We start from the raw sequence: 56,299 nt of genomic DNA, 5'->3' as shown, positions 1-56,299 counted from the left end.
GCCGACGATGCCGCTGTCGTTGATGCCGTGCTTGCGCTGGAAGTCCTTGACCGCGCCCAGCGTGTTGTCCGCGTACAGGCCGGTGCCGCGCAGGCCGTAGCCGAGTTCGGCCAGCCGGTGCTGCATGCCGCGCACCTCAGGACCGCGGTCGCCCGGGTTGACCTGGGGCAGCGCGGCGGCGAAGGCCCGCGAGTCCTGCTCCGAACCACAGGCCATGGCGTTGGTGGCGCCTGCCGAGGCGGTCAGGCCGACGGTGACCAGTGCGAGCAGTGCGACGATGAGCGAACGGGCCCCGAACTTACGCATGACAAATCCCCAGCGGTGTGTGTGATGAATGTGGATTCCCCTTGCGCCACCGGGGTTCTCCCCGGGGCGCCGACATCATCAACACGCTTTTCCGGCCGGGCCGGTTGCCGTGGTTCCGGCATAAAAAAGTGGTCCCGATCACCCCAATTCCGGGGCAACCGGGACCACTGGTCGAGCGTCGTATCAGGCCACCGCGACCTCGAGGCTGTGCAGCCCCGGACCGTCCGCGTGCAGCTCGGCCTGGCCGGTGCCGGTGCGGTGCAGCGCCCGCACGGTCCAGTCGCCGGGTGCGGCGAAGAACCGGAAGTCGCCCTCGGCGGAGGAGACCACCTCGGCGGTGAACTCGCCGCCCGAGTCGAGCAGCCGCACGAACGCGCCGCCCACCGGCGACCCGTCGGCGGTGACCTTGCCGGTCACCACGATCTCCTTGCCCGCGTCCACGCCCGCGGGCAGCGCGCTGCCCTGGACCGGAGCGCCGCAGCCGTCACTCATGTTGTCTCCCTTTACTTTCCGGCGCCGGTTTCGATCGGCACGCCGACCAGCGAGCCGTACTCGGTCCACGATCCGTCGTAGTTCTTCACATCGCCGTGGCCGAGCAGCTCACGCAGCACGAACCAGGTGTGCGAGCTGCGCTCGCCGATACGGCAGTAGGCGATGGTGGACTTGCCGCCGTCCAGGCCGGCCTCGCCGTAGATCTCGGTCAGCTCGGTGTCGGAGCGGAAGGTGCCGTCCTCGTTGGCCGCCTTGCTCCACGGCACGTTGATCGCGCTGGGGATGTGCCCGCCGCGCTGCGCCTGCTCCTGCGGGAGGTGCGCGGGCGCGAGCAGCTTGCCGGAGAACTCGTCAGGGGAGCGCACGTCGACCAGGTTCTTGGCGCTGATCGCGGCCACGACCTCGTCCCGGAAGGCCCGGATGGACAGGTCCTGCTCCTGCGCCTTGTACGCGGTGGCCTCGCGGCTGACCGTGTCCTTGGTCAGCGGACGGCCGTCCAGCTCCCACTTCTTGCGGCCGCCGTCGAGCAGCTTGACGTTGTCGTGCCCGTAGAGCTTGAAGTACCAGTAGGCGTAGGCGGCGAACCAGTTGTTGTTGCCGCCGTAGAGGATGACCGTGTCGTCGTTGCCGATGCCCTTGGCGGACAGCAGCTTCTCGAAGCCCTCGCGGTCGACGAAGTCCCGCCGGACCTGGTCCTGCAGCTCGGTCTTCCAGTCGATCCGGACCGCCCCGGGGATGTGACCCCCCTCGTAGGCGGTGGTGTCCTCGTCCACCTCGGCGAACACGACGCCGGCGGCGTCGAGGTTCTCTTCGACCCACGCGGCCGATACCAGGACGTTCTCGCGGCTCATCTGACGCGGCTCCTCTTGTCTACTTCTGTCTACTGTGGACGATCAGGTGCTTTTGGCCGGGGCGAACCGGCGGATGATCAGGTACATCTCGCAGCCGAGGCACAGCCCGAACGCGGCGTTGAGCAGCGCGGCCACCAGCGCGGCCGCGGTCGCCACCACACCGAGCGTGGTCAGCCCGGAGGCGTAACCGATCGTGCCGACCAGCGCGAAGACGAACCCGACACCCTGGGCGAAGCGCAGCGGCTCAGGAGCCTCGCGCTCACTGGTCGGCTTGAGCCTCGGCCGGATGGCCGTGCGGAAGAGCTGGCCATAGGGGTTGAGGCGCAGCCCGATGAACGCGCACATCGCGAAGATGACGGTCTGTGCGGCAAGCAGCTGCCAGACCCCGGTGAGCAGCACGATGACCAGCACCAGACTGGTCATCCACGCGGTGAAGCGCGGGCCTCGGGGGTCTACGGGAACATCGCCGGGCATGGGGGACCTCCTGACGGTGGGACACGGAATGGGTCCGTCAGTGGCGGTTATCGGCACATCCGCGCGTCAGGCGCAGCGGGCAAGCCAGATCAAGCCGCCGAAGTCAGCCGAGCCGACACAGGCTGCTGTCCACGCGGCAGTTGTCCACCGCGCGACGTTGAGTAAGCAGCACGTACACGTCGGCGAGGTTACTCGCGGAGCCCGCTCTACGGGAGAGGCGTCCACTGGATGGGACCAAGGGCCGGTCCACGGGGCCGCGCCCGCGATAGCCGCGCCGAGGCGGCCCCTGGCGGCACGGCCGGACCGCCCGAATACGCCCGGTATGAGGGCGGCCCGGCCGCGCCACCAGGAACCACCTCGATCACGACTCTCGCAGACGCGACCCCGCGGACAGGCCCTAGTCGAGCAAAGGGCGCAGCGCGTTGAGCAGCTCGTCCCGCTTCGGCAGTCCCGAGATGCGGAACAACTCCCGCTCCCTGGCATCCACCACCAGCGTGGTGGGCGTGCGCATGATCTTGAGGCGTTCGGCCAGCTCCGGCCGTTCGGTGACGTCCAGTTCCACGTGGTGCAGCCGCGGCTCCTGCCGGACCACGTCGCCGAGCAGCACCTTCGTGTGCCGGCAGGGCGCGCAGAAGGTGGTGGACAGCTGCACCAGCGTGATCGCCGGGGCGGCCGCCAACACGGTCCGGATTTCTTCAGGCAACTGCTCGATCGGCACCGCGGCGCGCACCTTCCCGTTCCGCCAGCGGTACAGCAGACCCAGCGCGCCGGTCAGCGCCAGCACGCCAAGGACCACCCACACCTGCGTCACTGACCACCCCGGTTCGGCACCGCGCCGCCGCCGAGCTGCACGTTCTTCGCGCTGCCCTCGACGACCAGTGCCCCATTCTCCGCCCGCACGCCGGTGGGCACCACGGTGAAGGGCAGCCCGCCCGGATCGATCCGGGTGCTGAAGGCCCGCCGGATCAGCCGGTCCACCGCCGGCGGCAGCGCCACCTCGCCGGTCTCGTTGCTCACCCGCAGCCGCTTCGGGCTGACCTCGATCTGGTTGTCCACCAGCGAGAGCACCCCGACCACGGTCACCTGGGTGCGGGTGCCCGCGATGTCGGTGCTGCCGGTCAGCTTCACCGGCGCGGTCTTCTCATCCACCACCTGCGGCTTGCCGGTCGGCACGATCGGATCGCCGTTGGGCTTGCGTTCCAGCAGCTCGTCCGGGTTGGCAGGCTCGATCTTGAGGTCGGCCACGTTGATCAGCTTGCCCACCTCGGCGGCCAGCAGCTTCACCCGGCCGGTGACCTCGTCGATGGTCACGTTCTGCGCCGAGCCGGAGAGCAGTTCGGACAGTGGCGCGCGCACGTGCCGCAGGGTCGCCTCGACCTCCACGTTGCGCAGGTCGGCCACTGGCACCCCGCTGGCCTTGACCTCGACCTCGCGGTAGTCCCCGGCCAGTGCCTGGTAGAGGAACGGGAAGCCGTTGATCCGCACCGCCGGGTCGTCGGCCAGCTTGAGCTGGGCCCGCAACCGGGTGGAGACCTGGTACTCCGCGGCCGCGGCGGCGCCGAAATCGCCGGCGACCAGCAGACCGATGAGCACGACCAGGACGATGGCTAGCTTCTTCACACGGACCCGTTCCGAAAGTCGGAGGTAGTTAACTCCAAAGACGAGGGTACTGACCCCGAGGTTGCGCCCAGCCACTCCCGGATCCGATCGACCAGACCGGGCGTCAACGAGGACTCGGCGTGCCCCATGCCCTCTTCCAGCCACAACTCCGCGCTCGGCCCGCAGGCCCGGTGCATGGCGGTGACATCGGCCACCGGGAAGTAGTTGTCCGCGGTGCCGTGCACGAACAGCAGTGGCGTCGGCGCGATCCGCGGCGCCAGCTCGATCGGCGAGGCGGGTGCCGTGGTCCACCGCGGCCCCAGCCGCACGCCCAGCATCAGCAGCCCGAACGCCGGCCCGCCCGGCAGCTCCAGCAGCTGGTTGACCCGGCGCATCTTGGTCGTCTCGCGCACCCACCAGCGCGCGGGCGGGCTGACCGCCACCACCGCGTCCGGTTTGGCCGCGCCCTCGGCCAGCGCCGCCTGCCGCAACACCACCGACCCGCCGAGGGAACATCCCAATGTGGTCACTCTCGGATGGCCGAGAGCACGCAGGAACTCCACCCCGGCGGCCACGTCGAACTGCTCGTCCAGACCCACCGAGGACCGCCCGCCGGAGCGTCCGTGGCCACGCAGGTCCAAGCCGAGAACGGTGTGCCGCAAGGCCAATCGGCGTAACAACCGGCGAACATCGGGGCGGCCGGTGTGCTTGGTGAAACCGTGTGCGACGACCACCGCGGTCGGGTGCGCCGAGGGGGTCCTCGGGCCGAGCAGTAACCCGTTCAGCCGCACCTTGTCCGAGGTCAGAAGTGTGACACCGGTTTCGTGGCCTGTTGTCACGAGTGCCATGCCGAGTATTCTCCCGTTCATCCAGCGGCAATGGCGCCGAAGCCTGACTACCTCGCGCGACCGGGGCGACCCGGTGAGCGTGGAAAGGAGGCGGCGCCATGACCAGCGTGGACCTGCTTCTGCTGACCACGGACCGCGACCCGGAGTCCGTGCTCCCGGCCCTCTCGCTGCTCCCGCACCAGGTGCGCCCGCTGGTGCCCGATGTCTCCGCGCTGCTGGAGGCAGGCCCGCATGACGCGGTGCTGGTCGACGCGCGCACCGACCTGGTCGGCGCCCGCAGCCTCTGTCGCCTGCTGACCAGCAGCGGCATCGACGTCCCGGTGATCGCCGTGGTCAACGAGGGCGGCCTGGTCGGCGTCAGCGCCGACTGGGGCATCGACGAGATCCTGCTGCCCACCGCGGGCCCGGCCGAGGTGGACGCCCGGCTGCGCCTGGTCCGCTCCCGCCGCGCCGCCGCGCACCGCGGCAACGACGGCGCGCTGGTGCTCGGTGAGCTGGTCATCGACGACACCACCTACACCGCCCGGCTGCGCGGCCGCCCGCTGGAACTCACCTACAAGGAGTTCGAGCTGCTCAAGTACCTGGCCCAGCACGCGGGCCGGGTCTTCACCAGGGCGCAGCTGCTGCAGGAGGTCTGGGGCTACGACTTCTTCGGCGGCACCCGCACGGTGGACGTGCACGTGCGACGGCTGCGCGCCAAGCTCGGCCTTGAGCACGAGACCCTGATCGGCACCGTGCGCAACGTCGGCTACAAGTTCGTCCGCCCGCCGCGGGCCGGCGCCGGCCGGGTCGAGCTGGGCCAGGACGAGCTGGCCCCGGACTACGTGTCCTCCTGATCACCAGCGGCTGCCTGCCCGCGTTTCCGGCACTACGGTGAAGCCGTGGTGCAGATGACGTGGGCAGGCCAGCTCTCCCCTGACGAAGCAGCAGCCGTCCGCTCCCTGGTGGCCGCGGCCGCCGAGGCCGACGGCCGCGCGCCGGTCGGGGAGCACGTGCTGATGACCCTCTCCGGCGAACACCTCCTGGCCAGGCAGGCCGACGGCCAGCTCGGCGGGTACGTCAACCTGGACCGTGACAACGACGGCCGCTACGTCGCCGAACTCGCCGTGCACCCCGGGCACCGCCGTCGTGGCCTGGGCACCGAACTGGTCACCCAGCTGCTCCAGCGCGCGGGCGAGGGCGACCTGCGGATCTGGGCGCACGGCGACCACCCCGGCGGCCAGGCCATCGGCGCCCGCCTCGGCTTCACCCGCGCCCGTGACCTGTGGCGGATGAGGATGGCCTTCACCGGCGAGCTGCCCGAGCGCGCGCTGCCGGACGGCCTGAGCCTGCGCGCCTTCGTGCCCGGCCAGGACGAGGCCGCCGTGGTCGAGGTCAACAACAAGGCGTTCTCCTGGCACCCGGAGCAGGGCGGCTGGACCACCGCGGACATCGAGCTGCGCGAGGCCGAGTCCTGGTTCGACCCGGCGGGCTTCTTCCTGGCGGTCCGGGACGGCCGGATCGTCGGCTTCCACTGGACCAAGGTGCACGCGGCGCGCCCGGACACCGGAAACCAACCGATCGGGGAGGTCTACGTGGTCGGCGTGGACCCGGACGCCCAGGGCGGCGGCCTCGGTTCGGTGCTCACCCTGGCCGGCCTGCGTCACCTGCGGGAACGCGGTCTGCCCTCGGTGATGCTGTACGTGGAGTCGGACAACACCACCGCCATCCGGGTATACGAGAAGCTCGGCTTCGCGCACTGGGACAGCGACGTGCAGTACGCGCGGTCACGCTGACCGGCACTCCGCCAGATGACGGTGGGGTCACGGAGTGCAAACGTGCAGGTCGCACCCGGGTCACGGGTTCACACCAATGGGGTGTGAATGGTCACTGAAGGTGGCTTGTTCACCCTCCGTTCATCTTCTGACGGCCAACTATCCATCCTCGGTCCCTAACGTCCCGTTCCGAAGGGCGGGTGCCGCCGCCCGTCCACGTTCTGGAGGACTCAGGTGAAGATCAAGCAGCACGCTGCCGTGCTCGGATTCGTGGCCGCGGGCGCGCTTCTGCTCTCGGCGTGTGGTTCGGACAACAACGCCGGGAACAACACCAGCGGGGCCACCAGCTCCGCGGCCGGTTCGGTCGCCTGCGGCGGCAAGAAGTCGGTCAACGGTGATGGCTCGTCCGCCCAGGGCAACGCCATGACCGAGTTCACCGCCTCCTACGTCGAGGCGTGCAAGGACTTCAACGTCGCCTACAACGTCTCCTCCTCCGGCGATGGCATCAAGAACTTCCTCGCCAAGCAGGTCGACTTCGCCGGCTCCGACTCGCCGCTGAAGGCCGACGAGATCACCAAGGCCACCGAGCGCTGCGCCGGGTCAGCCCCGCTGCACCTGCCGCTGGTCTTCGGCCCGGTCGCGATCGCCTACAACCTGCCCGGCGTCGAGCTGACCCTGACCCCCGACCTGGTCGCCAAGGTCTTCAGCGGCGTCATCAAGAACTGGAACGACCCGGCCATCAAGGCCGCCAACCCCTCGGCCAACCTGCCGGAGAAGGCGATCGGCGTGGTCTTCCGCTCCGGTCAGTCGGGCACCACCGACAACTTCCAGAAGTACCTCGCCGCCGCGGCCCCGCAGGCCTGGACCAAGGGTGACGGCAAGGAGTTCAAGGGCGGCATCGGCGACGGCAAGGCCAAGTCGGCCGACGTGGCCAGCGCGGTGAAGGCCACCGAGGGCGGCATCACCTACGTCGAGGTCTCCTTCGCCAAGTCCAACAAGCTGGGCATCGCCAAGCTGGACTCCGGCGCCGGTGCGGTCGAGCTGACCGACGCCACCGCGGGCAAGGCCATCGCCAACGCCAAGCTGCAGACCGCCACCACCCCCGGCGACCTGGTGCTGGACCTGAAGGCCCTCTACGCCGACAAGACCGCGGGCTCCTACCCGCTGGTGCTGGTCACCTACGAGATCGTCTGCGCCAAGAGCGCCGACGCGGACACCGCCAAGGCGCTGAAGAACTTCCTGACCGTGGCCTCCACCACCGGCCAGGACCGGCTGCCCAAGATCGGTTACGTGCCGGTCCCCGCGGAGTTCCGCACCAAGCTCACCGAGTCGATCAAGTCGATCTCCTGACCCACATCGTTCGGTCGGCGGCTCTGCCAAGCTGATCGCGACGCCATGAGCGACCCGATGCGGGCGGTCCCCAACCAGGACCGCCCGCATCGCCGGAACTACCGGAGGCACACATCTCCACCGTGACCACCGCGCCGAGCAAGCCGGTCCGACGTCCGGGTGACCGCATCTTCAGCGGCATCGCCAGCGGCACCGGAGTCTTCATCGTCGCGCTGATCGGCGCCATCGGGATCTTCCTGCTGCTGCAGGCCATTCCCTCGCTCCAGGCCAACAACGCGAACTTCCTGTTCTCCTACGCCTGGGACACCAACGACCTCAACAACCTGCGCTTCGGCATCCCGGACCTGCTCTGGGTGACCGTGGCCTCCTCCCTGCTGGCCCTGCTGCTGGCGATGCCGATCTCGCTGGGCATCGCGCTGTTCCTCACCCAGTACGCCCCGCGCCGCCTGGCCCGGCCCTTCGCCTACGTGGTCGACCTGCTGGCCGCGGTGCCCTCGATCATCTTCGGGCTCTGGGGCATCCAGGTGCTCGCCCCGGTGCTGACCCCCTTCGCCGAGTGGCTCACCGCCAACCTCGGCTGGTTCCCGTTGTTCGCCAAGGGCAACGTGAACCCGGCGGGCGGCGGGCACATCTTCACCGCCGGCGTGGTGCTCGCGGTGATGATCCTGCCCACGGTCACCGGGGTCAGCCGCGAGGTCTTCGCCCGCACCCCCCGCGAGCACATCGAGGGCGCGCTGGCCCTCGGCGCGACCCGCTGGGAGGTCATCCAGACCACGGTGCTGCCCTTCGGCAAGGCGGGCTTCGTCAACGCCTCCATGCTCGGCCTCGGCCGCGCGCTCGGCGAGACGATGGCGCTGTACCTGATCCTGTCCACCACCGCGCAGCAGCCGTTCTTCAGCCTCTTCGACGGTGGTTCGACCTTCGCCTCCAAGATCGCCCTTGGCATCAGCGAGGCGGCGAGCAGCCCACTGGCCGCTGGCGCCTACATCGCCGCGGGCCTGGTGCTGTTCGTGCTGACCTTCGCGGTCAACGCCACCGCGCGCTCGATCGTCGCCCGCAAGAAGGAGTACTCGTGACCACGGCGAGTGTCGACCTCGAACGCCCGGCGGCGCCGCCGGCCTTCCAGCCGGTGAGCGGTGCCCGCAAGGCCAAGAACGTGGCGGCCACCGTGCTGGTGGGCCTGGCCTTCCTGATCGCGATCGTGCCGCTGGTCTGGGTGCTCTACACCACCCTGTCCCGCGGCCTCGGCCCGATCCTGTCCAGCACCTGGTGGACCCATTCGCTCTCCGGCCTGCGGCCCTACGACGAGGGCGGCGGCGCGTACCACGCGATCTTCGGCACCATCGTGCAAGGCCTGGTCACCGCGGTCATGTCGGTGCCGATCGGCGTGATGGTGGGCATCTACCTGGTCGAGTACGGGGTGGGCAGCAAGCTCGGCAAGATCACCACGTTCATGGTGGACATCCTCACCGGTGTGCCCTCGATCGTGGCCGCGCTGTTCGTCTACTCGGTGTGGATCAGCATCTTCGGCTTCTCCCGCAGCTCCTTCGCGGTGACGCTGGCGCTGATGCTGCTCATGGTCCCGGTGGTCATCCGGGTCACCGAGGAGATGCTCAAGATCGTGCCGAACGAGCTGCGCGAGGCCTCCTACGCGCTGGGCATCCCCAAGTGGAAGACGATCGTCAAGGTGGTCATCCCGACCGCGATGTCCGGCATCGTGACCGGCGCGATGCTCGGCGTGGCCAGGGTGATGGGCGAGACCGCGCCGGCGCTGGTGCTGGTGGCCTACGCGCCCTTCATCAACTTCAACATCTTCGACGGCAACATGGCCAACCTGCCGCTGATGATGAACTCGGAGTTCGCCAACCCCGAGACCGCCGGTTTCGACCGGACCTGGGGCGCGGCGCTCACCCTGGTGATCGTGATCATGTTGTTCAACCTCGTAGCCTCGATCATCTCGCGGCTCTCGGCCATCAAGACCAAGTGAGCGGGCGGTAGGAGCAATGGCCAAGCGCATCGATGTCAAAGACCTCAACATCTACTACGGCAAGTTCCACGCCGTGGACGGGGTCACCCTCCAGGTGCCGCCGCGCAGTGTCACCGCGTTCATCGGGCCCTCGGGTTGCGGCAAGTCCACCGTGCTGCGCTCGCTGAACCGGATGCACGAGGTGATCCCCGGCGCCAGGGTGGACGGGCAGGTCCTGCTCGACGGCGAGGACATCTACGCCACCGCCGTGGACCCGGTGTCGGTCCGCCGCACCATCGGCATGGTGTTCCAGCGGCCCAACCCGTTCCCCACCATGTCCATCAAGGACAACGTGGTGGCCGGGCTGAAGCTGGCCGGGATGAAGGGCAAGAAGAAGCTGGAGGAGGTCTGCGAGCGCTCGCTGCGCGGCGCGAACCTCTGGGAAGAGGTCAAGGACCGGCTGGACAAGCCCGGCGGCGGCCTCTCCGGCGGTCAGCAGCAGCGACTGTGCATCGCGCGCGCCATCGCGGTGCAGCCGGACGTGCTGCTGATGGACGAGCCCTGTTCGGCCCTGGACCCGATCTCCACGCTGGCGATCGAGGACCTGATCACCGAGCTGAAGAAGGAATACACGATCGTCATCGTCACCCACAACATGCAGCAGGCCGCGCGGGTGAGCGACCAGACGGCGTTCTTCAACCTGGCGGGTGTCGGCCAGCCGGGCCGCCTGGTCGAGGTCGACGACACCGAGAAGATCTTCTCCAACCCGACCCAGAAGGCCACTGAGGACTACATCTCGGGCCGATTCGGTTAAAGCACAAGGGTTTCTCTAACCACAAAGGCCGGGTCCCCATCGGAGGGACCCGGCCTTCGTTGTGTCGTAAGGGAAATCAGTCCTCGCGGCCGGGCATCTTGCCGGTGGCGATGAACACGACCCGGCGGGCCAGCGCCACCGCGTGGTCGGCGAAGCGCTCGTAGAAGCGGCCGAGCAGCGTGATGTCCACCGCGGGGGCCACGCCGTGCGGCCAGTCCTTGTCCATCAGCACGCTGAACAGGTGCTTGTGCAGGGCGTCCATCTCGTCGTCGTCCTGCTCGAGCTGCTGGGCCAGCGCGACATCGCGGTTGCGGATGACCAGCTCGGCCTTCTTGGCCAGCTCCACCGCGACCCGGCCCATCTGCGCGAAGTCCTCGCGCACCTGATCGGGCAGCACGCCGTTGGGGTGCCTGCGCCGGGTGGCCTTGGCCACGTGCAGCGCCAGATCGCCCATCCGCTCCAGGTCCTCGGCGGCGTGGATCGCGGCGACGACGACCCGCAGGTCGGTGGCCACCGGCGCCTGCAGGGCGAGCAGCGCGAACGCCTGCTCCTCCGCCGCGGCGCGGGCGTCGTCGATCTTCGCGTCCTCGTCGATCACCTGTTCGGCAAGGCCGAGGTCGACGTTCAGCAGTGCTGCGGTCGACTTCTCCATCGCTTTCGCGACATCGGCGGTCATGTCGCCCAGGATCTCGGCGAAACGATCGAGCTGCTCGTGATAGGCCTCGCGCATGTGGTCAGCCTACGGTGCGCGGGTCGCGGGGTCTGCATCCATTGGTGAACCAGCCGTAAACGGGCTCCGAACAACTGGTGCACAAGCCCCGGTCAGCGCCGGTGCCCGGTGGATCAGGTGCAGCTGTTGTCGGCACCGTTCACAGTGGACAGATCACCGGGCAGCTTGGGGGTCGAGGTCGGCGTGCCACCGCCGCCGGATCCGTTGCCCGGCTTGACGATCTTGCCGTCGAACTCCGGGCCGAGCACGAGCTGGATCGAGCCGCCCATGCTGGGATCCGGGGTCATCGTGGCACCCGGCACCGAGGCGGCCAGCGTGCGCGCGGCGTCCCGGCGCTCATCGCTGAACCGGATCACCGTCTTGTCGCTCGGCGTCGGCGAGTTGCCCTTCTTCACCACCGAGAAACCGAGTTCCTCCAGGCCGGTGACCGCCTTGTTCGCGTTGCCTGCCTTGTTGGAACCGTTGAGCACCTGGATCTTCACCGTCTTGGGGTCCACCAGCGCGGCCGGGCTCAGGTCGGCTGGCGGGTTGTTCTGCGCCTGCGGCAACGGGTTCTGGTTGCCGCCACCGGCCGGCTTCTCATGCGGCAGCGGGGTTCCGTTGATGATCGCCTGGAACAGGTTCTTGGCGTCCTTCTCCCGGAACTCCTCGCGGTAGCCCTTGCCGACCTCGACGGTGCGCACCGGCACCTGCACGAAGGTGACCCGCCCGGCTTCCAGGCCCTGCAACGAGGTGCCGAGGGTGAGCATCTGGTCGATGCCGATGTTCTCGCCGTAGGTGGAGCCCGCGAATGCCTTCACGAAGTCCTGGAGCTGACCGGGACTGGTGAGCACCTGCTGGGACATCACCTTGCGCAGCAACGAGGACAGGAACTTCTGCTGCCGCTGGATCCGGCCGTAGTCACTCTGGATCGGGTCGCCCTTGAGCGTGCGCGCCCGCACGTAGCTCAGCGCGGTGTCGCCGGAGATGGTCTGCCGCCCGGTCTGGGTGATCACCGGGCCGATCTTCTCGTCGATCATCGGCTTGGGCACGCACACCTCGACGCCCTTGATCGCGTCCACCATGGCCTTGAAGCCGTGGAAGTCGATGCCGACGAAGTGGTTGATGTTCAGCCCGGACAGCTGCAGCACCAGCTTGGTGATGCACTTCGGGCCGCCGATGGCGTAGGCCGAGTTGAGCTTCTGGTTCTTCCGCGCCGGCTCGGTCTTGCCGGTGTACTTGCCGGTCTTGGCGTCCCAGCCCTCACAGGCCGGGATGGTGACATCCATGTCGCGCGGGAAGGACACGATCACCACGCGCTTCCGGTCCGCAGGCACGTGCGCCACCATCACGGTGTCCGTGCGCGCGCCGCCGGCGATCTTCTCATCGCCCACGCCGTCCTCGGCGGTGGCCCCGGCCCGGCTGTCCGAGCCGATCATGAGGAAGTTCTCCGCGCCGTACTGCTTGTCCTTGTCCTGGATCTCATCGGCGTTCGGGTCCAGGGCGGACACCTCGCGGATCATGCTGTTGAACCACTGCTTGCCTGCCCAGCCGATCCCGGTGGCCACCAGCACGATCGCGGCCACCGCGATCGCCAGCGCCTTGCCGACCAGCACCAGCCGCCGCTTGCGCAGCGAGTCCGGCTCGTCCTCGGGCGGCGGGCCCGCGTAGGCGGGCTCGCGCGGCGGCTCGTCCTCGTCGTCCTCGACCAGCTCGTGGTAGGGCACCCCGACGGTGGCCACGTCCACCGAACCGGGCCGCTCGACCAGCTGGGTCTGCTCCGCGGGCTCGTCCTTGGCCGCCGGCTTGTCGCCCTTGTCCTTGTCCTTGCCGCCGATCCGGATGAACTGGGTCAGCTTGCCGCGCCGCTCCCGCTCGGCCTCCTCGATCTCGGCCATCTCGTCGTGCACGGCGGAGAACCGGGACAGCGTCGCGTCGATCTTGCGCCGCTTGTCGTCCATCTCCCCGTCGACAACGGGCTCGGCCGGCTTGGCGGGTTTCGCGGGCGGCCGGTTACCGGGCCGGGCACCGGCTGGCGGCTGTCCGGGTGCGCCCTGGGGCGGTCCGCCCTGCGGCGGCCGCGGCGGCTGGCCAGCGGGCATGGCAGGGCGAGAAGGCTGGTCGATCCCCGGTCGCGGCGGCTCCATCGGCATCGCCGGCCGCGAGGGCTGGTCCACCGGAGGGCCGGGCCGCATCGGCCGGTTGCCCGGCGGCGGCCCACCGGGGCGCACCCCCGGCGGCGGGCCGGGCGGCCGGGACGGCTCGTCCAGCGCGGCGAACCCGCCATTGGACGGCTGGTCCAACGGCGGCGGCCCACTCTGCGGCGGCGCGCCAAGCGGCGGTCCACCCTGCGATGGCCCACCAGGGGGCGGTCCACCCTGCGGCCGTCCCCGCGGCGGCCGTGGCGGCGCGGACCGGGGCGGCGGCAGTTGGCCGCCACTGGGCTGGTTCAGGTCTGTCTGCGGCGGCATGGGCGGCCGCAACGGCTGGCCGGGATCGCCACCAGGCATCCGCCCGTGCTCGCCACCGGGCATCCGCCCACCGGTCGGCTGACCGAGATCGCCCTGCGGCGGCATCGGCGGTCGCGGCGGCTGGGCCCTGGGCGGCGCGCCCCTGGGCGGCATCGGCGGCGCGTCCCTCGGCGGCATGGGCTCGCGCGACGGCAGACCCTGCGGGGGCGGCATCTGCGGCGGCGCCATGGGCGGCGGCGCGCTCTCCCTGGGCGGCATCGGCGGCACGGGCGGCAGCGGAGGCGGGGAAAGATCGCGCGCGGGCGGCGGCGGGGTCGGGCGGGGGAGCTTGTCGGAGGTGCCGCCGTGCTTGGCGAGCAGGTCCGAGACCGAGGTGCCGCCACCGTCGTCGAGTGACCGGCGGCGCCTGCTCGGCTGGTCCAGATCGGGGGTGTCGTCCTCGGCCCGCCGACGTCGTCCGGAGCGGGAACCGTAGCCGCCCTCGCGGTGGTCGTCCGGCACCCATGCTCCTTCCCGATCGTGTGACTCTCCGACTAATGACGCAGGGCGAACCGCACGGGTTGTAACCCCCGACGGATCGCCCGGTGCCCGATAGTACGGATAACGGGTAGGACACACGAGCACGGCCGCGAGCTTTGTCACGTCCTGTACGGAAAATTGCCGAGTCGCTTAGCCCGATCGGGCCGTACCGAGCAAGATCAGTTATAACCAACCGGCCTTGGCTGGGCCACAGCCCGTCGCCCACCGGCCGCTCCGGCGAGCCGAACGCGTCCGTCCTCTTCCCGGTACGCGACGGCGTTGCGGCCGGACTGCTTGGCCACGTAGAGCAAGCTGTCCGCGCGCAGCAGCTGTTCCTTCGGGTCGGTCGCGGGCGTGTGCGCAGGTGAGCCGGTCAGCTCGTGCGCCAGCCCGATACTCACCGTGACGCGGAGGTCAGGGGCCAGCTGGGTCCACGGGTACCGCTCGACGCGCGCACGTGCCGCTTCACAGACGGCGACCGCGGTCCCAGTGTCGATTCCCGGCACCACCAGCACGAATTCCTCGCCGCCGTAGCGGGCGCAGAAGGCGCCCTCGGGCAGCCCGTCCTGCAGCAGCTCCACCACGCGTTGCAGCACCCGGTCGCCGATGAGGTGGCCGAAGGTGTCGTTGACCTGCTTGAAGAAGTCCAGGTCGACCAGGGCCACGGCCAGCCCGCCCTGCCGGTCGGCCTCGCCGAGCAGGCCGAGCAGCCGCTGGTCCAGGTAACGCCGGTTGTAGCTGGCGGTGAGGCTGTCCCGCAGGCTCTGCTCGCGCGCCTCGGCGTGCTCGCGGCGCAGCCGGTCCACCTCGCGGCGCAGCTGTTCGGGCACCTGCGGCGGGTTGGTCTGCTCGGAGGAGAGCAGGTCCAGTGCGGAGCGCAGGTGCTGGTAGGCCTGCCGCCACTGCCCCCTGGAGGCGAACAGCGCGGCGATGGACTCGTGTAACTGGACCAGCCCGGAGTTGGCGGGTGGCGCGGCGGCCGGGCCAGGATGACCGGCCGCGGTGGCCGGTGAGCGTGGCGGGGTGGGCGCGGAGCAGACCGGCCGCGTGCCATCGCGGAGCGGATCAGACTCGGCGATGTCAGGTCGCAGTACGGTCACCGCGTTCACCTCCCTACCACGGTGGTGTCGTCGGCTACGGCGGCACGCTTGAGCCACTGGACCGGGCTGGTGTCGCATTTCACTTAACTGGTTGACCGTGAGCTGCTCCAACCCGGTGACTCAGCGTGATCCACCACGCTCTTGGTTGTGTACCCGGAAATGGCGGGACGTCCCAAGCTGTTCGGCCATAGCCCACCCACTTGGCCCAGCAGGAAACTGCCGGTAGCCCAAGGTGTGTGGGCCCGGTCACGCTCAGCGTGGGCAGGGGGCGAATCCGTAGGCCGCCCCGTCCAGGACGACCACGTGCTGTGACCCGATCTGGACCCCGACCGTCGTGCCGTCCCGTTTCGCGGTCACCGAGACCGCCACCACGTACACCCGCCCGCGCGGCACGCCACCCCGGCCGGCCGCCCAGTCCGGATCCGGCCGCAGCGTGGACAGCGCGGGCTCCACCGCCAGCACCAGGTTGCCCAGGTCGCAGGCGTCGGTGCGGAAGTCGGGATGCTGGGTGCGCTGCAGGAACGCCCGCTGCGGCCCCGCACCGCCCCGCGCCGCGGCCAGCCCGTCGGTGAAGTACCCGCCGACCAGCCCGGCATCGATCGTCTCGGTGGGCGCGGCCTGCGGCGTCCCGGCCACCCCGACCGCGCACCCGGCCGTGAGCAGCGCGAACACCAGCGGAACGGCCAGCCGCACGCTCACCCGCCGGAGTGCATCAGCTCCGCGCCGACCGGGACCGAGGCGTCCTCCGGATCGTCCAGCCAGCCGTGCGGCAGCGTGACCTTGGCCGGCGAGCCCTGGCGTCCGCGCGGTCCCTCGGCGTCCTCGGGGAACGGCACCTCCGGCGGCAGCTCGGCGAGCAGGTCCTCCAGCTCGGCCAGGCTGGACACCATCGCGAAACTACGGCGAAGGTCCCCGCCCACCGGGAAGCCGCGCAGGTACCAGGCCATGTGCTTGCGCAGGTCCCTGATGCCCTTGTCCGCGCCGAGGTGGTCGATGAGCAGCTCGGCGTGCTGGTGCAGCACCGCGGCCACCCCGCCAAGCGAGGGGCCCTCGGGCACCGGCTGCCCGGCGAAGGCCGCGGCCAGGTCCCGGAACAGCCACGGCCTGCCAAGGCAGCCCCGCCCGACCACGATCCCGTCGCAGCCGGTCTCGGCCACCATCCGCAGCGCGTCGTCAGCGGAGAAGATGTCCCCGTTGCCGAGCACCGGGATCGTGGTCACCGCCTCCTTGAGCCGCGCGATCGCCGACCAGTCGGCCTGCCCGGAGTACCGCTGCGCCGCGGTGCGACCGTGCAGCGCGACCCAGGCCGCGCCCTCCGCCTCGGCGATCCGCCCGGCGTCCAGGTAGGTCAGGTGCTCCGCGTCGATCCCGATCCGGAACTTCACCGTCACCGGGATCCCGGCAGGCTCAGCGGCCCGCACCGCGGCCCGCACGATGTCCCCGAACAGCCGCCGCTTGTAGGGCAGCGCCGCCCCGCCGCCCTTGCGGGTCACCTTGGGCACCGGACAGCCGAAGTTCATGTCGATGTGATCGGCCAGGTTCTCGTCCACGATCATCCGGACGGCCTTGGCCATGTTCACCGGGTCCACGCCGTAGAGCTGCAACGAGCGCGGGTGCTCGTCGGCGTTGAAGGTGATCATGTGCATGGTCATCGGATCCCGCTCGACCAGCGCCCGGGTGGTGACCATCTCGCACACGTACAGCCCGGCCCCGTACTGACGGCAGAGCTGCCGGAAGGCCACGTTGGTGATCCCGGCCATCGGCGCGAGCACCACCGGCGGATCGACCTGGTAGGGGCCGACCCGCAGCAAGGGCGGACGTGCGTTCACCCGTCCATTGTCCGGCACGTTTCGAGTGCCGGCCGCCATCAGGGGTGCTTGGCGAGCAACTCGTGCGCCGCGCCCGCCCTGGCCGCCACCTCCGGCCACCGCGGATGGGTGAGGTAGATCTCATCCGGGGTGGCCGGGTTGTAGTCCGCGAGCACCGCCAGCAACGGCTGCACCGCGGCCCTGACCGCGACCGCCTCCGCCTCGTCCCGCAGCAGCTCGCCAACGCTCTCCGCCGGGTCGAACCGGTCCCACCAGGTGTCGGTGAGCAGCACCTGCACGGTGCCGCTGAGATCCGGCCAGCCGTTGACGGTGGCCGGGGTGAACCCGGCCAGCGCCTCCAACGCGTCCACCACGCCCTGCCTGCGACTCGCGCTCATCTGATCATTGTGGAACTGACCCGGTTCGCATTCGGGTGATGCCATTCAGGTCACACTGACAACCACTCCAGCGGATTACCGCCCTCGGATCCGAGACCACAGGCCCGAGCGTCCTTGCCGCGCTCGGGGCAGGGCAGCCAGCTCTGGGCATAGGGTCCGCAGCTCAGCGGCGATGCGATTCGCGTCCTCGGTGATGTTCCGGTGCTCGAACCGCAGGTACTGCGCCTGCGAGAGGTCGGCGATGTCCGCGGGCAATGAGACCTGACTCAGCCTGGCGGCACCGGTGAGCAAGACAGGCACGACGGGGATGCCCGTGTGCAGTGCCTCCCTGATCTCCTTCCGCACCCAGTCCTCCACGCCCTCGGCGGCGTCTGACTGGAACCGTTCGTGCCAACCAGGGCCGACCACGGCGAGCATGACCCGACTCCGGCGGACGGCTTCGATGATGCCGATCTTGTAGTCGGAACCGGCGGTCAGTGAGCGACCCGCGCGGAAGATGGCCTCGGCCCCGAAGATCGCGGACAGCCGGTCGTCGAGCAGCGCAGCGCCGTACTCGCTGTCCCGGTTGCGGTAGTTGACGAAGACAACACTCAAGACTCGGCTGCCTCCCTCGATGGTGCGTGATTCGCGCGTCGCGGATGCTAGACGAGCGCCGTGACAAGCAGCAGCGCGGTGAGCAGCCCGAACGAGGTGAGGGCGTAGCGGAAGTACCTGATCCCAGCTCGGAGATATCGGTGGCGGTCTCGATGTTGGATCGTCGCGGTCCAGAGTTCGGCGATGCCGTGGCCGAGGATCGAGGCATGGGTGAGCGCCGAGACCTGTTGCGCGAAGCTGGTGTACCCGTCAGCGGACTTGTGCGTGTCCCCCCAGTTGAACAAGAAGCGGGGTGGGATCTCCTTGTCGTGCACTGCCCTGCTGGTCTTGCGAGCGGCGATGGCGCCGATGCAGCTCAGGATCGAGGCCAGGTTGAGCAGGATGGTGACCATTCCGACTGCCGCCACCGCGATGTCGGCGCCGTCGACCGGATTGATGTCCCGGGTCTGCAGCCGGTAGGTGATGAGCAAGGACAGTCCGGTGAACAGGACTGACCCCGCGGTGAGCAGGATCGAGGCGCGGGTGGAGGTGGAGGCGCGCAGCCGGTCGTAGCGGTCGAGGTGCCAGCGGACGAGTTCGAGCAGGGCCTCGGGGGCGAGGTGGGTGCTCGAAGTCGGACGGCCGGGCGGTAGTTCGGCCTCAGCACGGCCCTCCGACCCTCGCCTGCTGAAAGTCCAACCGAACAAGAGCTACCTCACACCCGATGTGCTGAACACGGTGTCCGGAGGTTAGAGCGGAGCTGGTGTTCCGATCAGCCGGTTCGGTCGTCGTCACCTCGTTGGCCCAACCATCCGGAAGACGTCCCGGACAGCACATCGTCGTCCGATTCTCGGAGTTGCCAGGACAGCGCTCACCCCCTGCTGGGAACATCACATCTTGGAACCGCTGTGCCAAATGGAGGACTGATGACCAACGCCCGCCGTATCGGCGCGCTGCTGCTGGCCGCCACCGCGCTGCTGGCCGGGTGCACCAGGGTGGGTGGCGTTGCCGAGGCGGGCGACCCGGTGGAGGGCTACGACAAGCGTGGCTCCGCGGCGCGCAAGGTCCCCTCGCCCGGTGGCGAGCTGGTCTCCCTGCTCAACCCGGAGCCGACCGGGCAGCTGCTCTGCGGCGCGCTGTCCGCGGCGGACTGGTCGACGGTGCTGGGCGGGCCGGTGCAGAGCCGGTGGTCGCAGCGGGGTGGCTGCCTGATCGAGGGCGGGCACCTCACCGTGTACGCGGCGCTGAGCTGGCAGCAGCCGTGCAAGACGCTGGCCAACCCGCAGCAGGTCGACGTGGCCGGCCGGGCGGCGACCGCGGTGAGCACCAACTCCGGCGGCGAGGTGCTCTGCGTGCCGTTCAACCACTTCGGCGAGCAGGAGCTGGACAGGCAGAAGTTCGGCAACAGCGAGGACGCCGTGCCCAAGGGCACCCTGCACCTGACCGCGACCCCCGGCAACAACCCGCCCAAGGCGGCCCGCCAGGTGCTGCACGAGCTGGCGGGCAGGCTGCTCGGCGAGCTGACCAAGCCCGGTCCGGCCGCGCCGGTGCCGGGGGAGAAGGGCGCGCTGCCGTTCACCCCGTTCCCGCCGCCTGCCGACGGCGCCGTGGTCGACCTGCCGCATCCGCAGCGCGCCGCCGCGCTGTGCACCGCGGCCACCGACGAGATGTTCCAGACCATCCTGGGCGCGCCGGTGCGCGAGCGGCAGCTCACCTACGGCGGCGACTGCACGATCTCCGGCGGCGAGCCGTTCAAGGGCGGCGCGCACACGGTGTGGATCCAGATCCTGTCCACCAAGCTGGACGGCGGGCTGTACAACGGCGCGGAGATCACCGTCGCGGGCCGTCCGGCCAAGGTGGGCAGCGTGCTCAGCGGCACCGGGGTGCTGCTGCGGGACAAGATGGACAACCTGCTCGCGGTGCGGCTGATGGCACTGGGCGACAACCGCACCGACGAGGCCCGTCGCGGTCTGGAGAAGGCGCTGGCCGAGCAGATCGTGCCGAAGCTGCTGGGTTCGGTCTAGAAGGCCACGTTCACGCAGGCCAGCCGGGCTCCGGCGGTACCGGCGTGACCCTGGTGCGTGCTCGTCTTCTCGAAGTGGATCACTACGGAGCGCGCTCGACGAGCCCCGAAGTGCCACGGCACCACGGTCTTGCTGAGCGCGACGCCGTGCCGGTTGGTGGTGAAGTCCAGCCAGATCTCGTTGGCGGCGTTGGCGTACTTGGGGTCGACCGAGGGCTGCACCGGGTCGAGCACGTTCTGGAAGTGCGGCCCGGAGTCGGCTGGCGCGGGCCCGCACGGCTTGGTGTGCGCGTGCGCGCCGTAGGTGCGGCCGGGCACCAGCCCGCGCACCGCGAGCAGCACCAGGGTGCCGCCGCGCCGGACGTGCGTCGCGGCGACGGTGACCCCGGCGCCGGTCGGCACCAGCTTGGGATCGTGGGTGACGGCCTTGGCGCCCTCGGCATAGGGCGCGAACCGGCCGACGGTGAGCACGGGAATGGAATCGGTGGAGAGCGAGTTGACCGGATCGGCGCCGGCGGGCGCCGTGCTGCCGGTGGCCAACACCAACACTGCCGCGACGCCGGTCGCGGCAAGGGGAAGACGTCGCATGGTGCTCACCCTGGCACGGTCGGTGAGTTCCGGCAGCGGCAGGCAGCGATGGTATGGCCGGTTGATATGGGGGTAGGGGCATGCGGGACCGGACCTGGCTGGTGGCGCTGGCCGCGGCGTTGTGGGGCACCGACGCCCTGCTCCGGCTGCCGCTGGCGCAGGCACTGCCCTCGGCCACGGTGGTCTTCTGGGAGCACCTGATCGTGGTGGCCCTGCTGCTGCCCTGGGTGCCCCGCGCCCTGCGTGCCTTCGCCGGGCTGAACTGGCCGCGGCGGCTGGCGGTGCTGGTGATCGGCATCGGCTCCTCGGCGGTGGCGACCGCCTTGTTCACCGCGGCCTTCCGCTACGGCGACCCGGTGACCCCGCTGGTGCTGCAGAAGTTCCAGCCGGTGTTCGTGCTGCTGGCCGCCTTCGCCCTGCTCGGCGAACGCCCCCGCGCGCACTACCTCTACTTCGCGCTGCCCGCCCTGCTCGGCGCCTGGCTGCTGAGCTTCCCCGATCCGTTCCGGGTGCAGGTCAGCGCGGTGGTCCCGGCGCTGCTCGCACTCGGCGCGGCCGCGCTGTGGGCAGGCGGCACCGTGCTGGGCAGGCTGGTCAGCGCCGACCTGCGCCCGTGGGACGTCACGGTGCTGCGCTTCACCATCGGCCTGCCCGCGACCGCGGTGGTGGTGGCCGGTCAGGGCGCCCCGTTCCTGGTGGACTGGGCGAACGCGCCCGCGCTGCTGCTGCTCGCGATCGTGCCCGGCCTGCTCGCGCTGAGCCTGTACTACCTGGGCCTGCGCAACACCCCGGCCACCCGCGCCACCCTGGCCGAACTGGCCTTCCCGGCCACCGCCGCGCTGATCGGCGTCGGCCTGCTCGGCGCGCACCTGTCCGGCACCCAGTGGCTGGGCTTCGGGCTGCTGGTGCTGGCGGTGACCGCCCTCGGCTGGCGCGAACGCACCGGCCGAGGGTCCACCGTCCGGCTCAGCCCAGATCCCGGGCCAGCACGTCCTCATCCGTCTCCCGCCGGATGACCGGCCGGTACCGCCCGTCGGCCACCGCGATCACCGGCGGGCGGCCGACCAGGTTGTAGTTGGACGCCAGCGAGTGGTGGTAGGCGCCTGAGCAGGGCACCGCCAGCAGGTCGCCGCTGTGGATGTCGCCGGGCAGTTGCACGTCCTTGGCGATGATGTCCCCGGCCTCGCAGTGCCGTCCGACCACGGTCACCGTGCGTGGCGCCGCCAGGCTGGGGCGGCCGAACATCCTTACCGCGTAACGGGATCCGTAGAGCGAGGGCCGCAGGTTGTCGCTCATCCCGCCGTCCACCGCGACAAAGGTCCGCACCCCTGGCACGTCCTTGACCACGACCACCCGGTACAGCGTCACCCCGGCCCGCGCGACCAGCGACCGCCCCGGCTCCACCACCAGCCGCGGCACCGGCAGGGCGCGCGCCGAGCACTCGTAGTTCACCGCGCACCGGATCCGCGCCGCGAAGCCCTGGAGGTCGAACTCCTCCTCGCCCGGCAGGTAGGCCACCGCGTGCCCACCGCCGATGTTCAACTGCGGCAACACGATCCCGTGCTCATCCCGGATCGCCGCCAGCAACCCGACCATCCGCCGCGCGGCCAGCTCGAACCCGGCCACCCGCCCGATCTGCGAGCCGATGTGGCAGTGCAACCCGGCCAGGTGCAGGTTCGGCTGCCCGAGCACCCGCCGCACCGCCTCCGCCGCCGCGCCACTGGCCAGCGAGAACCCGAACTTCTGGTCCTCCACCCCGGTGGCGATCGCCTTGTGCGTGTGCCCGTCAACGCCCGGCGTCACCCGCACCAGCACCTGCTGCGGATACCGGGCCAACGCGCCCAGCTGCTCGATCTCGTCGAAGGAATCGAGCACCACCCGCCCAACCCCGTACCCCACCGCGGCCTTCAGGTCCTCCGGCGTCTTGGCGTTGCCGTGCAGGATGATCCGCTCCGCCGGGAAGTCAACGGCCCGCGCGACGGCGAGTTCCCCCGCCGAACACACGTCCAGCGAAAGCCCCTCCTCCCGCACCCACCGCGCCACGGCCTTGGTGAGCAGGGCCTTGCTGGCGTAGGCGATCTCCATGTCCGGCAGCGCGGCCCGGTAGTCCCGGCACCGCTGCCGCACCTGGGCCTCGTCCAGCACGTAGGACGGCGTCCCGAAGTCGGCCGCGACCCGCCGCAGCGACACACCCCCCACCACCAGGTCGTTGTCCGGCCCCAGTTCGGTACCCGCCGGCCAGATCCCCGGCTCCAGGTGCGAGCGCAGCGAGCGGTGCAGCGACGGTATGAGGTACTCCAGAGTCACGACGGCCTCCGCGGGCACTGTCACGGGCACGTTGCCCGCCAATGACGAGAAAACGCCGCCCAGCCCCCGCCGTCAGCCGTCCCTACGCGCCCCTGACGCCCCACCCAGCCACGTTTCCGCAACCCTGACGCGCCAGGTGGCCCCGACCACACCGCACTAGCTTCACATCTTCCTGAAACAGCTAAACTAAACCGGCAGGTCAAGGGGGTGACGGAGAGGATGGCCTACATGACCGGTCCCACCCCACCCGCCAGGGACGAGGCGGCCGTGGCCCGCTTCGTGGAACGCTTCGCCCTGATCCTCACCGACGCGGGCTGGCCCCGCATGCCGTCGAGGATCTTCGCCAGCCTGCTCGCCAGCGACGACGGCACCCGCACCGCCGCCGACCTGGCCACCCACCTGCAGATCAGCCCCGCCGCCGTCAGCGGAGGCGTCCGCTACCTGACCGACATCGGCCTGGCCACCAAGGAACGCTCCCCTGGCGCCCGCCGAGACCACTACCGAGTCCGCGACGACCTGTGGTTCGAGACCCTGATGCGCCGCGAACAGCAGATCTCCCGCTGGGTCCAAAGCGTCAAGGAAGGCATCCAGGCCGTAGGCCCCACCACCCCCGCAGGCCACCGCCTGGAACTAACCAGGGACTTCTTCGAGTTCCTGCAAACCGAACTCCCCACCCTGGTGGCCAACTGGCAACGCCCCAGCCCCCCGTGATCGCAACCACGACGCACGACCCAGCCCGGTATCGGTAGAGTGTCCCCGGGCCGCTAGCTCAACTGGCAGAGCAGCGGACTTTTAATCCGCGGGTTGTGGGTTCGAGTCCCACGCGGCCCACCAAACCCCCAGGTCATCGGCCTGGGGGTTTTGCGTGTCAGGACCCGCCCAGGAGGCGCGCGGTCACCTGGTCGAGCAGCTTCCCGAAGGCTTCCACGCTGGTGATCCCGCTGCCGTCCACTTCGTGTACTTCCTCAGTGTGCGGGTCGATGACATCGACATCGGCCCACCCGCCGCGGAACAGGACCACGTACGCGACACAGCAGTCTCCGTGGTCCACCCGCACGCCGACGGAATCGGGATCGAACACCGCGGTTCGCTCGGTGATCAGGTGTTGGGGCCAGTTCTCGGCGTGATCCCGCCAGGTCACCGGCCCCACGGTGAACCCGGCGGCTTCCCAGACAGCCCGGCGAGCGTGGATTTCTCCTGCCGCGGCGTCCAGGTCCACGATCCGCTCCACGGTCGTTTCCCTTCTCAGGTCACACGGTCTGGGGCTGGGTGCGGTGGACTCGGATGTCGCCGGCCAGGGTGCGGGCTTGGATTTTGACGATTTCGTCGTTGGTTTCGGGGCCGCCGGTGGTGGCGAGTTCGTTGATCAGGCGGCCGGTCAGGGCGCTGACGTCGAGGTGGGCCGCGGTGCCCTTGCGGATGCCGACTTCCAGGTCGCCGACGTTGGTGTCCAGGACGATTGAGCCGCGGATTACCTCGTTGAGGCGGATGTTGCCGGCCGCTGACTTCACCGCGACGGTGGACTGGGCGCGGTGGATGGTGGTGTCGCCGTTGGCGACCTTGACTCGCAGGTCGCCGGTGATGTCGCCGATCGTGGTGGGGCCGTTGGAGTTGCGGATGACGGCGGTGCCGTCGATCTGGTGCAGCCACACCTCGCCGGAGCCGGTGGTGATGTCGGCGTGGCCGGTGGCGTGTTCGACCGAGATCCGGCCGGTGGTGGTGTTCAGGTTCAGCGGGCCGGTCTGGTTGAACTCCAGGTCGCCGCTGGCGATGCTGAAGCGGCATTCGCCGAGCAGGCCGGTGGCGCGCAGGTCGGCGACGGCCGAGTCGCCGCGCAGGCGGGAGCCGACGGGCAGGTCGATCACCACGTCGATGCTGCCGCGGCCGCCCAGCAGGGGCTTCGGCTTGGGGGTCTTGATCACCAGGGTGCCGTTGCTGAAGCGGACCTCGGTGAGGTCGGCCAGGGCGACGTCCTTCTTGCTGCTCTCCGTGCTGGGGCGCACCTCGACCGCGGTGTCGATGCGGTCGGTGGCGTTGATCCGGATGTTGGCCGAGATCAGCGACAGTTCGACGGTGATCGGGGCGGGGGTGTCGAAAATAGGCATGGCTGTGCCCTTCCAGGGTCGTTGATGAGCGTTCCCGCAGGTCGGGAACGTATGGAGTGGAGCTGGAACCGGTGGGGCTAGCGCACCCAGCCGGTGAACTTCTGGCCGAAGGCCGCGCCGCGGCGAGCCGGGGGTTCCGGCTCCAGTGCCGCGGCGGCGGCCCGGACCAGCCAGGCGTTGACCGAGAGCCGGTCGCGGCCGGCGGCCTCCTCGATCCGGGCCTTGAGCTGTTCCGGCAGTCGCAGGTTGATCCGCGACATGGGACCGTCATCGCCCTCTGGTGCCACCGATGGCACACCAGTGGTGCCATCCTGCTGTCGCGCCACGTCCTCGAGCGCCACACCGCCAGGTGCCGGCGTCACCACGAAGGTGGGCGAACCACCGCGCAGTCGCAGGTCGACCGACCCGGGAGCCAGCTCCCTGGTGATCTCGTCCGCGGCCGTCGACAGCGCCTCGAGCAGCGTCAATCGCACCGCCGAGTCCAGTGGCGCGCTGAGCCGATCGGCCAGCGCCCGAGCTTCCGCGCCGCCGGCTTCGGCGGCCACCGCCAGCTCGTTGCGGAGGTTCTCGACGTAGGGCGTCAGGTCCATGGCGTAACTATGGCACCACTTTGGCACCATTGCAAGTCTGAGTTGGCACCACTTGGCGTCAGGGTGTGTCATCGGCTGGCGCGGCCGAGTTATCCCCCGCTGTGGACAAGTCTGTGGACAACTCGAACGTATGTTCGATCAGGTGTCGGATGCGGGTCGCCGCCTGGTCCGCGATCGGGTGCGGGGCCGGGCGGGTGACCAGCTCGGTGAGCGCGAACATGTCCAGCACCCGGCCCAGATAAGCCCAGTTCGCAGGCGGTGTCGCTGGCTGGTGGGCGGCGAAGGCGGTGTGGAAGGCGGGCAGGAAGCCGGTCGGGTACTCGGTGCCGAAGCGGGCCATGTTGGCCGCGTCGCCGTACGGGCAGCCCGCGTAGCTGAACTCCCAGTCCAGCACCGCGTCCACCCGCCAGTCCGCACCGACCCGGCTGACCAGGATGTTCTTCGGGTTCAGGTCGGAGTGCACCAGCCGGGACTGGCCGTCGACCGCGGTCAGCGCAGGGGCGTGTGCGGTGCACAACTCCAGCCAGGCCGCCTGCGCGGCGGCGTCCAGCCGGGTGTCCGGGGTGTCCGCCAGCCAGCTCGCGACCAGCTCCGGCAGCTGGGCCGACCAGGGGCGTTCCGGGCCGACGGTGAGCTGCTCGTCGGTGAAGAACCCCGGCCGGTCGAACTCCACCGCGCTGATGGCCGCGGCGACCCGGCCCACCTCGGCGCCGAGCGCACCCAGCTCGGCCGGGGTGAGCGAGTCGTCCGCGAGCACGTGGCTGAGCAGGGCGCCGGTGCGGTACTCGATGACCATGACCGGCCGGGTGACGGCGGTGCCTGGCCGGACCAGCAGCACCTGGGGCACCGGCACGTGCGGCCGCGCCGCCGCCATCACCGCGGCCTCGATCACCGGGTCCGGCCCGCCGAACCGGGCGACGACCTGGCCGGTGGTCAGCGTGAGCAGGCAGGTCTGGTGCGAGAAACCGCCGGCCAGGGTGCGGGTCGCGAGCACCCGGCCGCCCAGCGCGATCTCGATGGCCGCGGTCTCCTCGGGGTGCATCGGCCCAGTCTGGTGCGGTCAGGACTTCGGCGCATACCAACCGAAGAAGACCGCGAAGTAGAAGACGGCGTTGCGGGCCAACAGGAAACCGACGATGGCGGCGATCCACTGCACGGTCTTGCGGGTGTTGGCGGCCAGCCGGTCCCGCAACCGCGCCAGCTTCGCCCGCCGGGTTTCGCTGAGCAGGCGGTGCACGGCCAGGAACGGCAGTGCGGTGGAGAACTCCAGCACCGAGACCGCCAGGCCGAGGCCGAACAATGCGGGCAGGCGGTCGGTGATCGGCAGCCGGGGCTCGCGGTTGCGGTGACGGTCCGGATTCTTCTTGTCCCGGCTGGAATCCAGCCAGCTCCAAAGGACAGCGTGACAGCAAGCATTCCTGTTTCCCCCCAAGGTGTTGCTATCGCGTCTGTGGCACCTCGAAAACGCGGTCGAGGTAGCGGAGCAGCATCTCCTCGGCCTGGGCCGGGCTGATCGCGGTCGGATCGGCGACCAGGGTCGCGGTCAGGCCGTCGGTGAAGGCGACCAGCATGGCGGCCTCGAAGTCGGCGTCCAGCTGGGCCGGGGCCTCACCGAGTTCCTGGGCCCAGCGCAGGGTGGCGGCGCACTGCTTGCGGACCATCTGCGCGGCCGCGTCGATCACCTTGCGTAGTTGCGGGCTGTGCAGGCCGCGGTACAGCCGGATCCGGATCGAGCCAACGTGTTCGGCTGCCGCGAGCCGGGCCAGGGTCTGTTCCACCAGGTGGTCGAAGGCGAAAAGCGGCAGCTCGTCCTTGGTGTGGAAGTACCGTTGCACACCTGTCCGCGGCCGCGGTCATCTGGCGGTGGCGGGCCCGGTGGCTCGGTGATCAGGGGGTATTGATGGCTGGGACGACTCAGGCGGCGCTGGACGCGGCGCTCGTGGCGGCGGATCCGTGGGCCGAGCTGGGTGCGTTGGTCGAGGCGCCTGCGCCGGATCTGGCGCAGGTCGCGGAGGCGCGGTACGCCACGGCCGAGGCTGAGCAGCGGCGGCGGTTGAGCTGGCTGCTCGGCCACCTCGGGGATCCCGGTGCGGCCGCGGTGCTGCGGTTGCTCGCCGCGCACACCGGCGATGACGCGCACGACCTGCTCGGCACGGCGGTGCGTCGTGGGCTGCGGTTGCCGGGTGAGCTGTTGTGGCGGCTGGCGGCGGATCTGGGTGATGCCGAGCCGGTGCTGCACGCGATGGGACTCGCCGCGGATCCGGGGTTCGCCGACTACCTCGGTGCGCGGCTGGGCAGCAAGGGAAAGCGGGCCGCGGCGGCGATGGCGCTGGGGCGGTTGGGGGATCGGCGCTGGACCGAGCCGATCGCGCGGCGGCTCGCGGAGGTGGTCGGGCTGGAGCACACCGCGTTCGTGGTCGCGCTGGAACTGCTCGGGGATCCGGCCGCGGCGCCGTACCTGGTGCGGCAGCTCAAGGACGCGGTCGCGCCGGGGGATCTGCTGCACGCGCTGGTGCGGCTGACCGGGCGGGATCCGCTGTTGCCGCTGTGGACCGGGCCGTCCGCGGAATCCCGGCAGACGTTGTGGCGCAGGTGGTCCGAGGTCGACCTGGCGGTGCGGGCCGAGCCGGAGATCCGGGAGCTGGTGCTCGGCGCGCGGCGAGCCGAGTTCGAGTTGCACGAGGGGCGCGGCCGGATCCGGTTCGGCTACGACCCGCCGGTGCCGGGCTCGGTCTGGCCGCGCTGGAACCGGTCGCTGCTGGTCGGCGGGCAGCCGCTGTACCAGGTCGGTTCGGACTGCGGCACCTGCCAGACCATGCTGTGGCTGCTCGGCTGGCCGGAGCGGGTCAGCGCCGCCTCGGCGGACCGGCTGCGTGCCGCTCTGTCCACTGTGGACTCGCTGGCGGACGGCGTGCTGGCCGCGCTCGCGCCGCTGGTGCTGGAGTTGCCGACCGGGCACTACCGGGCCTACCTGGTCGACCTGCCGGTGCAGCGTGTGACCGAACCCGGGAAGTCCTGGTGGGTGCGCCGCTGGGACGATCGCGAGGGCGCGGTCAGGACCGACGAGGACTGGCCGGGGGTCGAGCATTTCCAGCTGCCGGAACGCATTCCGGGGCCGATGCCGACCTACGGCGTGCTGCTGCCCTCCCAGCCCCGGCTCGACCCGGACACCGTCGCCCGGCACCGCGCGGCCATCGCGGCCGGGGCTCGACCAGCGGCGGTGGTGCTCGGCTGGATCGAGGACACCTGGGTGGAGGCCGAGTTCGAGGAACGCTTCCTGGTCGGCGCGGTGCTGGACGGGCACCACAAACTGGCCGCCTACGCCGAGGCAGGCGTCCCCGCGCGGGTGCTGTTGCTGGCCCGCGGCGAGGACAACTGGCATCCGGACCACGGCTGGGCGGACCGGTTCGAGGCGGTGCTCGGTCAGTTTTCCGGCTGAGGCTCGTCCAGCGCGGCCAGCAACCGCAGCATGCTGCGCTCCTCGGTGCTCGCCGGGTCCGTGTCCACGCACTCGGCGAGCCTGCGCCGGACCTGTTCGGCGTCCAGCTCCGCGCCGATCAGCACCAGCTGGTTGAGCCGGTTTTCCCGGCGCGGCCAAGGGGATCGGCTCACCTGGAGGTGGCTGCCGACGGTGTGCAGGGTGAACCGCTGGTCATGGTCCGGGAGTCCGAAGTGGACGAAGCCCTTGATCCGGTAGACCCCGGTCGGCCGGTCCCGCAGGAAGTCCATCAGCCTGCCGGGGTGCAGTGGCGCGGACTCGGTGAAGCTCACGCTGTCGTAGGCGGTGTGCAGGTGCTCGTGCGGGTGGTCCGCGTCGTGCTCGCGGAGCAGTTCGTCCAGGGTGAGCTGGCGTGGCTGGGACAGGTCCTCGGTCCGCGGTTCGTGGTCGAACAGCAGTGCGGTGTCGACCTGGCCGTGGCTGGTTGGCAGGACCGGCGTGCCCGGTGCCAGGTGCTCCAACTCGTTGAGCAGCAGCAGCCGTTCGGTGTCGTCGATCCGGTCGACCTTGTTGAGCACCACCAGATCCGCCAGCCGCAGGTGCTTGTCCAGCTCCGGATGCCGCTGCCGGGTGGCCTCGAACTCCACCGCGTCCACCACCTCGACCAGCCCGCCGTAGGCCAGCCGCGGGTTCTCGCTGGTGACCACCATCCGCACCAGCGTCTGCGGTTCGGCCAGGCCGCTGGCCTCGATCACGATCACGTCGATCCGCGCCTGCGGCCGGGCCAGCCGGTCCAGCATCTCGTCCAGTTCGGAGGTGTCGGCCACGCAGCACAGGCACCCGTTGGACAGCGACACCATCGAGTCCGCCTGCCCCGCCACCAGCATCGCGTCGATGTTGACCTGCCCGAAGTCGTTGACCACCACCCCGATCCGGGCGCCGTGACTGTTGTGCAGCAGGTGGTTGAGCAGGGTGGTCTTGCCGGAGCCGAGGAATCCGGCGACCACGATGACCGGGATCTGCTGCTTGCTCACGACGTTTCCTTCTCGGCGGGGACCGGGGCGAACGTGCCGAGTGTGGCACGGTCGCCCGCCTGCGCCGCGGTGGCGAGCAGCACCGCGCCCGCGGTCCAGGTGGTGCGTTCCTCCGGCCAGCGCACCCGGTTGGCGAACTGGTAACCGGTCCAGTACCCGCCGTCCGGGCAGCGCAGCGCGGCCAGGTCGGCCAGCAGTGCCCCGGCCCGTGCGGAGTCGCCCAGCACCGCGAGGGTCAGCGCCAGTTCCGCGGTCTCCCCACCGGTCACCCAGGGCTGGTCGTGCACGCAGCGCACGCCGAGGCCGGGTTCCACGAACCGGTGCCAGTCGGCCTGCAACCAGCTCAGCGCCGCCGACTCGGTGACCGCGCCGCCGAGCACCGGGTAGTACCAGTCCATCGAATGCGGTTTGGGCAGGAACAGGGTGGCGTCCAGCAGCGCGGTGCGCAGCCTGCTCGCCGCGGCCGACCAGTCCGCGGTGGGCGCGCCCAGCCGGTGGCCAAGGGCGATCGCGCAGTGCAGTGCGTGGTGGATGCTGGCGCAACCGGCACGCAGCGCGAGCGCGCAGGTGCTGCCGTCCGGCCTGCGGTGCCAGCCGATGGTGCCGTCCGGGGCCTGCAGGTCCAGCACGAAGGCCATGGCCGCGCGCACCGTCGGCCACAGCTCCCTGGCCAGCGCGAGGTTTCCGGTGTGCCGCAGGTGATGCCGGAGGCCGACCGCGAGGTAGGCGGTGTAGTTGCTGTCGCCGTGCGGGTCGGTGACCACGCCGTCCTGGTAGGCGGTGGCGAAGGAACCGTCCGGCCGCTGTCGCCCGGCCAGCCAGCGCAACGCCGCCGCGGCCGCCGGGTGGCAGCCTGCCGCGTCCAGGCCCATGGCCGCCTCGACGTGGTTCCACGGGTCGAGATGACCGTTGTCGTCCCAGGGGATCGAGCCGTCCGCGCGCTGGATGGCCTGGATCCAGCGCGCGGTGGCGGCCCGGTCCTCCGGGGTCATGCCGGTTTGACCGCGTAGAGGACCAGGCTCTTGCCGATCACCGGGTTCAGCAGCCGGTCCGCGGTGCGCGAGGCCCAGTTGCCGCGTTCGATGTCCCAGCACAGGAACTCGTGGTAGCGCCGGACCAGCCTGGTCTCCCGGCTCGGCCCGACCGCGCACTTGAGCCACCAGTACGGCATGTGCAGCGCGTGCGCGTGATGGCTGCCGATCGGGGTCAACCCGTGCTCGCGCAACAGCTTCCGCAGCACCCGCCGCCGGTAGACGCGCACGTGCCCGCCCTCGACCTCGTGGTACTCCCTGGACAGCGCCCAGCAGATCCGCTCCGGCAGCCAGCGCGGCACGGTCACCGCGAGCAGCCCGCCAGGCGCGAGCACCCTGGCCAGTTCGCCGAGCACCGCGTCGTCGTCGGGCACGTGCTCGAGCACCTCGGCGGCCATGATCCGGTCGAAGGCGTTGTCCGGGAAGGGCAACGCGGCGCCGTCACCGTGCACCGCGTGCGCGCTCGCGCCCGGCGGGGCCTCGCCGACGTAGGCCATCGCGCCGAACATGTCCCTGACCTCTTTGAGCACCGCGCCGTCCAAGTCCAGTGCCAGCACCCGTCCGCCACGCCGGTAGGCCGCGTAGGCGTGCCGCCCCTGCCCGCAGCCGAAGTCGAGCACCCGGTGCCCGGCGGCGATCGGGAACCGGTCGAAGTCAATGGTCAGCAAGTGCGCTCCGGTGGCAGGCGGAATCAGGGAGAACCCGTTGGTACTGCTCGACGGTGGCCAGCGCGGTGCGCCGCCAGGTCAGCGCGGCCGCCCGGCGCACGCCACCGGCGCCCAGCCGCGCGCGCAGCTCCGGATCGGCGAGCACCCGGCACAGCGCCGCCGCCAGCGCGTCCGGATCCGCCGGTGGCACCAGCAGTCCGGCCTGCTCGTCCCGGCCGACCACCTCCGGCAGCGCACCCGCGGTGGTGGTGACCAGCGGGGTGCCGCAGGCCATCGCCTCGGCCGCGGGCAGCGAGAATCCCTCGAACAGCGAGGGCACGCAGACCACCGCCGCCGACCGGAGCAACCCGGCGAGCTGCCCGGTGGTCAGGTCGGGCTGGAACCGCACCGCACCGGCGAGATCGGGGTGGGCCAGCAGCGCCGCCGCCGGGCTGTCCGCCTTGGGCCTGCCGACCACGACGAGTTCGGCAGGCATCCGCCGCCGCACCAGCGCCACCGCGGCCAGCAGCGTGCGCAGGCCCTTGATCGGCACGTCCGCGCTGGCGGTGACCACGATCCGCCCCGGCACCCTCGGCCCGGTTCCCGGCCGGAACACCGAGTGGTCCACGCCCAGTGGCACCACGGAAACGCGCTCGGCCGGCACCCGCATCCGGCGCACGATCGCCGCCCGCGCGGCCGCCGACACGGTCAGCACCGAGGTGGCCTGCCTGGCCACCCGGCCCTGCATGCCGAGGAAACGGTGCCAGCGTTGCGCACCCAGCCGGTCCGCGCCGGTGGTGGCGGCGAGCTTGAAGTCCCGGTCGATGGCCACCGGGTGGTGCACGGTGGCCACCAGCGGCAACCCCAGCCAGCGCAGGCCGAGCAGGCCGTAACCCAGCCCCTGGTTGTCGTGCACCAGATCGAATTGTGCCCGGCGCGCGGACAGCTCCGGCAGTGCCCGCAGCGAGAACGACAGCGGTTCGGGGTAGTTGCCGCGGTAGCGGAAATCCAGGTACTCCACCCAGTCGGCCAGGCCGCGCACCCGGTGCAGCGGCGGTAACCGGAACGGATCCGGCTCGCCGAAAATGTCCAAAGTGGACAGTCGGGTGAGTGGGATGCCGGGGTCGAGGTCGGGGTAGGGCGGACCGGCGAAGACCTCGACGGTGTGGCCGAGTGCGTGCAGTTCGCGGCTGAGCTGCCGCACGTACACGCCCTGACCACCGGAATGCGGGGCGCCGCGGTAGCTCAGCAGCGCGATCCGCAACGGTCGCGTCACGCCGCCACCGCGTTACCCGCCAATGGATTCCTCATAGATCGGCCGCCAGTGGCCGAGTTGCTTGTCCACCTCGCGCAGCTGCGGGTGCCACCGGCCGAAGACCTGCTCGGTGGCCGGGCGCATGTCCTGCCACAGCTCCAGCGCCGCGCCGACCTCGCCGGACTTGGCCAGGAACATGGCCGCGAAGCAACGCACAGTGAGCGTGTCCGGGTGGTCCGCCCCGACCGTGTTGGTGAGATCGGCGACCAAGGCCGACCACCGAGAGGCGACGGGGGGGGGGTGCGGTACTTCGGACTCCCGGTACAGGATGTTGGTCCGGGTACGGAGAGTGTCCAGGTGGGTGGGGCCGAGCACTCGTTCGCGCACTGGCAGCACCGCCCGGAACTCGGTCAGCGCGTCGGTGTCCGGGAGGGCGAGCACCCGGTCGTGCCTGGTCATCAGCGTCTGTGGGTGCTCGGGGCCGAGCAGGCGCAGGCAGTCGGCGAGCAGCAGGTCGTACATCTCCCTGGCCGGCGCCGAATCCCCGCTCGCCCGCGTCCAGAAGGCGATGTTCTCCCGCAGGTTCAGCGCCTCCTCGTGTGCCGGGCCGAGCAGCGTGTGCACCCGGTCGAGCAGGTAACCGAAGGCGCGCAACGCGGCCGCCGGGTCACCCGACTTGGCCGTCCAGGTGGCCACCCGGCCCTCGGCGCGCAGGCTGAGCGGGTGGTCGGCGCCGAAACGCTCACTCACCAGCTGGGCCAGCCCGCTCCAGCGTTCCCGCTGCTCCGCCGGGATCCGCGCCTCCCGCTGGTCCAGGCAGGCCAGCGCCTCGGCGTGCCGCCCACCCAGCCACCGGTGCCGGACCTCGGCGGCCAGCGCGTAGTCCGCGGCCGGGGTGCCCCGCCGAGGTGCCCCGGCCAGGACGTCGGCGAGCCGGGCGTGCCGGCGAACCGGGTCCACGCCGAGCACGACGCCGTCGGCGAGGTAGTCGGCCAGCGCGGGCAGGGCGAGTCCGACCAGCTCGTGGTCCTCGCCAGGGTGTGCCCGCACGATGATCGCGTCCAGCCTGGCCAGCACCGTGCGCACCGCCGCGATCTCCTGACCCAGTGCGGCGGCCAGCACGGTGATCGGCAGCACCGGACCAGGGCCGGCGGCGGCCAGCAGCGCCAGCACGTCCCGGCCCTGCTCGCCGATCGGGCCGGGAGTCCTGATCTTCGCCCGGCGCAGCAGCTCGTCGAATGCCTCGGTCAGCTCGCGGGGCAGCCGGGCGCCGTCGGCCGAGATCGCCGCGGCGGCCACGGCCTCGCTGAACAGCCTGGCGGCGGTCCAGCTCCGGCCGGCCATCCGCACCAGCTCCGGCACCCGGTGCACCGGCACCTCGTGCGACCGGATGACCTGGTCGATCTCCGCGTCGGTGGCGGGCGGCACGGTGACGACGGCCGCGGGCAGTCCGGCAGGCAGGTCCCTGGTCGCGGTGATCACCCGCACCGCACCGAGTTCCGGCTCGTCGAGCAGCCGGGTGAGCAGTCCCCACAACCGGTCCCGGTCGCCGCCGGAGAACCCGTCGATGCCGTCGACCACGATCCGCACCTCGCCGCGCGGAGCCAGTCGGCGCAGCGGGCCGAGCACGTTCAGCTCGAAGGCATCCGCCCTGGCCCCGGCCTGATCCGGCACGGTGTCCCAGTAGCCGGTCACCGCCTCGGCGAAGCCGTCGAGGGTCAGTTCGAGCTGACGGCGCAGCTCACCGGCGATCGACTCCAGCAGCTCGCCGCCGCTGAGCAGCAGTCCGGCGTGCGCCGGCTGGAGCAGCCCGGCCAGCAGCGTCGACTTCCCGCTGTCCCTGGGCCCGTGCAGCAACACGCATCGCCCTGCCGTGTCCAGCGCCTTGGCCACCTCCGACTCCACCGGCCGCCGGATCAGGCGGGTGCGCAGGCCCTCGGCCACCGGCACGAACGCGGTGCCCGCCAGCGGCGAGCCCTGCCAGTGGCTGCCGCGGTTGGCCAGCAGCCACAGGCCGCGGTCGCTGCCCGCCACCTCGTCGGTGCCGTTGAAGGACAGGTGCAGGGACAGCTGGTACCCGCAGGAGCTGAGCAGCCGCCCTCGGATGTCCTCCGCGCGCAGGTGCTCCCCGAAGTCCCGGTGCCCGGTCCGCGCCAGCTCGGTCAGCGAACGCGACATGCACGCGTTGTACGCCTTGCCGTCATCGGCCGCGGTGAGCACCTCGAACCGGCTCAGCGACCGGCGGATCGGCGTCAGGCAGTCCCTGGCCACCGCCTCCAGGCCGAACGCGGCGTGGCAGGCGTCGATCAGCAGCACCAGCCCGTCGATCCGCGGGTAGCGGCGCAGCAGTTCCTTGACCCGCTGGCCGACCAGCAGCGAGTCCTGCGAGTCCGGACCGGTGCTGTCCCTGGCCATCAGGTAGTAGTCGTCGTCGTTGAGGTCGCCGTGCCCGATGAAGGCGATGATCAACGTGGCGCGCTGCTCGTGCGCCTGCCGGAACGCCTCGTGCAGGGCCGCGTCCAGCTCCCGGTAGGTCGGATCGATCACGGTCGGTCCGGCGGGCAGCGCTGGTCGGCAGCGGCCGAGATCGGGATGGATGAGCACCTCGGCGAGGTTGTGCGCCGCCCCGGGCAGCACCTCCAGCCGCGCTCCGCCGTCGGTCTGAGACCCGATCACCAGCACCAGTCGCCCACCCACCAGGTCAAGATCCCCTACGGCCAGGGCCGGGGGCAAGCGTCCCGGTTACCGTGCACCCGCAGGTGTGCGCGGAAGGGGGCGATGGTGGCCGGGATCGTGCTTGTCCACGGAATCGGGCAGGAAGACAGGGACCAGGCTGAGCTGGAGACGGCCATGGTGGGCGCGCTGGCGGAGGGGCTGGCCGCCGCGGGTCACCCGCAGCTGACCACGACCGCCCGGCTGGCCTACTACGCCGACCTGTTCAGCCGCCCCGGCGGCCAGGGCGGCGAGATCACCACCGGCACCCCGGAACAGGAGGAGCTGTTCGAGCGGCTCCTGCTCGACCTGCTCCGGCAGGCCGCCGAGCGTGGCCCGGAACCCGCCGACCGGCGCCAGGCCGAACGCGCGCTGCGCCAGGCCGACGGCGAGCACGCCGGCGCACAGGGACCGAGGGCGCTGATCCGCCCGCTGCTCAACGCGATCACCAGGGTCAGCACCTTCGGCAGGCACGGGTTCAGCGTGGCCGAACGGTATGTCCGGATGCCGTTGTGGCAGGTCACCCAGTACTTCACCGACGAGCGGATCCGGACAGCCGTGCGCGAGCGGGTGGCCGGGCTGATCGGCCCGGACACCAGGGTGGTGATCGCGCACTCGCTGGGCACGGTGGTCGCCTACGAGGCACTGCACCAGCTCGGGCGGCCACTGCCACTGCTGATCACCCTCGGCTCGCCGCTGGGCCTGCGCACGGTCATCTACGAGCGCCTGCGCCCGCAACCGGCCCGGGTGCCGCCGGGGCTGGCCCGCTGGGTGAACATCCTGGACCCGGACGACCTGATCGCCGCCCGGCCCGACCTGGCCCGGCTCTTCCCCGGCGCCGCGGGCGTGGTCGAGCCGCACGTGCTGGTGGACAACGGCCCTGAGCCGCACGCCGCGGGCGCCTACCTGCGTCAGGCGGCCACCGGTCGCCCGGTCGGGCAGGTTCTGCGCCAGCTGTGATGGAACGCGCACTGCTGGTCACCGGCCTGTGTAGGGTCGGGTGGCGTGGCGAAGCAGCAGGGGGACGGGACACAGAACTCGATCAGCGGTGATGTGCTCGGCAACGCGGTCCTGGCCAGGGACATCGAGTCGCTGACCATCAACACCGTGCCGCGGGCGGAGATCCCCCGGCACCTCCCTGCCCCTGATCCGCGGTACACCAACCAGGACCACCTGTTGACCGCCCTGGAGCGGGAGTTCCAAGCCGCTTTGGCCGAGGTGCGCCTGGCCAGGATCGCGGTCAACGGCCGGATCGGCAGCGGCAGGCGCAGCGTGGTCACCAAGGCGGGCCTGGACCACGAGGCGCTGTTCCCGGACGGGACGCTGTACATCTCGTTGTCCAGGGCGGAACGCGATGACCGGCTCGGCCCGGCGGCCACCCTGCGCGAGGCGCTGGCCGCGCTCGGGGTGCCCAGGGCGGAGATCCCGGCCGGTCTGGCCGAGCAGGCCGCGCGGCTGCGCACCCTGATGGCCTCGCGGCAGCTGCTGATCGTGCTCACCGATGTGCGCGACCGGACCGAGATCGAGCCGTTCCTGGCGAACTCACCGGGATCCGCGCTGGTGGTGATCGCGGACGAGCGGCAGCGCTGGCTCGAACGGGAAGCCTTCATCCCGCTGGAGGTGGCCGGGATGACCGAGCCGCACGACGCCGAACTGCTCCGCAAGCTGACCGGGGACCGGTTCGACCAGGCCGAGCCGAAGCTGGTGGCCACCGCGCTGGCCCGCTGCCATGGCAGTCCACAGTTGATCAAGATCCTGGCGGGGCTGTTCCACCAGGATCCGCGGCGTACCGAGCGCGACCTGCGGGAGTTCGTCGAGCTGGGGCTGGACGCGCTGGAGGTTGAGGACCAGGAGCTGGTCGTCAAGGGACTCCGGCTCGTCTGCGGGCGGCTGGAACCGGACGCGGCCCTGCTCTTCCGGCTGTTCGGCCTGCACCCGGCGCCGGTGGCCGGGATCGCCGACCTGCCGGACCTGGCCGGACTGTCCGAGCGAGCGGCCCGGCGGGCGCTGGACCAGCTGGTGCGGGCCAACCTGGTCACCGAGGACGGCGAGCAGATCCGGCTCGATCGGCCGGTGTGGTGGCACGCGCGGGCCGAGGTCAAGGCCGCCCTGCCCGAGCCGGAACGCCGGAGCACCGTCGAGCGGATCCTCACCCAGGCACTGCGGTCCACTGTGGACAAAGACGCCCGACTGTCCAGGCGGCCGCGGATCAACCCGCTGTACCTGCCCTACCTCTCGATGGACCTGGCCGACCGGGTGCGGCGGGCCGGGCTGCTCGCCCAGCTCGAACAGCAGCGCGAGATGTTGCGGCTGGCCGTCTTCCAGGCCGAGGAGTACCTGCTCCACGACCTGACCTGGCAGCTCTGCGAGGCGATGTGGGGCCTGCTGCACGTGCACGGGCACTACGAGGACTGGCTGGCCACGCACCGGGCCGGACTCGTCGCCGCGCGCCGGGCGGAGAACCCGGCGGCGATCATGCGGATGCTGTCCCAGCTCGGGTCCGCGCACTTCGCCGTGCGCGAGTACACGCTGGCCACTGCGGAGTTCCAGGAGGCGCTGGAGATCGCCGGGACACTCGGTGGCGAGGCCGGGTTGATCCAGGTGCAGAGCAGCCACGAGTGGCTGGGCAAGATCCGGGCCAGGCTTGGCGATGCCGAGGGCGCGCTGGCCTGCTACGAGCAGTCCTGGACGGCCGCGTTCGAGGCGCCCGCCGCGGAACGCCCACGCATGCTGGCCCTGCTCCGGCTGCAGCGCGCCCGGCTGTTCGTGGCGCAGCGGCGGTTCGAGGACGCGGTGCGCGAGCTGGCCGAGCCGGAGATCGCGGGCTTCTTCGACACCGCTGGCGAGTCGGACAACCGGGCGAAGGTGTTGCAGGTCAACGGCGAGGCACTGGCCGGTCTGGCCGATCCCGGCGCCGTCGAGGTGCTGCGCGAAGCGCTGACGATCTTCACCGCGGACGGCTCGCTGCGCAGCATGCTCACCGTGCTGCGCCTGCTGGCCGATCTCACCGGAGAAGACCAGTACCGGCAACCGATCCGGGAGATCAACGCGCGGCTCGGCATCGAGGACTAGCCGGGCGTCACCCGGACGACCACCCGCTGCGCCGCGACCTGCACCACGAACCGTGCCGGCAGCTGCTCGTGCAGGAACGCGGCGGAGGCGAGCACCAGCGGGTCGACGGCGGCTTCCGGGGTCAGCCGGGATCGGGTGCCGTCGCGGTGGTGCAGCAGGCAGCCCTCGGCGGTCAGTTCGGCCAGCATGGTGCAGAACGGGTTGGCCGCCAACAGGATCTCCGGACCGCCGCCCAGTTCCGCCGGGTGACAGAAGACGATCTCCGCGGCCTGCCGCAGTGCCGGGTCGGGGTGCTCGGTGTGCACCACCAGGTGCTGGTCGGTCAGCCGGGGCGCGGCCAGCGGCCGGGCCCGGAACACATCGGCCGGATGCCGCCGCAGGGTGACCACACCGTCCGCCCGACGGCCGCCGGTGACCCGGAAAGCCAAGGCGGAACCGGGTTTTCCATGGGTGTCGGGGACCAGTCGATCCGGGTCGAGCGGGGGAGTCAGCACCGGCTCAGCCGGTTCGGCCAGGCCCAGCAGTTCGTAGGCGAGCGCGCGATGCCGGGCGGCCGCCTCTCCCGGCAGGTCGGTGACCAGGTCGGCGACCGCGCGGTGCTGACCTGGCCGGAACCCGGCGATGACCTGGTCGAGCTGCGGGCGCAGCGGGCGGTCCCGGTCGAGCAGCGGCGCCCGCCTGCCCAGCTCGTGCACGCAGGTCCCCGGTGCCACATCGGTTTCCGGGAACGCGGCCAGCAGCACCGGATGGTCCAGCGCGGCCGCGTAGGTGGTCACCGCGCCGTGATCGCCGACCACCACGTCCGCGGCCACCAGCGTCGCGCCCCAGCCCTCCACCGGCGGCACCAGCAGCAGCCCGGCGCGCAGGCAGTCGGCCAGCCACAGGCGCAGCTGATGCGGGCTGTGCCCGAACCACACGTGCGGGTGCAAGATCGCGGCCACCCGGTACTCATCGGCCGGGAGTTCGGCGATGAGCTGGCGGAACAGGTCCGGCCACGACCCGAAGACCGAGCGGCTGAACCAGGTGGAGGAGATCACCACCAGCTGCTGGTGCGGGCGCACGCCGAGCCGTTCCCGGTAGCGCTCGCGCAGGAAGGCGCTGGCGCGCAGGCGGTCCAGGCACGGGTCGCCCGCCAGCACGGCGGTGCCGAGCGCCTCCGGCACGTCACGGGCCAGCCGGTGCCACTGCTCGCGGTGGGAAAGGACGAGGGCGTCCGGGATGACCTCGCCATCGTGCAACAGCCAGTCCCGGGTCAGACCGTAGACCGTGTTTCCGTTTTCCGTTTTCCGTTTTCCGTTTTCCGTTTTCCGTTTTCCGGGCTGAATTCTTAGTATAGCCGACGCCATGCGAGACAATCATCAGCGGCGCGCTGAGTTTACGCAGGTCGCCCCGGTGATTCGCGGTGATCGCGAGGTCGAACTTGCTGTCCAGCGCCTGGGTCCAGGAAATCGGCAGGATGCCGAGCTGGGCGAAGCAGTGGTCGACCCCGGTGGGAATGGCCGAGGCGTCCGGACAGGTGAAAAGCAGTTCGACGCGGAGGTCGGAGTCGAATATCGGCACCAGGTCCAGCAGCCGGTTGGCGGAGGCCACCGTGTGCACGACGAAGAGCACCCGGCGGGTGTCCTGGCGCGTCGACATGTCCAGACTTTAACCACGAAAGTCGCAAGGCCATCCGTCCTATGGGGGACCCCCGGCCCGGACGATCTAGTTTAACTTTGAATCATGTGGCGCGATGACGCACCAACACAGTCAAGTTCCCGACGACAGTTCATCCGATCCGGCGCGCTGGGGGTGACCGCGGCGGCACTGGTGGCCGGCGGGGTCACCGCCAGTGGCCAGCCCGCCGTGGCGGCCACGGGGCAACCGGTTCGGCCGCCAGGCGATGGTTCGCCGTTGCCGGTGACGCCGGCCTGTTCGGGGCACGAGACCCCGGCGGCGATGGAGGGTCCGCTGTTCCGGCCGGAGTCGCCGGAGCGGACCGACCTGCGCACCCCGTCCATCACCGGGGTGTTCCTGTCCTTGCGCGGGGTGGTCTACGACCCCGCCTGCAAGCCGATTCCCGGTGCGCTGCTGGAGTTCTGGCAGTGCGACCAGCACGGTGACTACGACGTCAGCGGGTTCTCGCTGCGCGGGCACCAGCGCACCGGGGCCGACGGTGGTTACCGGCTGGAGACGATCATCCCGCGGGACTACTACGGCCGCTGGGGCCGCCGGGCCCCGCACATCCACACCCAGGTCCAGGCCCCCGGCGGCCCGATCCTGGTGACACAGCTGTACTTCCCGGACAACACGGTGGCCTACGGGCGGGACTTCGCCGCGCTCAACGCCCAGGACGCGCTGATCAACCGATCCTGCACGATCCTGTTGAACGCCAACGGTTCCAGCGCCTATGGCGGCCGGTTCGACTTCGTGGTGAAGCGGAGCGTGCGATGAGCGGGCGGAAAGCGTCGCGCTGGGCCGCGACGACCATGACCGCGTTGTGCGCGCTGGGCATCCTGGCCGCACCCACCTCCAGCGCGGTGGCCCAGGACTGGCGGGCGCTGCTCACCCCGGTGGCCAAGGGCGACCTCACCGCGGTGACCGCACTCGGCGACACCCAGGCCTACGCGGTGGGTTATCGCCTGCGCGGCAACACCGCCGTGGACGCCCTGGCCCTGCGCTGGGACGGCCGGAACTGGACCCAGCACTCCACCCTGCCCGCGGAGAGCTTCCCGCAGACACTGGCGGTCCGCTCCACCACCGACATGTGGGCCGCGGGCGCGGGCACCGCCCAGTGGACCGGCTCCACCTGGATCCGCCGCACCCTGGCCAGTGACCCCGGCGGCGCCATGACCCCGGAATCCCTTGCCCTGGCGGAGAACAACGCGGTCTGGGTGGCGGGCAAGGCGGTCCCCGGCTCGATCAAGGACGCCACCCCCGCGCTCCAACGCTGGGACGGCACAGCCTGGCGCCGCCAGCCCCTGCCCGACCTGGGCAAGGGCGAACTCAACGGCATCGTCTCCCTCGGCGCGGGCCAGGCCCTCGCCGTCGGCGCCCAGTTCGCCACCCCATCCCAACCCCAACGCCCCCTGCTCCTACGCCTGACCAACGGCCAATGGCGCCCCGAACCAGCCCCCACCGTCACCGGCCACAGCTGGCTCACCGCCGTGACCAGCCTCGGCGCCAGTGAGGCCTGGGCAGTCGGCGCGACCACGACCAACGGCGTCGAACAGCCACTGGCCCTGCGCTGGAACGGCTCGACCTGGGCGAGCACCCGGGTTCCGTCCATTCCGGACGGTCGGCTGCGCTCGATCGGCCGGACCGCCGGTGGCGAGTTGCTGGCCGCGGGCGGCAAGGGGGCGGTTTCGGTGCTGCTGCGGTGGAATCCCGCCGCGAACGGCTGGGAGCGGCTGACCGATCCGGGGATCGTGACCAGGGCGGTGAGCACGGTGCCGGGGTCGAACGCGGTGTGGGCGGTCGGCGTTGGGCGGCGGGGCGATCTGGTGCCACAGATCAGGCACACCGTCCGCTGAGGACTCCGCCCGCCTCGCCCGCTCGTCACAAATCGTGCGGGCCCGGTGACCCTGTGAGTAGCCTGGCCTCGTCGATGACGGGGGAGCGGGCGATGCGGGACGGACAACCGAAGGTCCAGAATCAGGTCGAGCAGATGATGGGCGACCTGGTCCAGGCCGGTGTCGTGCACGGTGGCGTGCACGTCAACTACAACGGCTCGCTCTCCGCGGTGCGGCGGCCGAGCCTGCCGAGCGGACCGCGGACCTTGGTCAACCAGGTCGGCCCACTGGGCGCGCTCGACGCGTTGTTGCCGGACCGGCCGGATGAGCACGAACCCATCGTCGCGACGATCTCGGCCGGCCGGGGATTCGGCAAGACCGCGCTGTGCCTGTACTGGGGGAACCTGCGGGAACAGGAATTCCCGGACGGCCTGATCTACGCCAACTTCGGCGCCTGGACCGACCGCCCACGCGGCGCGGCCGAGGTGCTCGCCGACGTGCTGGAACAGCTGGGCTGCGCCAGAGCCGGGCAGCCGACCGACTTCGACGCGATGTCCAGCCTGCTTCGTGAGCTGACCAGGGACAAGGCATACCTGCTGGTGCTTGATGACGTCGTCGCGGCCAACCAGGTGGCCAGGTTGTTGCCGGGGCGGGGCCGTTCGGTGGTGCTGGCCATCGGCGCGGACAACCTGGCCGCACTGGAGGCACACGGTGCGCGGCCGATCGAGCTGGAGCCGCTGGAGCCGGAGATGGCCGAGCTGTTCCTCACTCTCGCGCCGCGGCTGATCCCGCTGATGACGGCGCAGGCCGCCGAGATGAAGGCCGTGATCGACCTCTGCCATGGCGTGCCGGTGCTGCTGGACGCGGTGCGCGCGATGCTGCTGGAGACCCCTGGCCTCGGTTTCCAGGACCTGCTCGACGAACTCGGCGCGGCCGGGCACGGCATGACCACGATGCTGACCTCCGGTGGTGAGCCGGTGGACGCGATCTTCGACATGGTGGTCGGCAAACTCGGGTTCGAGGCCGCCGCCTGCTACCGCTGTTATGGCCTGCACCCGGGGTTCGCCGCGCTGTCCGTCGGGGTGGTGGCCGAGGCCACCGGACTGACGGAAGCGGCGGTGCGCCAAGGGATGCGGGAACTTCAGCGGCGACGTCTGGTGCAGCCGCCGCAGGCGGACCGGTACGCGATGCACCTCTGGATCCGGTCGCATGCCACCCAGCTGGTGCGGCGGTTCCCTGCGGACAACGACGACGCGGTCCTGGCCAGGGCGGTCGGCTACTACCTGCTCGTCTGCACCGGGGTTGACGAGACGCTGTGCTCGCAGCGGCCGTGGCGCCGGAGGATGTTCGCGGATCTGCGGACGAGTGCCCGAGTTGAGCCGGAGAAGGCCCAGCGGTGGCTGCTCGTCGAGGTGGAGAACCTCCAGCCAATCGTGGAACTGGCCAAGGCGGCGGGTGCGCACGACAAGGTCGTCCGGTTCGGCATCACGCTGTGGGCGCTGTTCCTGGTGCTGAAGCGGCACCAGGAAGCGCTGGCGGTGTTCGAGGCGGCGGCGGAATCCGCCCGGCTACTGGGATCGCCGCTGGTGGAAAGCGTGCTGCTGACCCAGATCGGGTACGTGCACCGGCACTGCGAGGAGTTCGACGCCGGTCAGCGTGCCTTCGACGCGGGGATCGCGCTGGCCAGGGAGTCCGGGGACCTGGAGGCGCGGTTGACCGCGATTGAAGGGCTGGGTCTCATGCGCCTGGATCAGGGGCAGAGTCCGGCCGCGTTGGAGTTGCTGCGGGAGAACCTGGCCGGTGCGCGGGTGCTCGAGGACGAGCGCCGGACCGCGCTCGCCGCGTTCCACTGCGCCAAGGCGGAGGAACCGGACCGGGCGCTCGAACTGCTCGAAGCCGCGGCCGCGACTTTCAGCGAGCTGGCTGACGAGTACAACGGGGCGAAGGTCCAGCTCTGGCAGGGGAACAAGCTCATCGAGGCCCAGCGCCTGGCGGCGGCGGGCGCACCGCTCGCCGCCGCGCTGGACACGATGACCAGGCTGAACCGCGATTTTGATCGTGGCGAGGCGCAGGAGGCCCTGGCCGGGCTCGCTGCCGCGCGGGGTGAGGTGGAGTTGGCGCAGCGGCACTACCGGATCGCGGCGGACATCTACGCGGCACAGGGCCTGGTGCGCCAGGTCCAGCGTGCGGTGGCCTACCTGCGGGCTGCCTGAACGGTCCGGCCGCCGACCTCGATGGTCAGCTCCGCGGGCAACTCCCCCGCCACGCACAACACCGAAGCCACCAGCCGCCCGGCCAAGCCGTCGGCCCGGTAGCGGAAGAACCGGCCGTCCCGGGTACCCGCGAGCCAACTGTCCGCGTCCACCGGACCCGCCGCGACCTGGCAGGACGGCAGCGCGGCCAGGGTGGCGGTGATCCACTCCGGGGTGATCGGGGTGTGGGTGTGCAGGACCACCTCGGCCAGGTCCAGCCAGGCGCGGTAGGGCTCGGTGGTGTTGGTGGCCAGGTGGGCGCCGGGCGGCATGGTGGCCTGCTGGCGGAGGAGTTCGGCTGGGTGGCGGGTGATGGTGGCCTTGGGGAGGTCCAGGTCGACCTGGACCAGTTGGGCGGCAACGGGTTCTGGGGCTGCTGGGGGTTGGGGTGGGGCGGCGAGGTGGGCTGGGGTTTCGGGTTCGGGGAGGGGCAGGAGGTCGTAGAAAGCCTTGCGCAGCAAGGAAGCTGACTGGCCGGGGGCTGAGGTGGCGAGGCTGGTGACGGAGCTGGTGGTGGTCGGGTCGTGGGTGGCGATGGTGTGGTCGATTGTGCTGCGGAGGTCGGCTTCGGGGGCCAGTTTTGGGGCTATGGCGAGGAATTTGCCGACCGCGGAGTCCGGGTCGACGGTGTTGGCGGGGGCGGTGGCCAGTAGGACCGGGCGACCCAGGGCTGCGGCGTAGAACGAGAGGCTGGAATGGTCGCCGATTACCAGGTCGGCGGCGATGGTGGCGGCGCGCCAGCCTTCCTCCGGTGGCAGCACGATCGCGCCCGCTCGGGTGCATTCGGCCAGCCAGCGTTTGAGCTGCCAGCGGGAATGGGCGTCCCAGACCCCTGGGTGCAGGGCGACCGCGATCCGGTAGTCGTCAAGGGGGAGGGCTTCGAGTAGGCGGCGGATCAGCAGGGGATCGGTGCCGTACAAGGAATCCGGGCCCCAGGTGGAGGTGACCAGGAGCAGGCGCTGGGTGTCGGTGGCGCCCAGGGTGGCGCGGTAGCTGGGGCGCAGTGGTTCGCCCGCGAGCAGGCGGTCGAAGCAGGGGTCACCGGCGACCAGGGTGTGGCCCTCGGCCTCGGGTACGGCCTGGGTCAGGCGGGTGCGTTGCTCCTCGTGCGAGAGCACGATCAGTTCTGGGACCAGCTCGCCGTCGGAAAGCAGCCAGCGCGGCGAAAGACCGAAAACCGATTTCCGATTTCCGATTTCCGATTTCCGATTTCCGATTTCCGGGCGAGTATTTATTGTAGCCCATTCCGTGCGGGAGAACCACCAAGGGGCCCAACAGATCCCGCAGGTCACCGCCGTAGCTGGCGGCCAGCACCAGGTCGAACTCGACCTGGATCGCCTGGCTCCACGGAATGACCGCCATGCCCTGCTCGTGCAGCCATTCCTCGGTCCGCCCGGAGAACGCTGAGGAGCCCGGACAGGTGAACACCACCTGCACCCGGGGGTCGTCGGCGACCAGGGGCAGCACGTCGAGCAGGCGGGTGGCGGCGGTCAGGTTGTGCACTACCGCGAGCACGGTTCGTTCGGTCCGCACTGTTGTCCACTGTGGACTGTGCGGGCCGATCGGCACCTTCACCCACCGCTGCGCAGCCACGAGCGGCGATCTTACGGCCTCAGAACCGGATGTCGCCGTGGATGTCCCTGGCCTGCACCACGTTCCCGGTGACCTTGCCGGAGATGTGGTTCACCACCCCGCCGGTCTCGGCGTGCTGGGACACGTCCACCTTGTCCCACTCCCCGCGCAGTTTCGCCCGGAACGCCGGATCCGCCGCGACGATCCTGGCCAGCGCGGCGGTCAGTTCGAGCACCCGCGGCGAGTCCTCGGGTGCGCCGTCGGCCTCCGCCAGTGCCCGCTTGGCCTTCCGGTCGACCTCGAAGCGCACCTTGACCAGCTCGTACAGCCCGGCGTATCCGCCGGTGGCCAGCGCGGCGGCGACGTCGGCGAGGACTGGTTCCGGCATGGCTCTCCCAAGGCTGGCGGTCGCACTGTGTGTCGATGCTGGCACAGTGGGTGTCCGCGAGGCCAGCCGCTCCTTGACTTTCGGCAGTACCCGGCCCAAGGCCCGGCTGCGTAGCCTCGCGCTCGTGCGCTCTCGCTGGACCCGGTCGACGTTGCTGCTCGACCTGTCGCTGTGGCTGGCGTTCAGCCTGGTCACCGTCGGTGGCCTGCAGCTTCCCCTGACCAGTCCGTGGTTCTGGCCGGTGGTGGCCGGCCTGGTGCTGCTGGTCGGGGTGGCCGTGTTCGTCAGCCGGATCAGCCCGGCCCTCGGCCTGGCGCTGGCCCTGCTGGGCACCGCCTGGCTGCTCTACTTCGTCTTCCCGCTCACCGCGCTCAGCTTCCTGGCCGGCCGCCGCCCGCACCGCGGACCGCCGCCGCTGCTCTGGCTGGCCGGTGCGGTCACCCTCGCCGCGCTCGGCCTGACCCTGGCCACCCAGCCGGTCGGCGAGCTGTTCACCGGCGTCTACGTGCTGCTGTTCGCGGTGATCTTCCCGGTGCTGGCCGGCCGCTGCTGGCGGCTCTACCAGGAGCTGGTCTCCGCCGGCTGGCGGCGGGCCGAGGAACTGGAGAGCCAGCAGCGGATCCTGGCCGACCGGGCCCGGCTGCGCGAGCGGGCCCGGATCGCCCAGGACATGCACGACTCACTCGGCCACGAACTGAGCCTGATCGCCCTGCGCGCGGGCGCCCTGGAGATCGCGCCCGACCTGGGTGAGCGGCAGCGCACCGCGGCCGGGGAACTGCGGGCCACCGCCACCGCGGCCACCGAATCCCTGCGCGACATCATCGGCGTGCTGCGCGATGAGACCGATCCGGTGCCGCTGGAGCCGGTCGGCGAGCAGGTCGCCGAGCTGGTCGACCGCGCCCGCGCCTCCGGCATGGCCATCGACCTGGTGAGCACCGGCACGGCCACCCTGCCGCCAATGGTGGACCGCGCGCTCTACCGGGTGGTGCAGGAGGCGCTGACCAACGCCACCAAGCACGCCCCCGGCGCATTGGTCACCGTGCGGGTCGAGCACGGCGCGGGCGAGACCGCGGTGTCCGTGGTCAACGAGCAGCCTCGGCAGCCCGGCACCGGACTGGCCTCAGGGCAGCGCGGCCTGCTCGGGCTGCGGGAACGGGTCCGGCTGCTCGGCGGCAGCCTGGAGGCCGGGCCGCACCAGCGTGGGTTCCGGGTGGCCGCCCGGCTGCCACACCGGAGCAGATCCGTTGCCCCGCAAGCGGATCCGCCCGAACGCTCGGAGTCGGCCAGTCAGCTGGCCAAGGCCCAGCGCCGGGTCTGGCGCGGACTGCTCGCCGCGGTGTTCATCCCGGTCGGCGCCGGCATCGTGCTGGTGCTGGGCGTGCTCGCGGTCTACCTGTTCATCACGGTCAACTCGGTGCTCAAACCCGGCCCGTTCGCCGAGCTGCGGACCGGCCAGACCAGGGCCGAACTGGCCGAGGTGCTGCCGCGCTACGAGATGGCCGACCCACCGTCCGAGCTGGGGCTGCGGCCGGAGGCGGGGGTGCGCTGCGCGTACTACCGTTCCTCGACCGGCGTGTTCAACCAGGTCGACGTGCACCAGCTCTGCTTCGCGGGCGAGACGTTGATCCTCAAGTACGTGATCCCACGGGGGCTGCGGTGATCCGAGTGGTGCTGGCCGACGACGAGGCGGTGATCCGGGCCGGGGTCCGGGCCATCCTGGCCGTCGACCCCGAGATCGAGGTGGTCGGCGAGGCGGCGGACGGGCAGGCGGCCGTGGAGCGGGTGCGCGAGCTGCGGCCGGACGTGGTGCTGCTGGACATCCGGATGCCCAAGCTGGACGGACTGGCCGCCTGCGCCGAGATCCGCCGCCTGGTCCCGGCGACCGCGGTGGTCATGCTCACCACCTTCTCCGAGGACGCCTACATCGCCCGTGCGCTCGGCGACGGGGCCAGCGGCTTCCTGCTCAAGGCAGGCGACCCTCGGGAGCTGATCGCCGGGGTGCGCGCGGTGGCCGAGGGCGCGGCCTACCTCTCGCCCAAGGTGGCGCACCGGGTGCTCACCGAACTCAGCGGCGGCCTGATGGCCCGCGGCGCGGCCGCCAGGGAGCAGACCGGCAGGCTCACCGAACGCGAGCGGGAGGTGCTGGCCTTCCTCGGCGGCGGCCTGTCCAACGCCGAGATCGCCCGCCGCCTGCACCTGGTCGAGGGCACCGTGAAGGCCTACGTCAGCACCATCCTGAGCAGGCTCGGCGTGCGCAACCGGGTGCAGGCGGCGATCCTGGCCTACGAGGCCGGACTGGTCCGCGGCCTGGACTGAACCCAGCGCGCCAGCACCGGTTCCAGCAGCTGGATGCCCAGGAAGGCCAGCGCGGGCGCGAACACCAGGCCGAGCAGGAACCCGGCCAGCACGTCGTGCGGGTAGTGCACGCCGAGGAACACCCGCGAGTAGGCCATCAGCACCGCCAGCGGCAGCAGCCACAGCGCGGTGCGCCGCCACACGTAGGCCAGCGCGGCGGCCGAGGCGGCGGCCAGGGTGGCGTGGTTGCTGGGGAAGGACCAGTCGCCCACCGGCGGGCAGTGCGTCAGCACCGCGGCGCCGGTGACCGCTCGGCAGGGCCGTTCCTCCTGCACGATCAGCTTGAGCACCTCGGAGAGCAGGTAGCCGCCCACCACCGCCAGCGGCACCGCGAGCGCGGTGGCCAGTGCGGCCGGCGTGCGGTCGCGGGCCCGCCAGAACAGGATCAGGAAGAAGGCGCCGAATACGAAAAGGCCGCCGTCGGTGCCGAATTCGACTGCCGTACGCACCCATTCCGGGGTACTCGCGGCGAAACCGGTGACTGCGCGGTAGAGGTCGATGCTCACGTCGGGTATCAGGGACACCTACCGAAAGTTAGGTAGCGCACCCCGCTCTCCACAGTGCGCGATCGGCAGCGGTTACCCCTGACTTTCGTCAGGTCCGCGGGCCTCCGCCGAACGCGCCCATGGGGTCGGCTGCGGCCAGTTCGGCACCAGCGCCACGGTGAGTCCGGCCAGGGTGGCCAGCGCGACCAGCCAGCCCGCGTGGCTCTCGCCAAGGGCCAGCATCCGGGCCCCGGCGAAGAACACCACCACGCCCGCCACCTTGGCCACGCTGGGCTCATGCCGCACCACGTAGAGGAACAGGCTGAACGCGAGCAGTGCCAGGTACTGCAGGGCCGCGTCACCGTGGGTGCCCAGGGCGAGGGTGAACACCTGGAGGCCGAGCAGGAAATAGGCGAAGGCCCAGGCGCGCCCGATCCGGCCGCGGGTCCGCCCGACCCGGCGGCCGACCCGTGCACGCACCGTGGGAACTTGTTGCGCCGCACCGGATCTCATGGTCTCGAGTACCCCCTCGCCGGGGTTCTACGCGTATCTTCAGCGCACGCTCAGGAGCCGCGCCTAGAATGATCATCGCCGGTCGCGGTGAGTGAGGACACCGCGACCGGACCATTCTACGCCGGGCGACGTCTGCGACAGTGTGTATCGGTTGTCCGATGTCGATCGTTACGTCACTTTCCGGTGCTTTTTCTCACCCCATTCCGGTTACACCTTGAGCTGCCTCTTCGGGCAAGCTCACGCCATCCCAACCGGACTTCCCGGGGGGACTGGGATCGCGCCTGGGGGCGCGTACACATTTTGGGGAATACCTTGAAGAAGCCTTTGGGCCTGTTGACCCGCGCCGTCGCCGGCGCGGCCGTGCTGGCTGTTGTCGCCGCGCCGATGGCGCTCGCGCAGACCAGCACCCCGACCACCCCGCCCGGCACCACCTCCTCGGCGGCGGCCACCACCACCTCCAGCTCGGTGCCGACGACCTCGCCGTCCAGCACCAGCCCGGTGACCAGCACCACCTCCAGCCCCAAGCCGACCACGTCGACCTCCTCGACCCGGCCGACCACCTCGACCAGCGAGAAGCCGGACCCGAGTGGCAAGCCGTGGCAGGACCAGATCTTCGGCCTGGTCAGCAACCCGAACGACCCGACCCAGGCCGCGATCGTGCTGGGCTGCGCCGCCGGTAAGCCGACCGACATCAGCTCGGTCGCGCTCACCATCGACGAGGCCATCCAGAGCGAGGTCGACCCGCGCGTCTACGTCGCGCTGGCCAAGCTCAAGGCCGGTGTCGAGCTGGGCGAGTACCAGATCACCGCCAAGTGCGGCGCCAAGACGCTGACCTTCTCCTTCCGCGTGATCGGCGAGGAGAAGCCCGGCGGCGGCAAGACCCCGGTGCTGGGCAAGCCGGGCAAGGGCAAGAAGAACTCGCAGATCGGCTTCACCCCGCGCGGCGGCGTGGAGACCGGCTTCGGCGGCACCGCCTGAGCATGCAGATGACCAAGAGCGGCGGTGGCCGCGGACTCGTGGCCACCGTCCTGCTGGCCACCGCGTTGCTGGTGGGCGCGTGTGGCGGCGGCGAGCCCGCCACCCCGCAGAACCCCGCGCCGCAGACCAGCACCTCGGCAGCGGCGGCGGCCGAGACCAAGCTCAAGCCGACGGATGTGCGCATTCCCAAGCTCAACGCGCAGTCCTCGCTGATCAGCACCGCGATCAACCCGGATGGGTCGCTCGAGGTGCCCAAGGCGGACAAGCCGATGCAGGCCGCCTGGTACCGGATGAGCCCGGTGCCCGGCGACAAGGGCCCGGCGATCATCCTCGGCCACGTCGACGGCAACAAGCAGCCCGGCATCTTCTACAAGCTGCACGAGCTGGCCGTCGGCGATGAGGTCTTCGTCAAGCGCAGTGACGGCAAGGAGGTGAAGTTCGTCGTGACCACCAAGGAACAGAAGCCCAAGAACGAGTTCCCGACCGAGGCGGTCTACGGCGACAGCCCCGACCCGATCCTGCGCCTGATCACCTGCGGCGGCGCCTTCGACAAGGCGGCGCACAGCTACCAGGACAACGTGATCATCTCGGCCAAGCTGGTCGCCTGAGATATCCCGCGTCGCGGGCCTGGTGCGGAGTTCCGCACCAGGCCCGCAACTGCGTACTGGAAGAAATCATCACTAAGGCCATATAACGACGCTGGCTGGTCCGCGCGGGCGTGTGTCACGATCGTGCTCCAAAATCGCGCCGACCTGGGGGCTGTGCATGGACCAGGAGCGACTTGCCGCCGCCACCCGACAGGCAGTTGTTCGCATCCGCGCCGCTGGCGCCAGCAAGGAACAGGCCGAGGACTGCGTGCAGGACGCGGTGGTCGACCTGCTGGCCGGGGCGCACCGCACGCCGGTGGAACGCCCGGAGGCCTGGCTGACCACGGTCTCCCGCAGGCGGTTCGTCGACCAGCTGCGCCGCCGCCGACGTGAGCAGACCGCGCTGGCCCGCAGTGACGCGCAGACCCGGATCACCGGCAGCGACCCGTCCGAGGCCATCGCCGACCGGGACCAGGCCCGCTGGATGGCCGCCGCACTGGACGAGCTGCCCAGCACCACCCGCGAGGTGGTGCAGCGCGCCGGCGCCGGCCTGTCGCACCAGCAGATCGCCGCCGAACTGGGCCTGAGCGCCCGCTCGGTGGAATCCCACCTGACCCGCGCCCGCAGGCTGCTGCGCAGGCTGGCCGCGGCCGCGGTGCTCCCGGCCTGCCTGGCCGCAGGCGGACTCTGGCGCTGGCTGGGTGCAGGGAAACTGGCCGGGGTCAAGGTCGCGCTGACCGCGGTCTCGGTCCCGCTGGCCCTGGGCTCGCTGGCCGTGCTGCCCAGCCTGCCGGGCATCGGCCCCGCCCCCGAACCACCCCCGCTGGCACTGGTCGAGCTGCCCAAACCGATCTCGCCCGACCCCGGCCCGATCAGCGGCATCACCCCGGTCAACCCGGCCCAGCCCGACACCGCCCAGAACAACCCCACCCAGAGCAATCCCACCCAGAACAACCCGGCCCAGCCCAACTCCGTCCAGCCGCCGCCGGACGCCGCGACCCCCGCGCACCCCGGCGGCGAGGGCAAGCCACCGCCCGCGGCGGGCAAGGACAAGGCCAAGCCACTGATCGGCAAGGGCAAGTACGCCGGTCGCGGCGGACCGAAATTCCGGAGTTTCGGCTGGTCGCAGCACAAGTACGGGCAACCGGCGGGAAATCGGGAAGATTTTTTTGCGGGACGTGGCGGTCCCGGACGACAACACAGTGGTGGGCCCCGGCACTGACCATCCGCGCCAGCACGCGTGGACGCGCCCACCAGCACCGGAGACCTCCTGGCCGAGGCTCACGCGCTGCCCCTGGCCAGGCGGATTCCGGTGTGAGGTCACGGTGGGGTCGGTGTCAGGGCCCCGATCCCGACTCCACCGTGGCCTCCCTGAACCGGACTAGACGGCGATGACCGCGAACACCGAGGACGAGGCCGCCACGTAGACATCGGTCTCCGGCGCGAACACCCGCAGCGTCAACGAGGTCTGCACCCGCAGGGACAGCGTGAACGTGCCGTTGGGGCGGCAGGGGCTCGGGCTGCCCAGGTTCACCCACAGGCCCGCGGTGGTCTGCGACTGCAGGATCACCGAGCCGAACAGGGCGGCCGAGCGCTCGCCTGCCAGCTCCTCCAGCGAGCCGTCGATGCTGAACTCCTCGCCCTTCTTGACCTTGTTCTGCTTCTTCGCCTTGGTGTTGACCTTGGCCTTCTTCTTCGGCCCGTGCTCGGCCGTGGCGACCCCGGACTCCGCGGTGGCGGCGGCGGCGACCGGGGCCAGTGCCAGCGCCCCGCAGGCCACCAGCAGCGCCATGAACAGTCGAAGGGACCGGGACCGGATCACCGAGAAGTTCTCGCTCATGGCATGACCACAGCGAACCCGCGGCCGGACCGCCACTCGAGAGTCCACTTCGGACCCTGGAGGGTGACAGCCCCGGCGGGTCGCCAAGCGGTGTTCAATGAACCGGGTGTTGGTCGAAACCGCCCTGCTCAAACTGGGCACCGCCGCCGTCCGCACCGCAGCCAAGCTGTGGCTGGCCGACGACAAGATCGCCGCCGAGGTCGGCGCCAGCGCGGTGGACCTGGTGTCCGAGCGGTTCGGCAGCCAGCGGGACAAGCGCCGTTTCGCCCGGATGGTGGAGACCTTCGCCGAGGCCGTGGTGGACCGGCTCGAACCCATCATCGACACCGAGTTCGCCGGCCTGCCCGAGCACGAGCGCACCGCCGCGGTGCTCGCCGTCCAGGACACCTTCGAGCAGGCCGCCCTGGTGGACAAGGACCTCTTCGCCGCCGACCTGGACGCCCGGCACCTGGACCGCGCGCTGCGCCGCCAGGCCCCCGGCCACGACGCCCTGCTCGCCACCGACGCCAAGGTGCTCTACGAGCTGCTGCTGCGGGAGTCCTGCGGTTACGTCATCGAGATCGCCCGCGGCCTGCCCACCTTCAGCACCGCCGCGCTGACCGAGTTGCTCAAGCGGGACACCGAGATCATCAACGGCATCCGCGAGGTGCTGGCCCGCCTGCCCCAGCGCGACCGCGGCGCAGGTTTCGACTACGACTACCGCCAGCAGGTGGCCCGCAAACTCGACTACGTCGAACTCTTCGGCGTCACCCTGGACGACGCCAGCAGGCGCTACCCGCTCAGCGTGGCCTACATCAGCCTCACCGCCGACACCGAGGACGGCAGACCGGCCAGGGTCGAGGAACTGCTGGCCAGGAGCAACAAACTCTTCATCCGCGGCGAGGCGGGCCTTGGCAAGACCACCCTGCTGCACTGGATCGCCGTGCGCAGTGCCCGCCGCGACTTCCCGGACACCCTGGCCGCCTGGAACAACACCATCCCGTTCTTCGTCCCCCTGCGCCGCTACGCCGACCGGGAACTGCCCACCCCGGAACGATTCCTGGACGAGGTCGGCAGGCACATCGCCGACGAGATGCCCAAGGGCTGGGTGCAGCAACACCTCCGCGGCGGCCACGCGGTGGTCCTGATCGACGGCGTGGACGAGCTGGCCCCCACCCGTCGTGAAGAGGCCCGCGACTGGCTCCGCTACCTGACCCTGTCCTTCCCCGAGGCCCGCTGGGTGATCACCTCCCGCCCGGGAGCCGCCCAACCGGACTGGCTGGCCACCGACGGCTTCCTGAGCCTGGACCTCCAGCCGATGACCCCGGCCGATGTCCGCACTTTCGTGCAGCGCTGGCACGCCGCCATGCAGTCGATGTGCGCCGACGACGAGGCCAAGAGGGAAATCGAGTCCTACCACCAGAACCTGCGCACCCAGTTGGACACCCGCAACCACCTCCGCCGCCTGGCGGGCTACCCGTTGCTGTGTGCCTTGTTATGCGCGCTGCATAAGGACCGCCGGGCCGCGCTGCCGGACAACCGGATGGAGTTGTACGAGGTCGCCCTGCACATGCTGCTGGAACGCCGAGACGCCGAACGCAGGCTTCCGTCGCCACCCGGCCTGAACCGCACGGAGAAAACCCTGCTGCTGGGCGATCTCGCGTACTGGCTGATCCGCAATGAGCGCAGCGACATCGAAACCGACCGGGCCATCGAGCATCTCGGCCGTCGCCTGAATTCCATGGCCCAGGTCCAAGCCGGAGCGGAAGAGGTCTACCGGCACCTGCTGGTTCGCTCCGGCCTGCTCCGCGAACAGGTGGAAGGCCGGGTGGACTTCGTGCACCGGACCTTCCAGGAATACCTGGCCGCCCGCTCGGCCATGCAGGACTTCGACGACGTCGACCTGCTGCTGAAGAACGCGTCCAGCTGGCACGAGGTCTTCGTCCTCGCCGTCGGCCACGCCTCCAGCCACCAGCGCGAGGCCCTGCTCACCGGCCTTACCGCGACCAAGGGCAAACGCAATCTCCAACTGCTCGCCCTCGCCTGCCTGGAAACCGCCCCGGACCTCAATGCCGAGCTGCGTGCCGAGATCAAGCGTCAAGCCGCCGACCTGGTGCCACCGAAGTCCCGTACCCAGGCCCGGGTGTTCGCCTCCGCCGGAGCCTTCGCCCTCGACCTGCTCGCGAACGCCAATCCCGGCACGGACAAGGAAATGGTGGCGACCATCAGAGCACTCGCGGAGACCGAACTGCCCGAGGCGATACCGCTACTGGCCAGATTCGCCGAGGCCAAGGGAACAGCCCGGCGCGAACTGCTGGCGGCGTGGGACCGGTTCGACCGAGACGAGTACGCGCGGGTCGTGCTCGCTGAACACCAGACCGTGCTGCTGGTGCAAGACGTCGATCCGGCATTGCGTCATCTGCGCGGGCTCCGGCGCCTGTACGTTTCCAAGGGCGGCGACCTGCGATATGTCCCGCCTGGCGTGCGCGAACTCGTCGTGACCGGGCCGACCGAGCTGAGCACGCTGCCCGCATTGCCCAAGCTGCGAATGCTCCGCCTGAGTCGCATCGAGGACATCAGCGATCTGTCCCCGCTCAGAGCCGCGCCTCGGCTTGAGTACCTCATTCTCGATCCGAACGGAAGCCCGGCGAACCTTGACGTGGCCACGCTCCTTGCGATGAAGGCCCTGCGCCGCCTGGAGATCACCTGCGCTGATTCCACTGTTCTTGGCGGCCCGCTGTATGACCGCGCCGAGCTGCAGGTCATTTGGCGGCCTCGAAACGACGATCGCCCCGCAGACCCAGAGGATCCGCGGGGCGACCGAAAAACCCAGTGACTACTTGGCGAACTCCGCGCCGCGGGTCACCGCGTTCCACGCGTCCACGATCCCGTGCCCGTAGAACCCGTTGAACTGCGTGGTCCCCTCACAGGTGGCCGTGAACTCCGCGCTCCGGCCCTCCTTCAGGTAGTCCACCGTCCGCGGGGTCGGGCAGGGGCGCTTCTGCGCGGTGCCGTAGAGCACCT

At 70.7% G+C, this 56,299-nt stretch carries 58 protein-coding genes and 1 tRNA gene (2 of these 59 cut by a window edge); 22 read left to right on the top strand and 37 right to left on the bottom strand.

From position 1 onward, the window contains the following. The 7 genes from HNR67_RS03840 to HNR67_RS03810 all read right to left on the bottom strand — a co-directional run. Positions 1-306: the 5' portion of a peptidoglycan-binding domain-containing protein gene (locus tag HNR67_RS03840; protein ID WP_185000743.1), read on the bottom strand. 312 nt of this gene lie to the left of the window's left edge; 306 of the gene's 618 nt are visible here — the first part of the coding sequence; its start codon is at positions 304-306; its stop codon lies beyond the left edge, outside the window. 183 nt (positions 307-489) lie between these two features. After that, the gene (locus HNR67_RS03835; RefSeq protein ID WP_185000742.1) at positions 490-798 is read right to left on the bottom strand and encodes a DUF1416 domain-containing protein; all 309 of its coding nucleotides are present in this window, start codon (positions 796-798) and stop codon (positions 490-492) included. An 11-nt stretch (positions 799-809) separates the two neighbouring features. Beyond that, positions 810-1,649, bottom strand: a complete 840-nt coding sequence (locus HNR67_RS03830; RefSeq protein ID WP_185000741.1) for a sulfurtransferase — start codon at positions 1,647-1,649, stop codon at positions 810-812. 42 nt (positions 1,650-1,691) lie between these two features. Then, complete coding sequence (locus HNR67_RS03825; protein WP_185000740.1) at positions 1,692-2,123, bottom strand: DUF4395 domain-containing protein; 432 nt, start codon at positions 2,121-2,123, stop codon at positions 1,692-1,694. Between the two features lie 397 nt (positions 2,124-2,520). After that, a complete protein-coding gene (locus HNR67_RS03820) occupies positions 2,521-2,934 on the bottom strand; it encodes a thioredoxin family protein (protein WP_185000739.1) in 414 nt (137 codons plus the stop codon). Next, positions 2,931-3,743 (bottom strand): LmeA family phospholipid-binding protein, encoded by an 813-nt coding sequence (locus HNR67_RS03815; protein ID WP_185000738.1) that lies wholly within the window; start codon positions 3,741-3,743, stop codon positions 2,931-2,933. Before HNR67_RS03815 ends, HNR67_RS03820 begins: the two co-directional genes overlap by 4 nt. Further along, entirely contained in the window at positions 3,740-4,570 is an 831-nt protein-coding gene (locus HNR67_RS03810; RefSeq protein ID WP_185000737.1) for an alpha/beta hydrolase, read from the bottom strand. The genes HNR67_RS03815 and HNR67_RS03810 overlap by 4 nt, the downstream gene beginning before the upstream one ends. A 98-nt stretch (positions 4,571-4,668) precedes the next feature. Between HNR67_RS03810 and HNR67_RS03805 the strand changes: the two genes are divergently transcribed. From HNR67_RS03805 to pstB, 6 genes are all read left to right on the top strand, one after another. Then, the gene (locus HNR67_RS03805) at positions 4,669-5,406 is read left to right on the top strand and encodes a winged helix-turn-helix transcriptional regulator (RefSeq protein ID WP_185000736.1); all 738 of its coding nucleotides are present in this window, start codon (positions 4,669-4,671) and stop codon (positions 5,404-5,406) included. A 45-nt stretch (positions 5,407-5,451) separates the two neighbouring features. Next, positions 5,452-6,345 (top strand): mycothiol synthase, encoded by an 894-nt coding sequence (mshD, locus tag HNR67_RS03800; protein WP_407645110.1) that lies wholly within the window; start codon positions 5,452-5,454, stop codon positions 6,343-6,345. Between the two features lie 213 nt (positions 6,346-6,558). Continuing rightward, a complete protein-coding gene (pstS, locus tag HNR67_RS03795) occupies positions 6,559-7,674 on the top strand; it encodes a phosphate ABC transporter substrate-binding protein PstS (RefSeq protein ID WP_185000735.1) in 1,116 nt (371 codons plus the stop codon). 122 nt (positions 7,675-7,796) lie between these two features. Then, on the top strand, positions 7,797-8,750 hold the full coding sequence (gene pstC / locus HNR67_RS03790) for a phosphate ABC transporter permease subunit PstC (protein ID WP_312986369.1): 954 nt from the start codon (positions 7,797-7,799) through the stop codon (positions 8,748-8,750). Continuing rightward, a complete protein-coding gene (gene pstA / locus HNR67_RS03785; RefSeq protein ID WP_185000734.1) occupies positions 8,747-9,661 on the top strand; it encodes a phosphate ABC transporter permease PstA in 915 nt (304 codons plus the stop codon). The genes pstC and pstA overlap by 4 nt, the downstream gene beginning before the upstream one ends. Before the next feature lie 16 nt (positions 9,662-9,677). Then, positions 9,678-10,454: a phosphate ABC transporter ATP-binding protein PstB gene (pstB, locus tag HNR67_RS03780; protein ID WP_185000733.1), complete on the top strand. Its 777-nt coding sequence runs from the start codon at positions 9,678-9,680 to the stop codon at positions 10,452-10,454. Positions 10,455-10,530: 76 nt separating this feature from the next. Here pstB and phoU read toward each other — a convergent pair whose 3' ends face one another. From phoU to HNR67_RS03740, 8 genes are all read right to left on the bottom strand, one after another. Next, positions 10,531-11,184, bottom strand: coding sequence for a phosphate signaling complex protein PhoU (gene phoU, locus HNR67_RS03775; protein ID WP_185000732.1), 654 nt, complete (start codon positions 11,182-11,184; stop codon positions 10,531-10,533). A gap of 113 nt (positions 11,185-11,297) precedes the next feature. Then, positions 11,298-14,135, bottom strand: a complete 2,838-nt coding sequence (locus HNR67_RS46105; RefSeq protein ID WP_185000731.1) for an LCP family protein — start codon at positions 14,133-14,135, stop codon at positions 11,298-11,300. 197 nt (positions 14,136-14,332) lie between these two features. Then, the gene (locus tag HNR67_RS03765) at positions 14,333-15,253 is read right to left on the bottom strand and encodes a GGDEF domain-containing protein (RefSeq protein ID WP_407645109.1); all 921 of its coding nucleotides are present in this window, start codon (positions 15,251-15,253) and stop codon (positions 14,333-14,335) included. 252 nt (positions 15,254-15,505) lie between these two features. After that, complete coding sequence (locus tag HNR67_RS03760) at positions 15,506-15,952, bottom strand: hypothetical protein (protein ID WP_312986366.1); 447 nt, start codon at positions 15,950-15,952, stop codon at positions 15,506-15,508. Beyond that, complete coding sequence (gene dusB, locus HNR67_RS03755; RefSeq protein ID WP_312986365.1) at positions 15,949-17,082, bottom strand: tRNA dihydrouridine synthase DusB; 1,134 nt, start codon at positions 17,080-17,082, stop codon at positions 15,949-15,951. The genes HNR67_RS03760 and dusB overlap by 4 nt, the downstream gene beginning before the upstream one ends. Positions 17,083-17,120: 38 nt before the next feature. Further along, positions 17,121-17,459: an SCO4402 family protein gene (locus HNR67_RS03750; RefSeq protein ID WP_185000728.1), complete on the bottom strand. Its 339-nt coding sequence runs from the start codon at positions 17,457-17,459 to the stop codon at positions 17,121-17,123. Between the two features lie 75 nt (positions 17,460-17,534). Continuing rightward, entirely contained in the window at positions 17,535-18,053 is a 519-nt protein-coding gene (locus HNR67_RS03745) for a TIR domain-containing protein (RefSeq protein WP_185000727.1), read from the bottom strand. A 47-nt stretch (positions 18,054-18,100) separates the two neighbouring features. Next, positions 18,101-18,739 carry a hypothetical protein gene (locus HNR67_RS03740; protein WP_185000726.1) on the bottom strand — a complete coding sequence of 213 codons (639 nt, stop codon included), beginning with the start codon at positions 18,737-18,739 and terminating at the stop codon, positions 18,101-18,103. A 219-nt stretch (positions 18,740-18,958) separates the two neighbouring features. Here HNR67_RS03740 and HNR67_RS03735 point away from each other — a divergent pair, with 219 nt between their 5' ends. Continuing rightward, positions 18,959-20,056 carry a hypothetical protein gene (locus HNR67_RS03735; protein WP_185000725.1) on the top strand — a complete coding sequence of 366 codons (1,098 nt, stop codon included), beginning with the start codon at positions 18,959-18,961 and terminating at the stop codon, positions 20,054-20,056. Here HNR67_RS03735 and HNR67_RS03730 read toward each other — a convergent pair. Further along, complete coding sequence (locus HNR67_RS03730; RefSeq protein WP_185000724.1) at positions 20,053-20,643, bottom strand: superoxide dismutase; 591 nt, start codon at positions 20,641-20,643, stop codon at positions 20,053-20,055. The genes HNR67_RS03735 and HNR67_RS03730 overlap by 4 nt on opposite strands. 80 nt (positions 20,644-20,723) lie before the next feature. On the opposite strand from HNR67_RS03730, the gene HNR67_RS03725 reads away from it, so the two are divergent. Continuing rightward, on the top strand, positions 20,724-21,659 hold the full coding sequence (locus tag HNR67_RS03725; protein WP_185000723.1) for a DMT family transporter: 936 nt from the start codon (positions 20,724-20,726) through the stop codon (positions 21,657-21,659). Here the strand turns inward: HNR67_RS03725 and lysA are convergent. Further along, positions 21,610-22,950 (bottom strand): diaminopimelate decarboxylase, encoded by a 1,341-nt coding sequence (gene lysA, locus HNR67_RS03720; RefSeq protein ID WP_185000722.1) that lies wholly within the window; start codon positions 22,948-22,950, stop codon positions 21,610-21,612. The genes HNR67_RS03725 and lysA overlap by 50 nt on opposite strands. 228 nt (positions 22,951-23,178) lie before the next feature. Between lysA and HNR67_RS03715 the strand changes: the two genes are divergently transcribed. Both HNR67_RS03715 and HNR67_RS03710 read left to right on the top strand, forming a co-directional pair. Continuing rightward, the gene (locus HNR67_RS03715; protein ID WP_185000721.1) at positions 23,179-23,661 is read left to right on the top strand and encodes a GbsR/MarR family transcriptional regulator; all 483 of its coding nucleotides are present in this window, start codon (positions 23,179-23,181) and stop codon (positions 23,659-23,661) included. Positions 23,662-23,708: 47 nt separating this feature from the next. After that, positions 23,709-23,784: transfer RNA gene (locus HNR67_RS03710), tRNA-Lys, on the top strand. A gap of 34 nt (positions 23,785-23,818) precedes the next feature. Here the strand turns inward: HNR67_RS03710 and HNR67_RS03705 are convergent. The 6 genes from HNR67_RS03705 to HNR67_RS44075 form a co-directional block, all read right to left on the bottom strand. Further along, positions 23,819-24,181 (bottom strand): hypothetical protein, encoded by a 363-nt coding sequence (locus HNR67_RS03705; RefSeq protein ID WP_185000720.1) that lies wholly within the window; start codon positions 24,179-24,181, stop codon positions 23,819-23,821. 19 nt (positions 24,182-24,200) lie between these two features. Continuing rightward, entirely contained in the window at positions 24,201-25,055 is an 855-nt protein-coding gene (locus tag HNR67_RS03700) for a DUF4097 family beta strand repeat-containing protein (RefSeq protein WP_185000719.1), read from the bottom strand. 77 nt (positions 25,056-25,132) lie between these two features. Next, entirely contained in the window at positions 25,133-25,645 is a 513-nt protein-coding gene (locus tag HNR67_RS03695) for a toxin-antitoxin system HicB family antitoxin (RefSeq protein WP_185000718.1), read from the bottom strand. Positions 25,646-25,703: 58 nt separating this feature from the next. Continuing rightward, a complete protein-coding gene (locus HNR67_RS03690; RefSeq protein ID WP_185000717.1) occupies positions 25,704-26,687 on the bottom strand; it encodes a phosphotransferase in 984 nt (327 codons plus the stop codon). An 18-nt stretch (positions 26,688-26,705) separates the two neighbouring features. Further along, entirely contained in the window at positions 26,706-26,945 is a 240-nt protein-coding gene (locus tag HNR67_RS03685) for a hypothetical protein (protein WP_185000716.1), read from the bottom strand. A gap of 139 nt (positions 26,946-27,084) precedes the next feature. Next, positions 27,085-27,480, bottom strand: a complete 396-nt coding sequence (locus HNR67_RS44075) for a TetR family transcriptional regulator C-terminal domain-containing protein (protein ID WP_185000715.1) — start codon at positions 27,478-27,480, stop codon at positions 27,085-27,087. Between the two features lie 65 nt (positions 27,481-27,545). Between HNR67_RS44075 and HNR67_RS03675 the strand changes: the two genes are divergently transcribed. Then, positions 27,546-29,084, top strand: coding sequence for a HEAT repeat domain-containing protein (locus HNR67_RS03675; RefSeq protein ID WP_185000714.1), 1,539 nt, complete (start codon positions 27,546-27,548; stop codon positions 29,082-29,084). Here the strand turns inward: HNR67_RS03675 and HNR67_RS03670 are convergent. From HNR67_RS03670 to HNR67_RS03650, 5 genes are read right to left on the bottom strand one after another with little or no spacing between them, the layout of a single operon-like run. Continuing rightward, positions 29,069-30,118, bottom strand: a complete 1,050-nt coding sequence (locus HNR67_RS03670; RefSeq protein WP_185000713.1) for a CobW family GTP-binding protein — start codon at positions 30,116-30,118, stop codon at positions 29,069-29,071. The two genes, HNR67_RS03675 and HNR67_RS03670, sit on opposite strands and share 16 nt — an antisense overlap. After that, positions 30,115-31,110, bottom strand: a complete 996-nt coding sequence (locus HNR67_RS03665) for a prenyltransferase/squalene oxidase repeat-containing protein (protein ID WP_185000712.1) — start codon at positions 31,108-31,110, stop codon at positions 30,115-30,117. Before HNR67_RS03665 ends, HNR67_RS03670 begins: the two co-directional genes overlap by 4 nt. Then, entirely contained in the window at positions 31,107-31,817 is a 711-nt protein-coding gene (locus HNR67_RS03660) for a class I SAM-dependent methyltransferase (protein ID WP_185000711.1), read from the bottom strand. Before HNR67_RS03660 ends, HNR67_RS03665 begins: the two co-directional genes overlap by 4 nt. Beyond that, on the bottom strand, positions 31,804-33,072 hold the full coding sequence (locus tag HNR67_RS03655) for a glycosyltransferase family 4 protein (protein ID WP_185000710.1): 1,269 nt from the start codon (positions 33,070-33,072) through the stop codon (positions 31,804-31,806). Before HNR67_RS03655 ends, HNR67_RS03660 begins: the two co-directional genes overlap by 14 nt. A gap of 12 nt (positions 33,073-33,084) precedes the next feature. Beyond that, the gene (locus HNR67_RS03650) at positions 33,085-35,748 is read right to left on the bottom strand and encodes a tetratricopeptide repeat protein (protein WP_185000709.1); all 2,664 of its coding nucleotides are present in this window, start codon (positions 35,746-35,748) and stop codon (positions 33,085-33,087) included. Positions 35,749-35,844: 96 nt separating this feature from the next. On the opposite strand from HNR67_RS03650, the gene HNR67_RS03645 reads away from it, so the two are divergent. Both HNR67_RS03645 and HNR67_RS03640 read left to right on the top strand, forming a co-directional pair. Continuing rightward, positions 35,845-36,723 carry a hypothetical protein gene (locus tag HNR67_RS03645; RefSeq protein ID WP_312986355.1) on the top strand — a complete coding sequence of 293 codons (879 nt, stop codon included), beginning with the start codon at positions 35,845-35,847 and terminating at the stop codon, positions 36,721-36,723. Between the two features lie 45 nt (positions 36,724-36,768). Further along, a complete protein-coding gene (locus HNR67_RS03640) occupies positions 36,769-38,835 on the top strand; it encodes a tetratricopeptide repeat protein (RefSeq protein WP_185000707.1) in 2,067 nt (688 codons plus the stop codon). Here HNR67_RS03640 and HNR67_RS03635 read toward each other — a convergent pair. Together HNR67_RS03635 and HNR67_RS03630 are read right to left on the bottom strand one after the other, a co-directional pair. Then, positions 38,832-40,073 (bottom strand): hypothetical protein, encoded by a 1,242-nt coding sequence (locus tag HNR67_RS03635; RefSeq protein WP_185000706.1) that lies wholly within the window; start codon positions 40,071-40,073, stop codon positions 38,832-38,834. The genes HNR67_RS03640 and HNR67_RS03635 overlap by 4 nt on opposite strands. Next, a complete protein-coding gene (locus HNR67_RS03630) occupies positions 40,000-40,473 on the bottom strand; it encodes a hypothetical protein (RefSeq protein WP_185000705.1) in 474 nt (157 codons plus the stop codon). The genes HNR67_RS03635 and HNR67_RS03630 overlap by 74 nt, the downstream gene beginning before the upstream one ends. A 261-nt stretch (positions 40,474-40,734) precedes the next feature. On the opposite strand from HNR67_RS03630, the gene HNR67_RS03625 reads away from it, so the two are divergent. The 3 genes from HNR67_RS03625 to HNR67_RS03615 all read left to right on the top strand — a co-directional run bounded on the left by HNR67_RS03625 (position 40,735) and on the right by HNR67_RS03615 (position 44,539). Further along, positions 40,735-41,268, top strand: a complete 534-nt coding sequence (locus tag HNR67_RS03625; RefSeq protein ID WP_312989513.1) for a dioxygenase family protein — start codon at positions 40,735-40,737, stop codon at positions 41,266-41,268. Continuing rightward, positions 41,265-42,347, top strand: a complete 1,083-nt coding sequence (locus HNR67_RS03620; protein ID WP_185000703.1) for a hypothetical protein — start codon at positions 41,265-41,267, stop codon at positions 42,345-42,347. Before HNR67_RS03625 ends, HNR67_RS03620 begins: the two co-directional genes overlap by 4 nt. A 92-nt stretch (positions 42,348-42,439) precedes the next feature. Then, positions 42,440-44,539: a hypothetical protein gene (locus HNR67_RS03615; protein ID WP_185000702.1), complete on the top strand. Its 2,100-nt coding sequence runs from the start codon at positions 42,440-42,442 to the stop codon at positions 44,537-44,539. Here the strand turns inward: HNR67_RS03615 and HNR67_RS03610 are convergent. Genes HNR67_RS03610 through HNR67_RS03600 form a run of 3 tightly spaced genes read right to left on the bottom strand, consistent with a single transcriptional unit; the run spans position 44,521 to position 46,538 of the window. After that, positions 44,521-45,696, bottom strand: coding sequence for a hypothetical protein (locus tag HNR67_RS03610; protein ID WP_185000701.1), 1,176 nt, complete (start codon positions 45,694-45,696; stop codon positions 44,521-44,523). The genes HNR67_RS03615 and HNR67_RS03610 overlap by 19 nt on opposite strands. After that, positions 45,617-46,153, bottom strand: a complete 537-nt coding sequence (locus HNR67_RS03605; protein ID WP_185000700.1) for a hypothetical protein — start codon at positions 46,151-46,153, stop codon at positions 45,617-45,619. Before HNR67_RS03605 ends, HNR67_RS03610 begins: the two co-directional genes overlap by 80 nt. Positions 46,154-46,190: 37 nt before the next feature. Further along, positions 46,191-46,538 (bottom strand): hypothetical protein, encoded by a 348-nt coding sequence (locus HNR67_RS03600; RefSeq protein ID WP_185000699.1) that lies wholly within the window; start codon positions 46,536-46,538, stop codon positions 46,191-46,193. A gap of 124 nt (positions 46,539-46,662) precedes the next feature. Between HNR67_RS03600 and HNR67_RS45525 the strand changes: the two genes are divergently transcribed. Then, positions 46,663-48,198: a sensor histidine kinase gene (locus tag HNR67_RS45525; protein WP_185000698.1), complete on the top strand. Its 1,536-nt coding sequence runs from the start codon at positions 46,663-46,665 to the stop codon at positions 48,196-48,198. Then, the gene (locus HNR67_RS03590) at positions 48,195-48,854 is read left to right on the top strand and encodes a response regulator transcription factor (RefSeq protein WP_185000697.1); all 660 of its coding nucleotides are present in this window, start codon (positions 48,195-48,197) and stop codon (positions 48,852-48,854) included. The genes HNR67_RS45525 and HNR67_RS03590 overlap by 4 nt, the downstream gene beginning before the upstream one ends. On the opposite strand, the gene HNR67_RS03585 is transcribed toward HNR67_RS03590, so the two are convergent. Both HNR67_RS03585 and HNR67_RS03580 read right to left on the bottom strand, forming a co-directional pair. Further along, positions 48,821-49,417 (bottom strand): phosphatase PAP2 family protein, encoded by a 597-nt coding sequence (locus HNR67_RS03585; RefSeq protein WP_185000696.1) that lies wholly within the window; start codon positions 49,415-49,417, stop codon positions 48,821-48,823. The genes HNR67_RS03590 and HNR67_RS03585 overlap by 34 nt on opposite strands. A 54-nt stretch (positions 49,418-49,471) precedes the next feature. Next, positions 49,472-49,858 (bottom strand): hypothetical protein, encoded by a 387-nt coding sequence (locus HNR67_RS03580; RefSeq protein ID WP_185000695.1) that lies wholly within the window; start codon positions 49,856-49,858, stop codon positions 49,472-49,474. Between the two features lie 345 nt (positions 49,859-50,203). Here HNR67_RS03580 and HNR67_RS03575 point away from each other — a divergent pair, with 345 nt between their 5' ends. The 3 genes from HNR67_RS03575 to HNR67_RS03565 all read left to right on the top strand — a co-directional run bounded on the left by HNR67_RS03575 (position 50,204) and on the right by HNR67_RS03565 (position 52,678). Next, positions 50,204-50,869 carry a hypothetical protein gene (locus HNR67_RS03575; protein WP_185000694.1) on the top strand — a complete coding sequence of 222 codons (666 nt, stop codon included), beginning with the start codon at positions 50,204-50,206 and terminating at the stop codon, positions 50,867-50,869. Between the two features lie 2 nt (positions 50,870-50,871). Further along, complete coding sequence (locus tag HNR67_RS03570) at positions 50,872-51,477, top strand: class F sortase (RefSeq protein ID WP_246492454.1); 606 nt, start codon at positions 50,872-50,874, stop codon at positions 51,475-51,477. Between the two features lie 157 nt (positions 51,478-51,634). After that, positions 51,635-52,678, top strand: a complete 1,044-nt coding sequence (locus HNR67_RS03565; RefSeq protein ID WP_185000693.1) for an RNA polymerase sigma factor — start codon at positions 51,635-51,637, stop codon at positions 52,676-52,678. Between the two features lie 159 nt (positions 52,679-52,837). On the opposite strand, the gene HNR67_RS03560 is transcribed toward HNR67_RS03565, so the two are convergent. Beyond that, entirely contained in the window at positions 52,838-53,296 is a 459-nt protein-coding gene (locus HNR67_RS03560) for a hypothetical protein (protein WP_185000692.1), read from the bottom strand. A 106-nt stretch (positions 53,297-53,402) separates the two neighbouring features. Between HNR67_RS03560 and HNR67_RS03555 the strand changes: the two genes are divergently transcribed. Then, positions 53,403-56,111 (top strand): NACHT domain-containing protein, encoded by a 2,709-nt coding sequence (locus HNR67_RS03555; RefSeq protein ID WP_185000691.1) that lies wholly within the window; start codon positions 53,403-53,405, stop codon positions 56,109-56,111. Here HNR67_RS03555 and HNR67_RS03550 read toward each other — a convergent pair whose 3' ends face one another. Further along, positions 56,112-56,299: the end of a S8 family serine peptidase gene (locus HNR67_RS03550; RefSeq protein ID WP_185000690.1), read on the bottom strand. The gene runs 1,555 nt beyond the window's last position; the window shows 188 of its 1,743 coding nt (coding positions 1,556-1,743); its start codon lies off the right edge, out of view — the gene reads right to left on this strand; its stop codon occupies positions 56,112-56,114. It abuts the gene before it with no gap.

It is taken from the genome of Crossiella cryophila, from assembly GCF_014204915.1.
In the GTDB taxonomy this organism is placed as follows: Bacteria; Actinomycetota; Actinomycetes; order Mycobacteriales; family Pseudonocardiaceae; genus Crossiella; species Crossiella cryophila.
Note: the sequence above shows the minus strand (reverse complement) of the source record. Positions and strands in the feature narration are given on the sequence as shown.

What these genes read in the sequence shown, in the direction of transcription:
- HNR67_RS03835 (WP_185000742.1), bottom strand. Translation starts at nt 798, where the DNA reads ATGAGTGACGGCTGCGGCGCTCCGGTCCAGGGCAGCGCGCTGCCCGCG.
- HNR67_RS03830 (WP_185000741.1), bottom strand. Translation starts at nt 1,649, where the DNA reads ATGAGCCGCGAGAACGTCCTGGTATCGGCCGCGTGGGTCGAAGAGAAC.
- HNR67_RS03825 (WP_185000740.1), bottom strand. Translation starts at nt 2,123, where the DNA reads ATGCCCGGCGATGTTCCCGTAGACCCCCGAGGCCCGCGCTTCACCGCG.
- HNR67_RS03810 (WP_185000737.1), bottom strand. Translation starts at nt 4,570, where the DNA reads ATGGCACTCGTGACAACAGGCCACGAAACCGGTGTCACACTTCTGACC.
- HNR67_RS03805 (WP_185000736.1), top strand. Translation starts at nt 4,669, where the DNA reads ATGACCAGCGTGGACCTGCTTCTGCTGACCACGGACCGCGACCCGGAG.
- pstB (WP_185000733.1), top strand. Translation starts at nt 9,678, where the DNA reads ATGGCCAAGCGCATCGATGTCAAAGACCTCAACATCTACTACGGCAAG.
- phoU (WP_185000732.1), bottom strand. Translation starts at nt 11,184, where the DNA reads ATGCGCGAGGCCTATCACGAGCAGCTCGATCGTTTCGCCGAGATCCTG.
- HNR67_RS03750 (WP_185000728.1), bottom strand. Translation starts at nt 17,459, where the DNA reads ATGAGCGCGAGTCGCAGGCAGGGCGTGGTGGACGCGTTGGAGGCGCTG.
- HNR67_RS03735 (WP_185000725.1), top strand. Translation starts at nt 18,959, where the DNA reads ATGACCAACGCCCGCCGTATCGGCGCGCTGCTGCTGGCCGCCACCGCG.
- HNR67_RS03730 (WP_185000724.1), bottom strand. Translation starts at nt 20,643, where the DNA reads ATGCGACGTCTTCCCCTTGCCGCGACCGGCGTCGCGGCAGTGTTGGTG.
- HNR67_RS03725 (WP_185000723.1), top strand. Translation starts at nt 20,724, where the DNA reads ATGCGGGACCGGACCTGGCTGGTGGCGCTGGCCGCGGCGTTGTGGGGC.
- HNR67_RS03715 (WP_185000721.1), top strand. Translation starts at nt 23,179, where the DNA reads ATGACCGGTCCCACCCCACCCGCCAGGGACGAGGCGGCCGTGGCCCGC.
- HNR67_RS03700 (WP_185000719.1), bottom strand. Translation starts at nt 25,055, where the DNA reads ATGCCTATTTTCGACACCCCCGCCCCGATCACCGTCGAACTGTCGCTG.
- HNR67_RS03695 (WP_185000718.1), bottom strand. Translation starts at nt 25,645, where the DNA reads ATGGACCTGACGCCCTACGTCGAGAACCTCCGCAACGAGCTGGCGGTG.
- HNR67_RS03690 (WP_185000717.1), bottom strand. Translation starts at nt 26,687, where the DNA reads ATGCACCCCGAGGAGACCGCGGCCATCGAGATCGCGCTGGGCGGCCGG.
- HNR67_RS03675 (WP_185000714.1), top strand. Translation starts at nt 27,546, where the DNA reads ATGGCTGGGACGACTCAGGCGGCGCTGGACGCGGCGCTCGTGGCGGCG.
- HNR67_RS03665 (WP_185000712.1), bottom strand. Translation starts at nt 31,110, where the DNA reads ATGACCCCGGAGGACCGGGCCGCCACCGCGCGCTGGATCCAGGCCATC.
- HNR67_RS03630 (WP_185000705.1), bottom strand. Translation starts at nt 40,473, where the DNA reads ATGTCGACGCGCCAGGACACCCGCCGGGTGCTCTTCGTCGTGCACACG.
- HNR67_RS03620 (WP_185000703.1), top strand. Translation starts at nt 41,265, where the DNA reads ATGAGCGGGCGGAAAGCGTCGCGCTGGGCCGCGACGACCATGACCGCG.
- HNR67_RS03615 (WP_185000702.1), top strand. Translation starts at nt 42,440, where the DNA reads ATGCGGGACGGACAACCGAAGGTCCAGAATCAGGTCGAGCAGATGATG.
- HNR67_RS03600 (WP_185000699.1), bottom strand. Translation starts at nt 46,538, where the DNA reads ATGCCGGAACCAGTCCTCGCCGACGTCGCCGCCGCGCTGGCCACCGGC.
- HNR67_RS03570 (WP_246492454.1), top strand. Translation starts at nt 50,872, where the DNA reads ATGCAGATGACCAAGAGCGGCGGTGGCCGCGGACTCGTGGCCACCGTC.
- HNR67_RS03565 (WP_185000693.1), top strand. Translation starts at nt 51,635, where the DNA reads ATGGACCAGGAGCGACTTGCCGCCGCCACCCGACAGGCAGTTGTTCGC.
- HNR67_RS03560 (WP_185000692.1), bottom strand. Translation starts at nt 53,296, where the DNA reads ATGAGCGAGAACTTCTCGGTGATCCGGTCCCGGTCCCTTCGACTGTTC.